Source organism: Agromyces sp. Root1464 (genome assembly GCF_001427265.1).
In the GTDB taxonomy this organism is placed as follows: Bacteria; Actinomycetota; Actinomycetes; order Actinomycetales; family Microbacteriaceae; genus Agromyces; species Agromyces fucosus.
Map to the genome: position 1 here is coordinate 1,020,824 of NZ_LMFU01000001.1, position 56,528 is coordinate 1,077,351.

General features: G+C 70.9%; 51 protein-coding genes (2 of these 51 running past the window's edge). 25 read left to right on the forward strand and 26 right to left on the reverse strand.

Going from position 1 to position 56,528, the window contains the following annotated elements; all coding sequences use genetic code 11:
- Positions 1–612, forward strand: the 3' portion of a protein-coding gene (locus tag ASD23_RS04640; protein WP_056006853.1) for a TetR/AcrR family transcriptional regulator. The gene continues 39 nt to the left of window position 1, outside the view; only the last 612 of its 651 coding nucleotides appear in the window; its start codon lies off the left edge, out of view; it ends in the stop codon at positions 610–612.
- Here ASD23_RS04640 and ASD23_RS04645 read toward each other — a convergent pair.
- Entirely contained in the window at positions 602–988 is a 387-nt protein-coding gene (locus ASD23_RS04645; RefSeq protein ID WP_082571250.1) for an ArsR/SmtB family transcription factor, read from the reverse strand. The two genes, ASD23_RS04640 and ASD23_RS04645, sit on opposite strands and share 11 nt — an antisense overlap.
- A 93-nt stretch (positions 989–1,081) precedes the next feature.
- On the opposite strand from ASD23_RS04645, the gene ASD23_RS04650 reads away from it, so the two are divergent.
- The 3 genes from ASD23_RS04650 (at position 1,082) to ASD23_RS04660 (ending at position 3,627) form a co-directional block, all read left to right on the forward strand.
- On the forward strand, positions 1,082–2,437 hold the full coding sequence (locus ASD23_RS04650; protein WP_056006856.1) for an FAD-dependent oxidoreductase: 1,356 nt from the start codon (positions 1,082–1,084) through the stop codon (positions 2,435–2,437).
- A gap of 67 nt (positions 2,438–2,504) precedes the next feature.
- Positions 2,505–2,915, forward strand: a complete 411-nt coding sequence (locus ASD23_RS04655; RefSeq protein ID WP_056006859.1) for an arsenate reductase ArsC — start codon at positions 2,505–2,507, stop codon at positions 2,913–2,915.
- 115 nt (positions 2,916–3,030) lie between these two features.
- Entirely contained in the window at positions 3,031–3,627 is a 597-nt protein-coding gene (locus tag ASD23_RS04660; protein ID WP_162248729.1) for a DUF7010 family protein, read from the forward strand.
- 16 nt (positions 3,628–3,643) lie between these two features.
- Here the strand turns inward: ASD23_RS04660 and ASD23_RS04665 are convergent, their stop codons facing one another.
- A complete protein-coding gene (locus ASD23_RS04665; protein WP_056007879.1) occupies positions 3,644–4,846 on the reverse strand; it encodes an MFS transporter in 1,203 nt (400 codons plus the stop codon).
- A 78-nt stretch (positions 4,847–4,924) separates the two neighbouring features.
- Positions 4,925–5,590 (reverse strand): asparagine synthase, encoded by a 666-nt coding sequence (locus ASD23_RS04670; protein WP_129231474.1) that lies wholly within the window; start codon positions 5,588–5,590, stop codon positions 4,925–4,927.
- 102 nt (positions 5,591–5,692) lie between these two features.
- Here ASD23_RS04670 and ASD23_RS04675 point away from each other — a divergent pair, with 102 nt between their 5' ends.
- A complete protein-coding gene (locus ASD23_RS04675) occupies positions 5,693–6,271 on the forward strand; it encodes a GIY-YIG nuclease family protein (RefSeq protein WP_235507626.1) in 579 nt (192 codons plus the stop codon).
- Here ASD23_RS04675 and ASD23_RS04680 read toward each other — a convergent pair.
- The 3 genes from ASD23_RS04680 to ASD23_RS18515 all read right to left on the reverse strand — a co-directional run bounded on the left by ASD23_RS04680 (position 6,268) and on the right by ASD23_RS18515 (position 7,782).
- Entirely contained in the window at positions 6,268–6,870 is a 603-nt protein-coding gene (locus ASD23_RS04680; RefSeq protein ID WP_056006871.1) for a class I SAM-dependent DNA methyltransferase, read from the reverse strand. The genes ASD23_RS04675 and ASD23_RS04680 overlap by 4 nt on opposite strands.
- Before the next feature lie 47 nt (positions 6,871–6,917).
- The gene (locus ASD23_RS04685; RefSeq protein ID WP_022892303.1) at positions 6,918–7,346 is read right to left on the reverse strand and encodes a cupin domain-containing protein; all 429 of its coding nucleotides are present in this window, start codon (positions 7,344–7,346) and stop codon (positions 6,918–6,920) included.
- A gap of 208 nt (positions 7,347–7,554) precedes the next feature.
- On the reverse strand, positions 7,555–7,782 hold the full coding sequence (locus tag ASD23_RS18515) for a hypothetical protein (protein ID WP_442854316.1): 228 nt from the start codon (positions 7,780–7,782) through the stop codon (positions 7,555–7,557).
- 47 nt (positions 7,783–7,829) lie between these two features.
- On the opposite strand from ASD23_RS18515, the gene ASD23_RS04690 reads away from it, so the two are divergent.
- On the forward strand, positions 7,830–8,345 hold the full coding sequence (locus tag ASD23_RS04690; protein ID WP_082571184.1) for a MarR family winged helix-turn-helix transcriptional regulator: 516 nt from the start codon (positions 7,830–7,832) through the stop codon (positions 8,343–8,345).
- 48 nt (positions 8,346–8,393) lie between these two features.
- Here ASD23_RS04690 and ASD23_RS04695 read toward each other — a convergent pair whose 3' ends face one another.
- Positions 8,394–9,311 (reverse strand): NAD(P)-dependent oxidoreductase, encoded by a 918-nt coding sequence (locus tag ASD23_RS04695; protein ID WP_056006872.1) that lies wholly within the window; start codon positions 9,309–9,311, stop codon positions 8,394–8,396.
- Positions 9,312–9,626: 315 nt separating this feature from the next.
- Entirely contained in the window at positions 9,627–12,767 is a 3,141-nt protein-coding gene (locus tag ASD23_RS04700; RefSeq protein ID WP_056006877.1) for an efflux RND transporter permease subunit, read from the reverse strand.
- 126 nt (positions 12,768–12,893) lie between these two features.
- Here ASD23_RS04700 and ASD23_RS04705 point away from each other — a divergent pair, with 126 nt between their 5' ends.
- Complete coding sequence (locus ASD23_RS04705) at positions 12,894–13,415, forward strand: MarR family winged helix-turn-helix transcriptional regulator (protein WP_056006880.1); 522 nt, start codon at positions 12,894–12,896, stop codon at positions 13,413–13,415.
- Positions 13,416–13,468: 53 nt separating this feature from the next.
- Here ASD23_RS04705 and ASD23_RS04710 read toward each other — a convergent pair whose 3' ends face one another.
- Positions 13,469–14,200, reverse strand: coding sequence for an alpha/beta fold hydrolase (locus ASD23_RS04710; RefSeq protein WP_056006883.1), 732 nt, complete (start codon positions 14,198–14,200; stop codon positions 13,469–13,471).
- A 73-nt stretch (positions 14,201–14,273) separates the two neighbouring features.
- Here ASD23_RS04710 and ASD23_RS04715 point away from each other — a divergent pair, with 73 nt between their 5' ends.
- Entirely contained in the window at positions 14,274–14,975 is a 702-nt protein-coding gene (locus tag ASD23_RS04715) for a helix-turn-helix transcriptional regulator (protein ID WP_056006886.1), read from the forward strand.
- A 31-nt stretch (positions 14,976–15,006) separates the two neighbouring features.
- On the opposite strand, the gene ASD23_RS04720 is transcribed toward ASD23_RS04715, so the two are convergent.
- On the reverse strand, positions 15,007–15,942 hold the full coding sequence (locus ASD23_RS04720) for an EamA family transporter (protein ID WP_235507627.1): 936 nt from the start codon (positions 15,940–15,942) through the stop codon (positions 15,007–15,009).
- A gap of 30 nt (positions 15,943–15,972) precedes the next feature.
- Complete coding sequence (locus tag ASD23_RS04725) at positions 15,973–17,571, reverse strand: FAD-dependent monooxygenase (RefSeq protein WP_082571186.1); 1,599 nt, start codon at positions 17,569–17,571, stop codon at positions 15,973–15,975.
- A 58-nt stretch (positions 17,572–17,629) separates the two neighbouring features.
- Here ASD23_RS04725 and ASD23_RS04730 point away from each other — a divergent pair, with 58 nt between their 5' ends.
- The gene (locus ASD23_RS04730; RefSeq protein WP_056006889.1) at positions 17,630–18,610 is read left to right on the forward strand and encodes a cation diffusion facilitator family transporter; all 981 of its coding nucleotides are present in this window, start codon (positions 17,630–17,632) and stop codon (positions 18,608–18,610) included.
- A gap of 91 nt (positions 18,611–18,701) precedes the next feature.
- Complete coding sequence (locus ASD23_RS04735) at positions 18,702–19,901, forward strand: AI-2E family transporter (protein WP_082571187.1); 1,200 nt, start codon at positions 18,702–18,704, stop codon at positions 19,899–19,901.
- Between the two features lie 21 nt (positions 19,902–19,922).
- Here ASD23_RS04735 and ASD23_RS04740 read toward each other — a convergent pair whose 3' ends face one another.
- Positions 19,923–20,723: a DNA/RNA non-specific endonuclease gene (locus ASD23_RS04740; protein ID WP_056006891.1), complete on the reverse strand. Its 801-nt coding sequence runs from the start codon at positions 20,721–20,723 to the stop codon at positions 19,923–19,925.
- A 111-nt stretch (positions 20,724–20,834) separates the two neighbouring features.
- Between ASD23_RS04740 and ASD23_RS04745 the strand changes: the two genes are divergently transcribed.
- Positions 20,835–21,962, forward strand: coding sequence for a hypothetical protein (locus ASD23_RS04745; RefSeq protein ID WP_157377006.1), 1,128 nt, complete (start codon positions 20,835–20,837; stop codon positions 21,960–21,962).
- A gap of 98 nt (positions 21,963–22,060) precedes the next feature.
- On the opposite strand, the gene ASD23_RS04750 is transcribed toward ASD23_RS04745, so the two are convergent.
- Both ASD23_RS04750 and ASD23_RS04755 read right to left on the reverse strand, forming a co-directional pair.
- Positions 22,061–22,813 (reverse strand): GAP family protein, encoded by a 753-nt coding sequence (locus ASD23_RS04750; RefSeq protein ID WP_056006897.1) that lies wholly within the window; start codon positions 22,811–22,813, stop codon positions 22,061–22,063.
- A gap of 75 nt (positions 22,814–22,888) precedes the next feature.
- Positions 22,889–23,221: a DMT family transporter gene (locus ASD23_RS04755; protein ID WP_056006900.1), complete on the reverse strand. Its 333-nt coding sequence runs from the start codon at positions 23,219–23,221 to the stop codon at positions 22,889–22,891.
- 141 nt (positions 23,222–23,362) lie between these two features.
- On the opposite strand from ASD23_RS04755, the gene ASD23_RS04760 reads away from it, so the two are divergent.
- The 4 genes from ASD23_RS04760 (at position 23,363) to ASD23_RS04775 (ending at position 28,762) form a co-directional block, all read left to right on the forward strand.
- The gene (locus tag ASD23_RS04760) at positions 23,363–25,906 is read left to right on the forward strand and encodes an AAA family ATPase (RefSeq protein ID WP_056006903.1); all 2,544 of its coding nucleotides are present in this window, start codon (positions 23,363–23,365) and stop codon (positions 25,904–25,906) included.
- 109 nt (positions 25,907–26,015) lie between these two features.
- A complete protein-coding gene (locus ASD23_RS04765) occupies positions 26,016–26,546 on the forward strand; it encodes a hypothetical protein (RefSeq protein ID WP_056006906.1) in 531 nt (176 codons plus the stop codon).
- Positions 26,534–26,842, forward strand: coding sequence for a hypothetical protein (locus tag ASD23_RS04770; protein ID WP_056006909.1), 309 nt, complete (start codon positions 26,534–26,536; stop codon positions 26,840–26,842). The genes ASD23_RS04765 and ASD23_RS04770 overlap by 13 nt, the downstream gene beginning before the upstream one ends.
- 75 nt (positions 26,843–26,917) lie before the next feature.
- Positions 26,918–28,762, forward strand: a complete 1,845-nt coding sequence (locus tag ASD23_RS04775; RefSeq protein ID WP_056006912.1) for a cation:proton antiporter — start codon at positions 26,918–26,920, stop codon at positions 28,760–28,762.
- Between the two features lie 14 nt (positions 28,763–28,776).
- Here the strand turns inward: ASD23_RS04775 and ASD23_RS04780 are convergent, their stop codons facing one another.
- The 5 genes from ASD23_RS04780 to ASD23_RS04800 all read right to left on the reverse strand — a co-directional run bounded on the left by ASD23_RS04780 (position 28,777) and on the right by ASD23_RS04800 (position 34,315).
- Entirely contained in the window at positions 28,777–29,712 is a 936-nt protein-coding gene (locus tag ASD23_RS04780; protein WP_056006914.1) for an NAD(P)/FAD-dependent oxidoreductase, read from the reverse strand.
- 180 nt (positions 29,713–29,892) lie between these two features.
- Positions 29,893–30,447 carry a TetR/AcrR family transcriptional regulator gene (locus tag ASD23_RS04785; RefSeq protein WP_056006917.1) on the reverse strand — a complete coding sequence of 185 codons (555 nt, stop codon included), beginning with the start codon at positions 30,445–30,447 and terminating at the stop codon, positions 29,893–29,895.
- Positions 30,448–30,507: 60 nt separating this feature from the next.
- Positions 30,508–32,595 (reverse strand): YhgE/Pip family protein, encoded by a 2,088-nt coding sequence (locus ASD23_RS04790; RefSeq protein ID WP_056006919.1) that lies wholly within the window; start codon positions 32,593–32,595, stop codon positions 30,508–30,510.
- A complete protein-coding gene (locus ASD23_RS04795) occupies positions 32,595–33,326 on the reverse strand; it encodes an ATP-binding cassette domain-containing protein (RefSeq protein WP_056006920.1) in 732 nt (243 codons plus the stop codon). The genes ASD23_RS04790 and ASD23_RS04795 overlap by 1 nt, the downstream gene beginning before the upstream one ends.
- An 86-nt stretch (positions 33,327–33,412) precedes the next feature.
- Positions 33,413–34,315: an SMP-30/gluconolactonase/LRE family protein gene (locus tag ASD23_RS04800; protein WP_056006922.1), complete on the reverse strand. Its 903-nt coding sequence runs from the start codon at positions 34,313–34,315 to the stop codon at positions 33,413–33,415.
- A gap of 136 nt (positions 34,316–34,451) precedes the next feature.
- Between ASD23_RS04800 and ASD23_RS04805 the strand changes: the two genes are divergently transcribed.
- Both ASD23_RS04805 and ASD23_RS04810 read left to right on the forward strand, forming a co-directional pair.
- The gene (locus ASD23_RS04805; protein ID WP_235507628.1) at positions 34,452–35,345 is read left to right on the forward strand and encodes a dihydrodipicolinate synthase family protein; all 894 of its coding nucleotides are present in this window, start codon (positions 34,452–34,454) and stop codon (positions 35,343–35,345) included.
- A complete protein-coding gene (locus tag ASD23_RS04810; RefSeq protein WP_056006927.1) occupies positions 35,342–36,061 on the forward strand; it encodes an SDR family NAD(P)-dependent oxidoreductase in 720 nt (239 codons plus the stop codon). The genes ASD23_RS04805 and ASD23_RS04810 overlap by 4 nt, the downstream gene beginning before the upstream one ends.
- Before the next feature lie 115 nt (positions 36,062–36,176).
- Here ASD23_RS04810 and ASD23_RS04815 read toward each other — a convergent pair whose 3' ends face one another.
- Positions 36,177–40,217, reverse strand: coding sequence for a golvesin C-terminal-like domain-containing protein (locus ASD23_RS04815; protein WP_157377008.1), 4,041 nt, complete (start codon positions 40,215–40,217; stop codon positions 36,177–36,179).
- A 109-nt stretch (positions 40,218–40,326) separates the two neighbouring features.
- On the opposite strand from ASD23_RS04815, the gene ASD23_RS04820 reads away from it, so the two are divergent.
- Complete coding sequence (locus ASD23_RS04820) at positions 40,327–41,292, forward strand: acetylxylan esterase (RefSeq protein ID WP_056006933.1); 966 nt, start codon at positions 40,327–40,329, stop codon at positions 41,290–41,292.
- Between the two features lie 147 nt (positions 41,293–41,439).
- On the opposite strand, the gene ASD23_RS04825 is transcribed toward ASD23_RS04820, so the two are convergent.
- Genes ASD23_RS04825 through ASD23_RS04835 form a run of 3 tightly spaced genes read right to left on the reverse strand, consistent with a single transcriptional unit; the run spans position 41,440 to position 44,488 of the window.
- Positions 41,440–42,747, reverse strand: a complete 1,308-nt coding sequence (locus ASD23_RS04825) for an ABC transporter substrate-binding protein (protein WP_056006936.1) — start codon at positions 42,745–42,747, stop codon at positions 41,440–41,442.
- A gap of 53 nt (positions 42,748–42,800) precedes the next feature.
- Entirely contained in the window at positions 42,801–43,658 is an 858-nt protein-coding gene (locus ASD23_RS04830; RefSeq protein WP_056006939.1) for a carbohydrate ABC transporter permease, read from the reverse strand.
- Positions 43,655–44,488: a carbohydrate ABC transporter permease gene (locus ASD23_RS04835; protein WP_235507629.1), complete on the reverse strand. Its 834-nt coding sequence runs from the start codon at positions 44,486–44,488 to the stop codon at positions 43,655–43,657. The genes ASD23_RS04830 and ASD23_RS04835 overlap by 4 nt, the downstream gene beginning before the upstream one ends.
- A gap of 348 nt (positions 44,489–44,836) precedes the next feature.
- On the opposite strand from ASD23_RS04835, the gene ASD23_RS04840 reads away from it, so the two are divergent.
- The 4 genes from ASD23_RS04840 (at position 44,837) to ASD23_RS04855 (ending at position 50,887) form a co-directional block, all read left to right on the forward strand.
- Entirely contained in the window at positions 44,837–45,640 is an 804-nt protein-coding gene (locus ASD23_RS04840; protein WP_056006945.1) for an IclR family transcriptional regulator, read from the forward strand.
- A 73-nt stretch (positions 45,641–45,713) separates the two neighbouring features.
- Positions 45,714–46,874, forward strand: a complete 1,161-nt coding sequence (locus ASD23_RS04845; protein WP_056006949.1) for a mandelate racemase/muconate lactonizing enzyme family protein — start codon at positions 45,714–45,716, stop codon at positions 46,872–46,874.
- A gap of 79 nt (positions 46,875–46,953) precedes the next feature.
- Positions 46,954–49,308, forward strand: a complete 2,355-nt coding sequence (locus ASD23_RS04850) for an arylsulfatase (protein WP_056006953.1) — start codon at positions 46,954–46,956, stop codon at positions 49,306–49,308.
- 148 nt (positions 49,309–49,456) lie between these two features.
- Positions 49,457–50,887 (forward strand): pyridoxal phosphate-dependent decarboxylase family protein, encoded by a 1,431-nt coding sequence (locus ASD23_RS04855; RefSeq protein WP_056006957.1) that lies wholly within the window; start codon positions 49,457–49,459, stop codon positions 50,885–50,887.
- 109 nt (positions 50,888–50,996) lie between these two features.
- Here ASD23_RS04855 and ASD23_RS04860 read toward each other — a convergent pair whose 3' ends face one another.
- On the reverse strand, positions 50,997–51,935 hold the full coding sequence (locus tag ASD23_RS04860) for an N-acetylglucosamine kinase (RefSeq protein ID WP_056006960.1): 939 nt from the start codon (positions 51,933–51,935) through the stop codon (positions 50,997–50,999).
- Positions 51,936–51,999: 64 nt separating this feature from the next.
- On the reverse strand, positions 52,000–53,112 hold the full coding sequence (locus ASD23_RS04865; RefSeq protein ID WP_056006964.1) for a phospholipase D-like domain-containing protein: 1,113 nt from the start codon (positions 53,110–53,112) through the stop codon (positions 52,000–52,002).
- A gap of 111 nt (positions 53,113–53,223) precedes the next feature.
- On the opposite strand from ASD23_RS04865, the gene ASD23_RS04870 reads away from it, so the two are divergent.
- From ASD23_RS04870 to ASD23_RS04880, 3 genes are all read left to right on the forward strand, one after another.
- Entirely contained in the window at positions 53,224–54,117 is an 894-nt protein-coding gene (locus ASD23_RS04870; RefSeq protein ID WP_056007897.1) for a carbohydrate kinase family protein, read from the forward strand.
- A 210-nt stretch (positions 54,118–54,327) separates the two neighbouring features.
- The gene (locus tag ASD23_RS04875; protein ID WP_056006966.1) at positions 54,328–55,833 is read left to right on the forward strand and encodes an HNH endonuclease signature motif containing protein; all 1,506 of its coding nucleotides are present in this window, start codon (positions 54,328–54,330) and stop codon (positions 55,831–55,833) included.
- 108 nt (positions 55,834–55,941) lie between these two features.
- A complete protein-coding gene (locus ASD23_RS04880; RefSeq protein WP_056006969.1) occupies positions 55,942–56,286 on the forward strand; it encodes a cupin domain-containing protein in 345 nt (114 codons plus the stop codon).
- Between the two features lie 39 nt (positions 56,287–56,325).
- Here ASD23_RS04880 and ASD23_RS04885 read toward each other — a convergent pair whose 3' ends face one another.
- Positions 56,326–56,528: the 3' portion of an NADPH-dependent F420 reductase gene (locus ASD23_RS04885; RefSeq protein WP_056006972.1), read on the reverse strand. It continues 460 nt past the right edge of the window; the window shows 203 of its 663 coding nt (coding positions 461–663); its start codon lies off the right edge, out of view — the gene reads right to left on this strand; the stop codon is at positions 56,326–56,328.

The window sequence follows — 56,528 nt, forward strand, 5'->3', positions numbered from 1 at the left end:
GGAACGGCCGGCGCCGCGCTCCTCGACATCGCGAGGGCGCAGTTCCTGTCGCACGGCTTCGCCGGCACGACCATGGACTCGGTCGCGTCGTCCGCACGCATCTCCAAGGCCTCCCTCTACCGCGACTACCCGTCGAAGAACGAACTGTTCGCCGCGGTGGTCGCCGACTGGGTCGAGCGCGGGCGGGACGCGATGAAGCCCCACACCGACGCCCTGGCGATCACCGACGATCCCGCCGCGCAGTTGCGACAGCTCGCTGGCGTGCTGCAGCGCGGCGTGCTGTCTCCGGCGGTCCTGCAGATGCGCACACTGGTGGCGGCCGAGGCCGCCCGGTTCCCCGCCATCGCGTCCGACTACGTCGAGCGCAGCTGGGAGCGGAACATCACGGCCCTCGCGAACGCGTTCTCGGTGCTCTCGGAGCGAGGCGTGCTGCACGCTGAGCCTGCCCACATCGCCGCCGAGCAGTTCACGTGGCTGGTGATCGCCGTACCGCTGAACCGGCTCACGCTCGAGGGAACCGCCCGGCCCTACGACGACGTCGAGCTCGATCGCATCGCCGACGAGGCGGTCACGACGTTCCTCGCCCGCTTCGGGCGCGGCGTCAGACGTTGACGAGCGGTGCCGCGATCGCCTCGAGCGCACCCGGCACCAAGCGGAAGTACGCCCATGTGCCGCGCTTCGAACGCGAGAGGATGCCTGCCTCGGTGAGGATCTTCAGGTGGTGCGACACGGTCGGCTGGCTGAGGCCGACGGGCTCGGTGAGGTCGCACACGCACGCCTCCTGACCCTCGGATGCCGCGACGATCGAGACGAGACGCAGCCTCACGGGGTCGGCGAGCGCCTTGAGCTTCCGGGCGAACACGTCGGCATCGGCGGCGGTGATGGTCTCCCGGGTGAGCGGACCGCAGCACGCGGCGGGCGAGGCCCCGGCGGCAGCGACGGCCTCCGCCTCGGCGGCGTCGCGCGAGAGGAGGGGCAGCTCGATCATGGTCACGAGCACCACTCTACCCGTATATTGACATCTATCGATATAGTCGCCACACTCGCTCTATCGACGAACTTCAATGAATGAGAGACACGGATGACCCTCATCGACCTCACCGCCCCGACCGCCACGGCTCCCTCGCGGCTGCAGGGCCTGCCCGTCGCCATCGTCGGCGCCGGCCCGATCGGCCTCGCCGCCGCGGCGAACCTGACCGAGCGCGGCATCGACTTCGTGCTGCTCGAAGCCGGCGACCGCATCGGCGCGAGCGTCGTGCAATGGGGCCACACCCGGTTGTTCTCCCCGTGGAAGCACCTCGTCGACCCTGCAGCGAAGCGCCTGCTCGCCGAGACCGACTGGGTCGAACCGCCCGCCGATTCCCTGCCCACGGGTGCAGAGCTCGTCGAACAGTTCCTCGCACCACTGGCGGCACTCCCGGCCATCGCCGGGCGCACGCGTCTCGGCGTCGACGTCACCGACATCACCCGCGAAGGCATGGACCGCACGCGCACCACCGGCCGGGCACAGACGCCGTTCCTGCTGCGCGTGCGCACCGCCGACGGCGTCGACGAGCTGACCGCGCGTGCCGTGATCGACGCCTCGGGCACGTACCTCACCCCGAACAGCCTCGGCTCCTCGGGACTCGACCCGCTCGGCCTGCCCGAGGTGGCCGACCTCGTCAGCCACGCGCTGCCCGATGTGCTCGGCCGTGAACGCGCCGCCTTCGCCGGTCGCCACACCGTCGTCGTCGGCGCCGGTCACTCGGCCGCCAACACGCTGTTGAAGCTCGCGACGCTCGCCGAGCAGGAGCCGGGCACCCGCATCACCTGGGTCATCCGCAACGCCACCGCGGCGCGGGTCTCGACCTCCCCCGGTGACGAGCTCGCGGCACGCGCATCGATCGGGGCGCGCGTCGACGCGCTCGTCGATGCCGGCCGCATCGAGCTCGTCGACCGGTTCGAGATCGTGCGGCTCGCGCGCGGCCTGGACGACGAGGCATCCGTCGCCTGCATCACCGGCCGTCGAGGTGACGGGCTCGAGACGATCTCGGCCGACCGCATCGTGAACGCGACCGGCTTCCGCCCGAACCTCGACATGCTGCGCGAGATCCGCCTCGAGCTGGACGACATCGTCGAGGCGCCCCGACGTCTCGCCCCGCTCATCGACCCGAACCTGCACTCGTGCGGCACCGTCGAGCCGCACGGCTTCGCCGAGCTCACCCAGCCCGAGCGCGACTTCTTCATCGTGGGCATGAAGAGCTACGGGCGGGCGCCGACCTTCCTGCTCGCGACCGGGTACGAGCAGGTCCGCTCGGTGTCGGCGTGGCTCGCCGGCGACGCTGCGGCCGCCCGCGACGTCGAGCTCGTGCTGCCGGCCACGGGCGTGTGCTCCACGGGCACTGCAGCCGCGACGAGCGGCGGCGCTGCGGCGGAGGCGAGCGGATGCTGCAGTTGAACCGCTCGTTCACCCCGGCGTCACCTCACCCGTCTAGGCTGCTGCCGACCATCGAGAGCGAGAACCCGTGAACGACACCCCCACCGTCCTGTTCGTCTGCGTGCACAACGCCGGCCGTTCCCAGATGGCCGCCGGCTACTTGCGGGCGCTCGCGGGCGACCGCGTCGAGGTGCTCTCGGCCGGCTCGGAGCCCAAGGACGAGATCAACCCGGTCGCCATCGAGGCGATGGCCGAGGAGGGCATCGATATCGCCGGCAGCACGCCGAAGGTCCTCACCGTCGACGCCGTGAGGGAATCCGACGTCGTGATCACGATGGGCTGCGGCGACGCGTGCCCGATCTTCCCCGGCAAGCGGTACGAGGACTGGGAGCTCGAAGACCCCGCCGGCAAGGAGCTCGACACGGTCCGGCGCGTGCGCGACGACATCCGTTCTCGCGTCGAGGCGCTCATCGCCGAGATCGCGCCCGTCGGCGCCTAGGGCAAGTCTGACAAGGCTTCGGCTGCGGTCGATGATCGCATTCGCGGACGCCGGAGACACGGGCCGATTCCGGCCGCTCTCGAGCCCCTCGCGCGTCTTCTGCGAGTATGAACGCGTGAACGTGAAACAGGCGCAAGAGGATGTTCGCCGTGTCTACCGGGGAGGATTCTCGGGTCCACTCGTCGCCGCCGTGATCTGGGCGGCGGCGTCGGCCGCGTCTCAGTGGGGCTCCCCGGCAACAGCGATGGCCGTCCTCTTCTTCGGCGGGATGTTGATCTTTCCGTTGTCCTCGCTTGTTTTGAAGCTGATGGGTGGACCGGCTTCCCTGGCCAAAGGGCACCCTTCAATCGCCCTCGCCATGCAAAGCGCATTCACCGTGCCGCTGGGGTTGCTCGTGGCGATCGCGCTCGGCGCTGTCGAACCCTCGTTGTTCCTGCCGGCCTCGCTCATCATCGTGGGGGCCCACTACCTCACGTTCATCTCTCTCTACGGGATGCGTGCGTACGGTGTCTTGGCCGGAGTCCTGGTGGCGGTCGGGGCGGTCGCCATCTTCGCCGTCCCCGCGTTGAGAGACCTCAGCGGCTGGATCGGTTGCGTGGTGCTGTTGGTGTTCGCCGGTTCGCTCTTCGTCGCCTACCGAGCCGAGTTCCAGCACACCGCGGCACTCACGTCTCCCGCCCTTCGTGACGTCGGGGTATCCGACGTCTCGTGATCGACCTCCGTCGGGCTCACGTCGCGCGCGCCGTGAGCATCGCGACGAACGCGAGCCCGGCCATGACGGCCGTCATCGCGGCGTACGATCCGACTCCCGTGGCCACCGCCGCGCCGATCGCAGGAGAGAGGGCCATCGCGATCGTGATCGGCGCAGCGAAGGCGCCGTTGATGGCACCGTAGTTGCGGGTGCCCCAGCGGTCGGCGACCGCCGACGCCTGCACGAGCGTGTACGCGCCGCGCACGGCACCGGCGACGACGCCGATCACGATGAGCAGCCAGATCGGACCGGGCACGAGTGCGAGCGCGGCGAGTGAGATCGCGGCGAGCGCGCAGACGATCGCGACCGGCACCCACGGCCGCACGCCATGAGGCAGCACGAGGAACAGCAACCGGCCGATCACCTGCCCGGCGCCGATCAGGCCGAGCGCGAGCGCCGCGAACTCGAAGGTCAGACCCTTCTCCATGTAGAGCGGCACGGCGGCGAGCGTCGTACTCATCAGCGCCACGCTGACGGTGATCATGGTGATCTCGAGCATCCAGAAGCGACGCGTTCGAAGCACTGAAGAGACCGTGTGCACGGCTTCGTCGTGCACGGCGTGCCGGTGCGGCCATCGACGCTCGAGCGACATCAGGTGCAGCGGCACGGTGATGATCGCGAGCACCGCGGCGAGCACGAGGAAGGTCGCCCGCCAGTCGAGCACCGTGAGCAGACCGGCGACGATCGGGGCGAAGATCGTCGAGGCGAGCCCGCCCGCCAGCGTCAGGATCGTCATCGGCAGCTGGCGGCGTGCACCGTAGCGTCGAGTGATCACGGTGAAGGCGGCCTGGTAGAGCACGGCCGACTGCGCGATGCCGCACACGATCCAGGCCGCGGCGAAGAGCACGAGGTCGGGCGCGGAGGCGACGCCGACGAGCCCGACCGCACCCACGAGCGAGCCGAGGCTCATGACGGTGCGCGGTCCGCGGTCGTCGAGCAGGCGGCCGACGAAGACCCCGGCGAGCGCCGACACCACGAGCCCTGCCGAGAACGCGGCGGTGATCGCAACGAGCGACCAGCCCGTCTCGCGCGCCACCTCGGGCGCTGCGACGATCATCGCGTAGTAGAGGATGCCCCAGCTGACGACCTGCCCGATCGACAGCGCGGCCAAGCGCAGGCCCGGCCGACCGGCCGGCACGGGCGACGCCTCGACTCGGTCGATACGGTCGGTGCGGCTCATCATTCCCACGCTATCGCGGAGCGCCGACGACCGCCGCTGCGGGCCGTGAACCCCTGATGAACGTTCGGGCGGCCCGGCTCAGCCCGCGAAGCCGCGGAACGGGTCGTTCGCCTCGGCGCGGCGCGCACGCTCGGCCTCGGCAGCCGCCACGCCTCGATCGAGGTCGGCCAGCAGGTCGTGGATGCGGTCGTCGCGCTCGGCCTCGTAGGTCTCGTCGACCTCGATCTCGGGCCACTCGCCCCACTCGCGGTCGAGGCGCGTCTCGATCGCACCCGAGACCTCGTCCCAGGCCTCTTCGCGTGCGCGCTCGGCGAAGGCCCTGAGGTACTCGGGGTCGTTGCGGCGCTCCCACAGTTCCTTCGCGACGGCGGCATACACCTGCTCGCGGCGGCGGAGGTTCGCGGCATCCGCCCTTCGGTAGTCGTGCTCGTGGGATGAACGGCCGTCGCGCTTGGCGGCGGCGGACCGGGCCTCGCTCGTGATCTCGGCGACCTCGTCGGCCTCCTGCACGAGTTCGTAGAGCACCTCTCGAGCGGCGGCGGCGGCGCGCTCGGGCGCGAACGGCTCCTCACCGCGGAGCGCCTCGACGATCATGCGGTTCTTCAGCGCCATGCGTCCGGCGGACTCGGCGACGAGCACGCCTTCCGCGAGCATCTCGTCGAAGGTCGGCGTCGGGGCCTCGGGCAGCGCGGTGCGGTCGAACGGCTTGAACCGTTTTCGCTGCCGCTTGCGCCACAGGGGCATGCCGATCGACCTCCGAACCTCGGTGTCCGCCGCCATCCGGCGTCGGAGATCGAGCCTATCGCGGCTCACTCTCGCGTCGGTGGTCGCGGTTAGCCTTCCGGTATGAACCGAGCGGATGCCGCAGGGCGGGCGTGCAGCATCCGCCTCGATGACGGCCCGTGCGCGGCGTCGGTCGAGCCGGGCGCGCCGCTCGACCTGTGCACCCGGCACCTGCTCGAGGCATACGACTGGGTGGCGCGAGACGTCGGGGTGACCGACCTGCTGCCGGGGCCCTGCCTCGTCTGCGGTTCGCGGGTTGGCATCGTGTACCCGTCGGGTCGCATCTGCGCGATCTGCGAGTGGCGCTTCGGCGACGCGCCTGACGACGGGTTGGCCGATCCCCGGGTCGACGTCGTCTACTACCTCGGCTATCGCGACCAGATCAAGATCGGCACCTCGGGCAACCCCCGTGTGCGGTTCGCGAGCCTGCCGCACGACGAGGTGCTCGCCTTCGAGCTCGGCGACCGCACGGTCGAGCAGCGCCGTCACGCGCAGTTCGCGAGACACCGGTTCGCGGGCACCGAATGGTTCGGGGTGCACGACGAACTGCTCGCGCACATCGGCGAGCTGCGACTCGGCATCGCCGACCCATGGGCGCAGTACGACCGCTGGGTGAGCCGGCGGCTGGCGGCGCAGAGCTAAGAGGTTCGCCGCGCCATGATTGCCGCGTGCGGTCGGCGGCCGGGGTCGGTGCGGGTGTGCATCTCTTCGACCGCGAACCCCGCCGCCTCGAGGCGCTGCGCCATGGCGGTCGGCGGCCAGAAGTAGGCGGTCACGACCTTGTGCGGGAATGGCTCGATGCTCACGCCGTCGAAGAAGCCGAGCAGCAGGCTCCCGCCGGGGCGGATGCATCGTGCGAGCTCATCGAGGGCCGACGGCACACGGTCGGGTTCGAGGTGGATGAGCGAGTACCACGCGAGGATCCCGGCGAGGCCGGCATCGGGCACGCCGAGGTCGTCGAACGACGCCACCCTGAACGGCACCGCGGGGAACCGCTCCGCCGCACGGGCGACGAACGCGGGAGTGAGGTCGACGCCCTCGACGTCATGACCGAGCCGTCGGAGGTGATCGGTCCAGTGCCCCGGTCCGCACCCGGCGTCGAGCAGCGGTCCGTCGAGCGACGCGGCCCATCGGGTGATGAGTTCGCGGTCGAGCTCGTGGGTGTCGGCGACCGATCCGAGCAGCGAGATGTACTCCTCGGCTCGCTCGGTGTAGGCCGCTCGCACTTCGCTGATCGACATGTCACCCACTCGTGCGGCGCTCGTCTCGGTCGTGGTTCTGCCGCCGACTACCAGGGTGACGGGCGGTCGTTGTCGCGCTGCCCGTCGTCGGGCAGGTGCGGCAGCTCGGAGCCACCGGCGCGGATGCACAGCCAGCGCAGCTGCTCGGAACCGTCGGGAGCGCAGCGCCAAGTGCGCCAGACACCCTGGCCGACGCGCACGACGCTGCCGGGGCCGACGTCGACGACCTCGCCGTCGAGGCCCATCTGCCCGCGGCCTCCGAGGAAGACGTAGAGCTCCTCGACGCGGGAGTGGGTGTGCCAGTAGCCGGCCTCTTCGCCCGGTTCGAGGGCGTTGGCGGTCATGCCGATGTACTGCATCGTCAGGTCGTGGTCGACGACCCGCCGACCGTCGCGCGAACTCTCGGGGCGGAAGCCGCCGAAGTGCTCCCGCCACTCGTCGAGGCCGCCGATCTCCAGCACTTCGTAGTCGCTCACGTCGACAGAGTAGCGGGCGGCGCCGACACGCTGCCCCGCATTCCTCATGGGATGCCTCGCCGCTTCGACCCATCGAGACGACGCTTCTTGTCGGATGGACCCGCGTCGAACCGACGAGAAGCGTCATCTCGACGGTCGCGGAGCGATGGGACGCGCGCGGCGGGCTCGCGCGAGGCACGAGGCACGAGACACGGGCGACCTGCGCGCATCAGGGGCAGTGCAGCTGCGTGCGCTCGAATGAACGGTCGATCGTGTGGCTCGACATCGGCGCGCCGCAGAGCGGGCAGGCGGGAGGCGTGGCTGGCGCCGGCTCCTCGTCGTAGGGGCCGAGCGGAGGAGGCCCGATGTAGGGCAACAGCCTCGCGTTCAGCCGGTCGATGAAGCCGGCGTAGCCGCGCTGGGCCCCGGGTGGCGTGTCCCGCTTTCTTCGTGTCACAATCATTAGTGTACTAATGATTTGTCGTCACGTCATACTGGAAGCCCATGAACGCCAGCAGCGCACTCCCCGACACCACCGACGAGCCGGTTGCCGCGCCATCCGCCGCTGAGCCCGGCGGCGCTGCTGCGACCGACGACCTCCTGGCGCTCGAGAACCAGGTGTGCTTCGCCCTCGCCGTCGCGGCTCGCGGCGTGATCGGCGTCTACCGTCCGATCCTCGAGCCGCTCGGCCTCACGCACCCGCAGTACCTCGTCATGCTCGCGCTCTGGCAGCGGAGCCCCCGCACGGTGCGCGACCTCGGCGAGGCACTCCAGCTCGAGCCCGCGACGCTGTCGCCGCTGCTGAAGCGGCTCGAGGCGCAGGGCTACCTGACGCGCGAGCGCAGCACACGCGACGAGCGCGCCCTCGACGTCGCGCTCACTCCGGCCGGGCGGGCGCTGCGCGAGCAGGCGCTCGCCATTCCGCCGCAGGTCGTCGACCGTCTCGGCATGAGCCTCGACGAGCTCGGGCGCCTCAGGGACCGCCTCACCGAGGTCATCACGGCCGTGCAGCACGGCTGAGCCGGGCGCCCCGCCCGTCGGGTCGGGCGAGTGCGACCCGATGCACCCTCACGCCTCGGGGTCGAACCCCGCGACGCTCCCGTCGGATGAGGCGTACTTCACGATGAGGCTCGCGTCCTTGCCACCGAGACCCTCGTCGATGAGCCGTTCGAACTGCTCGAGGGCGATGCGCGACGCCGGCATCGGCAGCCCGGCGGCGTCGCCCGCGGCGAGCGCGAACGACAGGTCCTTCTGGGCGAGCACGGCCGAGAAGGTCGCGTCGAAGCCGCGGTTCGCCGGGCTCGTCGGCACCACGCCCGGCGCCGGGTACCAGGTGCGGAGCGGCCACGACTCCCCCGACGAGACGGACGCCACTTCGAAGAACTTCGCCGGGTCGAGCCCGAGCTCGGCGGCGAGCTGCGAGCCCTCGGCGACGCCGAGCAGCGAGACGAAGAGCATGAGGTTGTTCGCGAGCTTCGCGGCGATGCCCATCGTGGGGCCGCCGAGGTCGAAGACGTGCGCGGCGAGCGGCTCGACGAGCCGAGTGGCCTCGGCGACATCCTCGGGATCGCCGCCGAGCATGAAGGTGAGCGTCGCCGCCTCCGCCCCCGCGATGCCGCCGGAGACGGGCGAGTCGACGAAGCGGAACCCGCGTTCGACGGATGCCTCGTGGCAGAACCTCGACGTCGCGACGTCGACCGTCGAGGTGTCGAGCAGCAATGCCCCGGCGGGCGCCGCAGCCCACACCCCGCCGTCGCCCCCGTAGACCTCGCGCACGTGCTCGCTCCGCGGCAGCGAGGTGAAGACGACGTCGGCCTCCCGAACCGCCTCCTCCACGGTCGCGACGATGCGCACGCCGCGCTCGGCGGCGGCGGTGCGCGCCGCCGGCACCGGGTCGACGCCCCGCACGAGATGACCGGCCCCGACGAGGTTTCCCGCCATCGGCCCGCCCATGTGTCCCAGACCGATCCACGCGATGGTGGCCATGGTTCCTCCCGACGTCGCGACGCGGCATTGCGCCCTCGCGTCCACGATACGGTCGCCTCCTCACCACGGCAATGCACCCGATGCGGCGCGAACAGCGTGCGAACGACCGTGTGAGATCTGCCTCACATGAGGCGGGTCTCACATGAGGCTGGGCCGCTCTCATATGAGGCTCGGCCGGTCTCGCACAAGTCACGACGACCGAACGCGAGGCACGCCCGCGCACGCGACGCCCGACATGAAGGCCGGAGCGGAGCGGAACGGGCGCCCGTGTCGGGGCGCCCGTTCCTGCTTCACGCTCGCGCGAGGCGTCGAGCGTCAGGCGTCGGTCGCAGCGGGGAGCGCAGGCCCCGCGACATCCGCAGCCTTCGCCTCGTGCTTCGCCGCCCGCTTCGCCTCGCGTCGCTCTCGGCGACCCTCGACGAGGAGGTACAGCACGGGCACGAGCACGAGGGTCAGCACCGTCGAGGAGACGAGTCCGCCGATCACGACGATCGCGAGGTCCTGCGAGATGAACCCGCTCGACCCGGTGACGCCGAACGCCATCGGCATGAGGGCGAAGATCGTCGCGAGGGCCGTCATGAGGATCGGGCGCAGGCGCTGACGGGCGCCGTTGAAGACGGCGTCGGGGACACGCTGGCCCTGGGCCCGGTACTGGTTCACGAGGTCGATGAGCACGATCGCGTTCGTCACGACGATGCCGATCAGCATGAGCATGCCGATGAGCGCCGAGATGCCGAGCGGTCGTCCGGTCGCGAGCAGCAGCGCGATGGCGCCGGTTGCGGCGAACGGAATCGACACGAGCAGGATCAGCGGCTGGCGCAGCGAGCGGAACGTCGCGACGAGCAGCATGAACACGATCGCGATCGCGACGAGCATCGCGAGGCCGAGCTGCTCGAACGACTCGGTCTGGGTCTCGGCGAGGCCGCCGATCTCGGCGGTGACGCCCTGCGGCAGCTCGAGCTCGGCGAGGCTCTCCTGCACCGATGCCGTGACGGCGCCCAGCTCGCCCTCGTCGGGCGTGATCGAGATCGTCGCGACGAGCTCGCCGGACTGGCGGGCGATCGAGGTCGGCACGGTGACCTCCTCGACCGTCGCGATCGCCGACAGCGGCACGAAGCCGACGGGGCTCGAGGTGCTCGGCAGGACGACCTGCTCGAGTTCGGCGATCGACTGCGGCGCGGGGGCGCCGTCGACGTAGATGCGGTACTCCTCGCCGTCGAGCCCGATCGAGCCGATCGACTGCGGCGAGAGCGTGCCCGCCACGATGCCGAGCACCTGCACCTCCGTGAGGCCGTTCTCGAGCGCGGCCGTGCGGTCGACGGTCACCTGCACGATCGGCTGCGCCGGGGCGCGATCGCTCGTGACCTCCGCGGCGTTCGGGGTGTCTTCGAGCGCGGCGAGCACGTCATCGGATGCCGCGGCGAGATCGCTCTCGTTCGCGGCCTGCACGATCACGTCGACGGTGCCGCCGAAGCCGCCCATCGCGGCCGAGTCGGCGATGGCGATCTCGCCGGCGTCGTCGATCTCGGCGAGGCTCTCCCGCAGCTCCGCCTGCAGCGCCGCCTGGTCGACGTCCTTCGAGGTGTTCACGATGTAGGTCGCCGTGCCGCCCGCGCCGCCGAGCATCGACATCATGCCGCCCGAGCCGGCGGTGAGCATGACGTCTTCGACGCCATCGAGGTCGAGCAGCACGTCCTCGACCTTCTCGGCGCCGGCCGAGATCGTCTCGAGGTCGGTGCCGGCCGGGAACTCCTGCGTGACCGTGACCATGTTCTGGCCGGTCGAGCCGAGGAAGTCGACCTTCAGGAAGGGCACCATCGCGAAGGTGATGACGAGGAGCAGCACCGAGGAGGCGAGGGTGATCACCGGGTGCTTCTGCGTGCCGCGGAGCACCGGGGCGTAGCCGCGCTGCAGCCAGCCCGTGCGCTCCTTCTCCTCGGCGGCGAGGCGGGTGGCCTCGATGTCGTCGAGGTTCTTCGGCTGCCGCAGGAACCAGTACGAGAGCACGGGCACGATCGTCAGCGAGACGAGGAGCGAGGAGAGCATCGCGATCGTCACCGTGAGGGCGAACGGTGCGAAGAGCTCGCCGACCATGCCGCCGACCAGCGCGATCGGCAGGAAGACGGCGACCGTCGTGAGGGTCGACGAGGTGATCGCCCCCGCGACCTCGCGCACGGCCCCGAGGATCGCCTGCACCTTCGCCTCGCCGTAGGCGAGATGGCGCTTGATGTTCTCGATGACGACGATCGAGTCGTCGACCACGCGTCCGATCGCGATCGTGAGCGCACCGAGGGTGAGCATGTTGAGCGAGTAGCCGCCGAGGTTCAGCCCGATGAAGGTCACGAGCACCGAGAGCGGGATGGAGATCGCGGTCACGAGCGTCGAGCGCACCGACATGAGGAAGATCAGGATGACGACGATCGCGAAGAGGAGGCCGAGCAGCCCCTCGATCGCGAGGTGCTGGATCGACTCCTCGATGAACGGCGCCTGGCTGAACACCACGGTCAGCTCGATGCCGTCGAGGTCGTTGGAGAGGTCGGCGAGTGCGTCGTCGACGGCGTGCGAGACGGCGACGACGTCGGCGTTCTGGGTCGCGACGATCGAGAGCGAGAGCGCCTCGACGCCGTTGGTGCGGGTGATCGACGTCTGCGCCTCGGTCTCGAGCTCGACGGATGCCACGTCGCCGAGCTGCACGACGGTGCCGGGCTGCGTCGTCGACGCGAGCGGGATCTGGCGGAGCGCGTCGAGCGAGTCGATCGACTCGCCGCCCTGGACGGGCAGCAGCTGGCCGTCCTCGGTGATGCTGCCGAGCGGCATCACGAGCCCGTTGGCCTCGAGCGCATCGGAGACGGCCATCGGGGAGATGCCCTGCTCGGCGAGCGCGGCCTGGTCGGGGGTGATCACGACACGCTCGGTCTCGCCGCCCGAGACCGTGGCGGAGCGCACGCCGTCGATGGCCTCGAGGCGAGGCACGACGATGTCGTCGAGCGTCGCGGAGAGCTCGGCGAGCGAGACATCCGTCGCCCCTGCCGTCAGGAACATGATCGGCAGCGACGAGGTGCTGCCCGCGAGCACCTCGGGTTCGGCGTTCTCGGGAAGCGTTCCGTCGAGCCCGGCGATCGCGTCGTTCAGTGAGGCCGTGAACTCCTTGGCGTCGGTGCCGTAGGCGTAGGCGACGGAGACCGTCGACACCCCGCTCGACGAGCTCGCGACGACCGACTCGACGTCGTCGAGGTTCGACAACGCGTTCGAGATCGGCAGGCTCACCTGCTCGTCCATCACCTCGGGGCTCGCGCCCGGCACGACCGTCACGACGGTCGTCTGCGGCAGCTCGATCGACGGGATGAGCTCCTGCTTGACCTGTGTCATCGAGAACAGGCCGAAGCCGGCGATGACGAGCGTCACGAGCGCGACGAGCGCCCGGTTGGCGAGACTGAATCGGGCGAGTCTGTACATGGCCGTCCTGGGGGTCGGGGCGTGGTCGTACCGAGGGGGAATTTGCTTCGTATCACACGAAGCTTCGCTTTAGGCTACGTATTCTTCCCTGTGCCGCGGCTGAGAATGCCGGGGTACGGTGTTCGAGTGGAGAGCTTCGAAGTCGACAGCGCCGGTCAGGGCGAACTCCTCGACGAACTCCTCCGCCTGCAGGCCGCGATGGAGACCATCGTGGTACCCGAGCTCGTCGAGCCGCTGCTCTCGATCCGGCTCACGATGCAGCAGCTCAAGGTGCTCGGCATCATCCTCACCGACGCCGACGGCAGCACCGTGCAGGGCCTCTCGAAGACGCTCGGCGTCTCGCTCGCGACGATGTCGGGCATCGTCGACCGGCTGACCGGCCAGGGCATGGCCACGCGCGTCGAAGATCTCAACGATCACCGGGTGCGCCGGGTGGTCGCCACCGATCGGGGTCGCGAGGTGATGCAGGAGCTGCTCGCCGCCCGGCCGCAGCTCAGCCGCCCGCCGCTCGAACGGCTCGACATCCAAGACCTCCGGGCGCTCACGCGCGGCGTGGGCGCGCTGCTCCGGGCACTCGAGGCGGAAGCGGCCGCCGTCACGGACGCGGACGCCAGCGCCGACGCCGCCGAGCAGCGACCCGCGCACTGACGGACCGGCAGGGCCGGCCGGATTCGGCTGGCTCTGCCGGTCGTACGTGCAGTTCAGTCGTTTCGGGAAGCAGCCGACTGTATGGCCGCGGCGAGGTCGCGGGGACGGCTCCACATGGGCCAATGCCCCGTCGGGAGGTCGATGACGTCGAGGTGCTCGAGGTTCGCGACTTCGGCGAACATGGGATGGCCTGCTCGGACCAGCTCCATGACCTGTTCGCTCGAGATCGAGCAGCACACCAGGGTGGTGCGGACCTCGCGGCGGGCATCGTTCGTGAGCTCGACGGGCTGACGAAGCACGGGGCCCGGCTCGGGGACGGCCCGGGCCCGGAAACGCTCGAGGACCTCTGGGCTCAGGCCTTCGAGGCTCGCCTGCTGTGCGAGCACCTCGAACGACGGCAGCGGCAACTCCTTCGCCTCATCCGGGAAGTCGGGAGCGAAGACACTACCCGCCGCCACGGGGCCGGAGTCGACCCACACCACCCGGTGGACGAGCTCCGGGTGCCGGTCGAGGACGAGACTGACGGGGGCGTTCGCCCCACTGTGGGCGACGAGGACCGCGGGCCGATCTCCATGTTGGGAAATGACTCCGAGGATCGCATCCGCCTGGTCGTCGAGCGTCTTCGCCGCACGTTCGGAATCGTCCCCGTCGAGACCGGGCAGCGTCATTGCGATCGCGCGCGAGTGGTCGGTGCTCAGGTGATCGAGGACGTCATCCCACGCCCAAGCACCCAGCCAATGGCCGGCGATGAGGATGATGGTCGGACTGGTGGTGGGAGTGTTCATGTCACAACTCTCACAGGCCACATGGACAAGAGTGTGTCACTATTTCTGTCATGAATTCGTCGGGATCCGAAGGGTGAAGCGAACCGAACGGCTCCATGCCCTCTCCGAGATGTTGCGCCGCAGCGGCGCGCGAGGCGTCTCCGCCGAACGATTGGCGAGAGAGTTCGGCGTGTCCGTGCGCACGGTCAAGCGAGACCTCGACGGGCTCGAGAACAGCGGCGCGCCCGTATGGTCGCGTCCGGGTCCGGGCGGTGGATACGGATTGGCCGCAGGCGCGTCCCTGCCGCCGGTCAGCCTGTCCCCAGCGCAGGCCGTGGCGCTCATGGCGGCCGTGTCCGCTGCACCAGACGCTCCCTACGCCGATCTGGCAGCAGCCGGGATCCGGAAGATCCTGGACGTGCTCGATCCCAGGACCCGAGCACGAGCCGACGAGCTGGCCGGCCGCGTCTGGGTCGACGCGAGTCCCTCCCCCGCTTCGCGCGCAACCAGGTCGGCACTGGACGAGGCGATGGCCGAGCAGCGCGTCGTCCGCATTCGCTACACCTCGAGAGAGGGGACCACGACCACCCGCGACGTCGAACCCGTGCTGTTCGCCTCCCCGAACGGCCAGTGGTACCTGGTCGGGTGGTGCCGACTGCGCAATGCGATGCGTTGGTTCACCGTGTCGCGCATCGAGCGAGCCAGCGTGACCAAGACGGCGTGCAGCGGCCACACCGTCCAGGAGGTCGGAGAACCCCCGGCGAACGCCAGACCGGTGCACGGTCGGGGCGAGTGAGTCGCTCGATCGGCCGCTCCGGTCGGTGCACCTAGGCCATGCCCTCTGCGGTCTGCTCGAGCTGCGACTTGGGTCGTGCGCGCTGGGTGGCGAGCGCCGTGCCCGCGGCCCCGCAGACGATGACGATCGCGATCACCTCGGTGAGCGAGAAGGTCTCCGACAGCACGAGCCAGCCGAACACGGCCGCGATGACGGGTCCGAAGCTCGTGACGATCGCGTAAATGCGCGGCGAGATGCGGCGCAGGATCCACGTGTCGAGGCTGTACGGCAACGCCGACGACAGCACTCCGACGCCGAGCAGCAGGCCGACGACGGCCCAGTCGACGACCGCCGGGTCGAAGGTCGCCGCCGCGAACGGCGCCAGCAGCGCGAGGCTGACGATGCTCGCGACGGTGAGCCCCTCGAGCCCCGGCAGGCCGTGAGCGACCTTGCGCGTGAGCAGGATGTACCCGGCCCAGGCGGCCGCCGCGGTCAGGGCGAGCGTCAGGCCCCACGGGTCGATGCCCGCGGCATCCGATGCGCCCGGGCCGATCAGCAGCACGACCCCGGCCCCTGCGGCGAGCGCGCAGATCACATCGAGCACGCGCCGCGAACTCGCGAGCGCGATGGCGAGCGGCCCGAGGAACTCGATCGTCGCGGCGACGCCGAGGCCGAGCAGGTGCACCGACTCGTAGAACGTCACGTTCATGATCGCGAGCACGACGCCGAGCGCGACCGCAGGCCAGAGGCGGCGCCACGTGAGCTCGGCGCGTTTCGGGCGGTAGAACGGCAGCACGGCGACGACCATCACGAGCTGCCGCACGGCGACGACGACGAACGAGCCGACGACCGGGATCACGAGGCCGGCGAGGGATGAGCCGAAGTTGATGGAGACCTCGGTGCCGAGCTGCACGGCGGCTCCGGCGAGGCTCCTGCCTCGCTCCGCACCGTGAGCGGGCGCCGCAGCGGGCATGGTCTCGTCGGTCACCATACGACGATACGCGTCGCCGAGCGCGCCTCAGAATCCGGCGAGGCGGGCCCTCGCGGCGTCGAGGTCGCGGCCCGTGCCGGGGGCGAGCACCTCGGCGACCACGAAGCCGTCGCGGCGCACGAGGTAGACCCGATCGCTCCGCAGCCGGGCGCGTCGCGGGCGGCCCATGTCGCGACCGAAGACGTGCGCATCCACCCCGAGCTCGCCGGCGATGCGCCGCACGGCCCGCTCGGGCACGCCGTACCCGTGCACCTGCCACTGCATCGAGCGGAGCGCGTCGAAGTTCTCCCCCGTCCATCGCAGGCGGACGCCCACCGCCGCGTCCCGGCGGGTGCCCGCGACATCCGGAACCGGGTAGCGGATGCGGGTCTGCGAGAGGTAGCCGAACACCCGCCGTCCGCCGATGAGCAGCGGCGCGAGGCGCACGGCGGTCGGGCCGATGAGCGGCACGACGCGGCCGCGCACGAAGCGCGCGGCGGGCGAGGCCGAGGTCACCGCGGCGAACGCGCGATCCGTCGTCGCGACGAGCACCTTCCCGACCGGTCGCCGCTCCGCCTCGTAGCGGTCGAGCCGCGTGTCGGGCATGCCGCCGACCACGACGTCGGCGAGCGCGCAGGCGAGACCGTGCGCCTCCTGCAGGCCGGTGTTCATGCCCTGCGCGCCGACCGGCGAGTGGATGTGAGCGGCGTCGCCGACGAGGAAGCACGGCCCGTCGCGGAAGCGCGCGGCGAGGCGGTGGTGCAGCCGGTACGTCGTGAACCAAGCGGATGCCGCGTACCGCACGCCGAACTCCCGGTCGAGCATGCCGCGCACGAGGGCCTCGGGCAGCTCCCCGTGCTCGTCGCGGTCCCGGTCCCGCACGACGCCGAGCAGGCGTGCCCGCCCCGGCCCCATCGGGAAGGCGAGCAGGAAGTGCTCGGCCGTCACGCGCACGTTGATCGCGTCGCCGACGAGCCCGGTGACGCCCGAGGCATCCGAGACGTAGAAGGTGTGCTCGTTCGTCACGCCCTCGAAGGGGATCCCGAGCGACTCGCGCACGGGCGAATGGGCGCCGTCCGCGCCGACGCAGTAGCGGGCGCGCACGGTCACCGGCCCGTCGGGTCCGACGAGCGTCGCGGTGACGGATGCCGCGGCATCCGCTGCATCGCCGTCGCCATCGCCGTCGCCTTCGCGGCCGCCTGGGCCCGTGTGCGGTGCGACCTCGAGCCGCTCGAGTCGATGGCCCCACCGCACCTCGCGCCCGAGTTCACCGAGCGCATCGACGAGGAGGCGCTCGTTGCGGCTCTGCTCGAACACCGTGATCTCGCGATACGGCGTGACCCCGGTGCCGAGCGCACGCAGGCGGATGCGCCCGAACGGGCGTCGACCCCGGCCTGCCCCCGGCACCACGGTCGTGGCCGCCGAGCGCTCGGCGAGCACCCGGTCGACGAGGCCGAGCTGGTCGTAGAGCTCCATCGAGCGGGCCTGCACGGCGAGCGCCCGGGACTCGCGGGTCGGCCGCTGCTTCCCGTCGACGATCACCGCGTCGACCCCGAGCTTCGCGAGGCACACCGCGGTCATGAGCCCGCTCGGCCCGGCACCGACGATCAGCACGTCGGTGTCGATGCGCCCTGCGCCCGCGCCCATGCCTCCACTGTCGCACCGTGGCGCGCCGGATGCCAGACTCGAACCGGGGAGGGCCGGCATGAGTGACACCGACGGCGACAGCGCGAACGACACGGCGGGCGAGAGCCTGCTCACGGTCATCATCGCGCTCGTCGCGAACGCCCTCATCGCGATCGCGAAGACCGCGGCGGCGGCGATCACGGGATCGGCGTCGATGGTCGCCGAGGCCGCGCACTCCTGGGCCGACACCGGCAACGAGATCCTGCTCGTCATCGCCGAGCGCCGCTCGCGGAAACCGGCCGATGCGCGGCATCCGCTCGGCTTCGGCAAGGACGCCTACATCTGGTCGATGTTCGCCGCGTTCGGCCTCTTCACCGCCGGCGCGGTCGTCTCGATCCAGCACGGCATCACCGAGCTGATCGATCCGGAGCCGGCGAGCGACTTCGGCGTCGCCTACGTCGTGCTCGCCGTCTCGTTCGTGCTCGAGGCGATCTCGTTCGTGCGGGCCTACCGTCAGGCGCGCGCAGCGGCACGCGAGCGCAGCCTGCACACGATCGAGCACGTCGCGAAGAGCTCGAACCCCACACTCCGGGCCGTGTTCGCCGAGGACGCCGCCGCCCTCATCGGCCTCGTGCTCGCCTTCCTCGGCGTGCTGCTGCACCAGGTCACGGGCTCCCCCGTCTACGACGCCCTCGGCTCGATCCTCGTCGGCGTGCTGCTCGGCGTCGTCGCGGTCGTGCTGATCGGCCGCAACCGCGCCTTCCTCCTCGGCGAGGCGATCGACGAGGAGTCGCGCGACGTGGTGCTCGCCGAACTGCTCGAGCGACCCGAGATCGATCGCGTCACCTTCCTCCACATCGAATACACGGGGCCCGACACGGTCTTCGTGATCGCAGCGGTCGACCTCGTGGGCGATCGGGGTGAAGCGGATGTCGCGGCCGAACTGCGCGCGCTCGAACACGCGCTCGAACAGCATCGGCAGGTGGGCCGGGCGGTCCTCACGCTCTCCGATGCCGCGAGCCCGCCGCTCCTGCCGGGCCGATCGGCGCCGGCACCCTGAGCCCCGCCGGGCCGCGCCGCTCCCGCTGCCCGGCATCGCCGCTCGCTATCGTGAGGCAAGACGCGCGCGCACCGTGCCGAACGGAGTCCTCATGTGGTGGAACAGGAAGCGAACCGGGCCGAAGGGCGTCACGAGCGAGGCCGAGGCCGAAGCGCTCCGCGGGGAGGTGCCGGGCGGTGAGCACCGCAACGCGTTCATCCTCATCGGGTTCGGCGGGGCGGCCGTCGCCGCGTTCGGCATCGCCGCCCTCTCCGGCATCATCGCGCCCGTCTTCTTCGCCCTCGTGCTCACCATCTGCGTGCACCCCCTGCGAGTGTGGCTCGAAGACCACGGCGTGCCACGCGGCATCGCGACCGGGTCGGTGATCACCGCCGTCACGTTGCTGCTGGTCGCCTTCGGCTACGCCGTCATGGTCGCGTTCGGGCAGTTCGCGAACCTGCTGCCCGAGTTCGCCGGCGAGATCAAGTCATGGGGCGCCGACTTCGCCCAGTGGCTGGTCTCGATCGGCATCAACGCCGACGAGCTGCATGCGCTCGTCTCCGACTTCGATCCAGGCACGGTCATCGGCTTCGTCAGCGGGCTCGTCGGCGGACTCGCCGGGTGGACGACGACGCTCGTCGTGCTCTTCACGATGCTGCTGCTCATGGCGATGGACGCGGGCTACCTGCCGACGTTACTCCGGCAACTGCGGCCGCACCGACCGCTGGTCGCGACCTCGCTCGTCAACTACGGCAGCAACGTCCGCCGGTACATGGTCGTGACGACCGTGCTCGGCGTGGCGCAGGGTGTCGTGAACTGGATCGCGCTCCTCATCATCGGCGTTCCCGGCGCGTTCATCTGGGGTCTGCTCGCCTTCCTCTGCAGCTTCATCCCGAACATCGGCTACTTCATCGCGATCATCCCGCCGATCATCTTCGGCGCGCTCGTGGGCGGCTGGCCGACGGTGATCGCCGTGATCGTCGTCTACGGCGTGATCAACGCCGTGATCCAGTCGGTCATCCAGCCGCGCGTCGTCGGCAACGCCGTCGCGCTGAGCCAGACGATCACCTTCTTCTCGGTGCTCTTCTGGGCGGTCGTCATCGGCCCGATCGGTGCGATCCTCGCGATTCCGCTCACGTTGCTCGTGCGCATGGTGCTCGTCGACTCGAACCCGAACTCCTTCTGGCTCCGCCCGATGCTCGGCGAGCTCGACGAGACGAAGGCGCTCATGGCCGAGTCGGATGCCGCGGCGAAGGCGGCTCGGAAGGCGAAACGCGCGCCCCTCGCGCCGGCGGTGTCGCCGGTCGAGTAGCGAGGGCCCGGGAGCGCGGGCTCAGAGCCGGATGTCGCCGGCGTCGGCGAGCTGCCGCCAGCCGGTCACCGCGACGGTCACGGGCAGCACGTCGGCCGCCTCGAGCTCGGGCATGACGAGGCCGGTGAGCTCCGCGACATCCGACACCGGCACCTGGAAGGTGCGGAACGGGCCGAGCGGCGGCGCCTCACCCGGAGTCGGCGCCACGACCTCGCTCGTGTCGACGAGCGGCGCCTGGTCGACCACGAAGGCCGTCGTCGCGAGGCGTCCGCCGGCGTTCCACGCGACGACCTTCCAGAACCGAAGGGGCACTCGGATGCCTCGATACGGCGGGTCGCCCGCCGCGAGCACGGGTGCCGTGAACACGCTGAGCCGCAGACCGTAGACCTCGGCGTGCTCGAGCACGTGGTCTTCGAGGCCGAGCCACAGCTCTTTCGACTGGTTGAAGCCAGCGGCCTGCGGGGCGGCATTGGGGTAGCGGAAGGTCTCGGCGTTCGCCCGCGCCGCGATCTCGGGCGCGCCCCAGACGGGGTCGCGACGGCGCACGAGGTGACCGCGGTCGAAGTCGTTGCGGGCGTAGATCTCGGGGCCTGCCTGCCAATCGGCCGGGATGCGCTCGTCGAGCCGCCAATCGTCGCCGCGCGGCAGGTCGATGAGCGACGGACCGTCGACGTTGACGCCCGTGACCCGCGCGAGGCGCCGCACGGTGTCGAGCACGACCGAGAAATGGAGGTACTCGAGATCGACGGAAGCCGCGGCCTCGACCTCACCTGCTCGCGGCATCGGTGCGGGCACTCCGAGGAACTGCGCGTCGAATCCCATGCCCAGAGTCGACCACGACCTGCCGACAAGTCCGCAATGGGGAGCCCTCCACCCCCGGCCCGCCGTGACCCCCTCACCGGCGCACATAGGCTGGCCACCGAAGGGGGAACATTGACTGAAGATTCCCGGGGCGAAGAGCCCCAAGAGACCATTCCCGAGACGACCGAGGCGGCGCCCGCGCCGGCGGCGGCTCCTGAGGCTGCGGCACCCGGCGGCGTGGCCCCCGCGCCCAAGAAAGGCCTCGGCACGGGCGCGATCCTCGGCATCGTCGGGGGCGGGCTCGTCGTGCTCGTCGTCCTCATCGTCGCGATCGTGTTCGCGATCAGCGCCCTGCGCGGAATCGCGGGCGGCGGCGGCAGCCCCTTCGCTGGGGGCGGGAGCGCCGAGGAGACGGCTGAGGGATACCTCACCGCCATCGCCGACGGCGATGCGGAGGCGGCGCTCTCGTTCATCTACGCACCGGAGTCGTCGAGCCCGCTGCTGACCGATGACGTACTCGCCGCGTCGCAGGAGCTCGCACCACTCACCGACATCGTGATCGGCGAGCCCGACATCACCGGCGGCTACGGCCTGGTGCCCGTCACCTACTCGATCGGAGACACGCCCGTCACGACCGAGATCTCCGTCTCCCAGGACTCCGACGGGTGGACGGTCACGGGCGGCACCGGTCAGCTGAGCGTCTACCAGCTCGACGGCCTCGAGCCAACCATCAACGGCGTCCCGGTGAGCGGCGAGTACGTCGATGCGTTCCCCGGCGCGTACGAGTACGGCGTGACCGTCGACGGGTTCGCCCTCGAGGGCGAGACCGTGATCGTCGTGACCGCGCCGAGCGAGTACCCCGACACGAGTGGCATGAACGCGGTGCTCACTCCCGAGGCGGCGGACGCCTTCCGGCAGGCCGTCTCGGCCTCGGTCGACGCCTGCATCGTGTCGACGACGCTCGAGGCCGGTTGCGGGCTCACGATTCCGGCCACGCTGAGCGACGGAACCGTGCTCACCGAGGGCACCATCACCCGCACGCTGCCCGCCGAGACGCGCGCCGAGATCGGCGCGTTCCAGCCCGAGCTGAGCTACGACGTGCCCACCCTGGTGACGGGCGGCTACCTCGGCTCGGTCGAGGTCACTGCGGAGTGCACGAAGGACGGCGCCACCGGCACGTGCTCCGTGCTGTTCGGCCCGTCGTTCGGCACCCCGTCGATGAACCTCGCGACCGACGGCGCCGTCGTCGAGTGGGACTGACCTGCTGGCAGACTGACGCACCACGCGAACGCGCGCACCGACCACCCGGTCGGTGCGCGCGTTCCGCGTCTCGGGTGTCGACCCGGTCGGGACGAGCGCTACAGGATCGCCTCGAAGAGGCCGAGCTCGACGGCCGCCGCCCGCGCGAGCAGGAACCCGATGATGCCGACGATCCATCCGGTCGTCTCGGCGGCGTTCCTCTCCATCCAGGCGCCGAGCCGCGCGAGGGGTCGCTCCATCGCCCGTGCCGCGACGAGACGGAGGCCGAGCAGCACGAGGGCGGGCAGGACCATGACGAGGCAGTACCCCGCGAGCACGAGCAGCCGGGCGGCGGCGTCGAACTCCGAGGTCGAGAGCAGTCCGATGCCGACGAGGTACGGCAGCATCGACGCGACCTCGACGGCAGCGGCGGCGACCGCGAGCCCCATGAGCGGCAGCAGGCTACCCGTTTCCTCCCCCACGTCGGTGACGGCTCGCTCGCGCCAGCGCGCGAAGCGGCCGGGTCCCGTGCGCTTGCGCTTGCCGCCGATGAAGAACGATCCGATGAGCAGGGCCGCGCCGACGATGAGCTGCGCCCAGAGGAAGCCGGGGGTCGCGGCGAGCGTCATGAGCTGCGGGAGGGCGGTGGCCGCGACGGTCAGCAGCACGATGCCGACCAGGAGGTAGAAGCCCGCGACCGTCGCGAGGTAGATGAGGATCCGGCCGGGCCGCAGGCGGCCGGGCGCGAGGAGCAGCCACGTCGGGATGAGCAGGGTGCCGAAGCTCGTCGAGTCGACGAGCGCCAGCAGCGCGAGCGCACCGAGGAGGGCGGGGCCGGTGAGGGCGGCTCCGCTCAGAAGGTCGAGGTCCATCCGTCCAGCCTGCCGGATGCCGCGCGCCGACGGATCCACCGCACGGTGGATGTCGGGTCGCGGCGGGCGACCCGATCAGGCGTGCGCGGCCGGCGCGGCGAAGACGTTCAGCACGATGACGCCCGCGATGATCAACCCGATGCCGAAGAGCTTGGGCATCGTGAGGCTCTCGCCGAGGAAGAGCACCCCGATCGTCGCGATCGCCGCCGTGCCCACGCCCGACCAGATCGCGTAGACCATGCCGATCTCGAGCTCGCGCACCGCCTGGGCGAGCATCGCGAATGACACCCCGTAGGCCGCGAGCACTCCGACGGTCCACCAGAGCTTCGTGAACCCCTCGGTCTTGCCGATGAAGCTCGTCGCCGCGACCTCGAACACGATCGCGAGGGTGAGGAACAGCCAGGCCATGGTGGATTCCGTTCTCGTCGCGGGTGTGGCGGCATCCGACACTAGTGCAGGTCGGCGACGACCCGCTCGATAGGGTGGTGGGACCGTGCGGGCGGTGACCTCGCGATGCGCCCGGATCTCCCGAGATGCAGAGGAACGGCTGTGAACGGACCGACGCGAAGCCCCGCGCCATCCGCCGCGTTCATGCCCTCGCCCGGGATCGATGGATTCGCGGCGTTCTCGCGCGCGCTCACGCAGCTCCGCCTCGATCAGGGAGCGCCGAGCTTCGCCGAGCTCACCAGGCAGGTCGCGGTGCTGCGCGAGCGACGAGGGTCGGGCGCCGCGCCCGGCCGGGTGACCGTCTACGACTGCTTCCGACCCGACCGGAGGCGGATCGACGCCGATCTCGTCGGCGACATCGTGCTCGCGCTCGGGGTGCCCGCCGGTCCGGCCGAGGCCTGGCGGCGGCTCGCACTCCGCTTGGCCGGTGCCACCCTCGGCGATCACGTCGTCGTGACCGAGCTGGGCGCCGGCCGCGCAGCGTCTCCGGCCTCGTCGGACGTTCCACCGTCGACCCCCGCCGTCGCTCCCGGCACGGTGCTCGTCATCACCGGCCTGCCGGGCGTGGGCAAGAGCATGCTCGCCCGGCGATTGGCCGAGGGCGAGCGGGCCGCGGGCCGGGTCGACCTCGCCCTGAGGGTCGAGCTCCGCGGCTACGACAGCGTGCAGGCGCCCGTCGCTGCCGAAGAGGCGCTCCGCGGCATCGCCCGCGCCCTCGGCGCCCGAACCGAGCACCGCGCCGGCGCCGGCATCCTCCGGCGGCGCATCGCCGAGGCGTGCGCCCGCCGCCCCACGCTGCTGCTCCTCGAGGACGCGGCAGCGGCGTCAGCTGTGGCACCGCTCCTGATCGGTACGCCGGGCGCGCAGATCCTCGTCACGTCGCGCGCGATGCTCGACGACCTCGAGGCCGAGATCGAGCGCGGGCGCGCGGGGTCGGCAGACGACTCGGCGTCGCCTCGGGTACGGCGCCTGGTCGTCGAGCCGTTGACGAGCGAGCAGGCGATCGCCTGGCTCCAGCGGGAACTCGGGGATCGCATCACCTCCGGAGGGCACGACGCGATCGCTCGCCTGGCGCGGGCCTCGGGAGGGATCCGACTCGACCTCTCCGTCATCGCCCGCTTCGTCCGCGACAATCCGCGGTGGAGCCTCGACGACGTCGCCGAACGGTTCGAGAGCGGCGACGCCGACGAGCGTGTGCGCCCGTTCCTCCGGTCGACGGTGGCCACCCTCGACGACGACGCGATGGCGCTGTTCCGCTCGCTCGGGCTCCTCTCCGCACCGATCCACCGCGACATCATCGGGTACCTCGCACCCGGCGCGGCCATCGGCCGCCTCACCTCGCTGCACCTCGTGGAGTCCGAATCAGGGCTGATCAGCATGCACGACACCGTGCGAGCCTTCGCCCGCCGCCTCGCGCTCGACACCGACCCGCTCTCGGTTCGCCGCGAGTTCGGCCGCACCTTCGTGAGGGTCGTCGCCGAGCGCTCGCAGCTCGACCGGGTCGGGGTGGGTCAACTCCATGCCGCGGCACTGCTCGCCGACGAGCTCGGCCTCCGCTCCGAGCTCGTCGGCCTCGCACAGCGCTTCGCCGAACAGCTCGGTGACGCCGGCTACTGGGCAGAGGCGCACGACCTCCTGGTGCGAGCGGATGCCTCGGCCGAACCCGGTGAGCGCGGCGACATCGCCGAGCTGCTCGCCCGGGCGTCCGAGCGCCTCGGCGATGTCGACGCAGCCCTCGCGGCCCTGCACCGGGCCGAACGCATCGGCACCGAGGCGATGCCCGGGCGTCGCTGGAACATCATCGGCAACGTGCATCGCATGCTCGGCCGCTACGACCTCGCCGAGGAGGCGTACCGCACGGCGGGAGAACGAGCCGCGGCGGCGGGCAACGGCATCACCGAGGGGCGGGCGATCGGCAACCTCGCCGATCTCTCGCGGTTGCGCGGCAGGTCGACCGAGGCGGCAGCCGGGTACGAGCACGCTCGGCAGATCAGCGAGTCGGCCGGCGACGAGGTCAACCTCGCGATCATCCGCTCGAATCGGGCGATGTTCCGGGGGGCGATCGGGCGCACCGCAGAGGCCCTCGCCGACATCGACGGACTCATCAGGCACGGCACCACCGGCTTCTCCGCGTCGTACCTCCGGGTCGTGCGCACCGGCATCTTGGTCGCGGCCGGCGACATCGACGAAGCCGCGGCGACGATCGCCGAGTGCCGCGCGATGCTCGACGGCTCGGAGGGCATCGAGGTCGAACCGGAGCTCGACGTGCTCGAGGCCCAGGTGCAGCTCGCGCGCGGGCGCTTCGGCGACGCCTCGGCCGCCGGGGCGCGAGCGCTCCGCGAGGCGAGGGAGGTCGGCTGGCCGCTCGTCGAGGCCGACGCCCTGAACACGCTCGCGGAGATCGCCGTCGCCACCGGCGAGTTCGGCCTCGCGGGCAGGCGGGCGACCGCGGCGCAGTCGGTCGCCGAGGCCATCGGCGATCCTCTGGAACTGGCGAGGTCGCTCGCAGTGCACTCGGCGGTGCTGGAGTCGGCCGGCGATCCTGCGGCCGCCGGGGTCGCGGCCCGACGCGCGCTCGATCTTCTCGAATCGATCGGCCACGCGCGCACCCCGCAACTCCGCGAACGCGTCGCGCTGGTCGGCTGAGCGGATCGCGACGGCCGTTCGGGCTCGTTCGGGAAACTCACGACGCACGCTCCGCGCACCACAGGATGGGTCCGCCGCGTTCGCGGCTGTGTGCAGAGGAGAGACACGAATGGCGACCAAGCCGACACTGATGGCATTCGCGGCAGCTGGTGCCGCGGTGACCCTGATGCTCAGCGGATGCTCGAGCTCCGGACCCGAGACGAAGCAGATCGGCGAGTCGGCGAGCTTCGACCTGACCTCGGGCGAGGCGACGCTGCCGGTGGAGGTCTCGGTGACCTCGCTCGAGCAGGCGCCCGCAGCTGTCGCGGAGGCCTATTCCGGCGGCGACGAGATCTGGTTCGCCGACATCGACTTCCGCTACACGGGCGACGCCGTCGACGACCCCGCCACCCTCAACCTCCTCTTCTCGGGCATCTACTCCGAACTCGCGAACGGCGACTATCTCGACTCCACGTTCACCGGCATGGAGGAGTGCAACGGCGCGCAGGGCGGAAGCCCGACCGAGATCGTCGAGGCGCTCGCGGCCGGCGAGACGGTCTCCGGATGCTTCCCGCTCTCGTCCGACGGCGACAACGGCGTCATCGGGGTGTACGTCGGTTCCGCGAACCTCGACGAAGGCGGTGCGCTGTGGCGTCCGTAACCCCGAACGAGCCGCAGACACCGCCCGCGGCGTCGGACGCCGATCCGTCGACTGCGCACGACGAGGAGCGCGAGACACCGTGGGGATGGTTCGGCGGCGGCGCGATCGCCCTCGCGATCGCCGTGGCGTGCTTCACCCCGCTCTGGGATGAGGTCGCCGACGGATCTTCGGGCCGCCGCGCCGGCTTCTCGGCCCTGCTCGGATCGATCGGGCCGTTCGGCATCGCCGGCATCGCCCTCGTGGTCGCCGTCGTCTTCGTGGTCCTCGGGGTACGCGAGATGCGCAGGCAGCACTAGGCCACCACCGGGCCTCAGGGTCGCCGCCGCGTACCGCCCGAGCGGCGGCGACCGCTGTCGCGGCAGAATGCTCACATGGATCTGCTCCTCGCGGGCGTGCTCGCACTGCTCGCCATCGCCGCCGCGACCGCCGTCTCGCCGAAGCTCGGCGTGGCCGCGCCGTTGCTCCTCGTGCTCGTGGGCCTCGGCGTCGGCCTGCTGCCGGCGGTGCCCGAGTTCGAGATCGACCCGGAGTGGATCCTCGCGGGCGTGCTGCCCCCGCTCCTCTACTCGGCCGCGGTCTCGATGCCGGCGATGGAGTTCCGCCGCGACTTCGGTGCGATCAGCGGGCTCTCGGTCGTGCTCGTCGTGATCACAGCGGTGCTGCTCGGCCTGCTGTTCGCCTGGCTGATCCCCGGTCTCGGCATCGCGTGGGGCATCGCGCTCGGTGCGATCGTCAGCCCCACCGACGCGGTCGCGACCTCGATCGTGAAACGTCTCGGCGTCTCGCCCCGGGTGGTGGCGATGCTCGAGGGCGAGAGCCTGCTCAACGACGCGAGCGCCCTCGTGCTGCTGCGTGCGGCGATCGCGGGCGCCGCGGCATCCGTCTCGATCTGGGGCGTCGCCGGGTCGTTCGTCTACTCGATCGTCATCGCCGCCGTGATCGGCGTCGCCGTCGGCTGGGTCAACCTGCGGGTGCGCGCGCGCATCGCCAACCCGACGGTCAACACCGTGATCTCGTTCACGATGCCCTTCCTCGCCGCGATCCCCGCCGAGCACCTCGGCGCGTCGGGCCTCGTCGCCGCCGTCGTCGCGGGGCTCGTCACCGGCCGCGGCGCCGCGCGCTACCTCAGCCCGCAGCATCGACTGTCGGACGCCCAGAACTGGCGCACGGTCGAGCTCGTGCTCGAGGGCGCGGTGTTCCTCGTGATGGGGCTCGAGCTCACCGCGATCGTCGCGGACGTCGAGGAGGCCCACGAGGGCGCCTGGTTCGCGGTCGGGCTCGCGGCGATCGCGCTGACGGCCACCGTGCTCATCCGGGCCGCCTTCGTCGCCCCGCTGCTCGCCGCGCTCTCGCGTCAGGCGAGACGCGCAGCCACGATCAAGGACGTCATCGCCGACCGCGCCGCCGGCGGTGCGGCGAGCCTCGAGCGCGGGCCGGGTCGCGGCCGGGAGCGCGGTCGCGCCGCCATCGAGACGAAGCACCTCGAGCATCGGGCCTCGCTCGGCGACGGGCGCCGCGGCTCGAAGCCTCCCTCGCCGGCGACGGCCGAACGGTTCCGCACGGTGTGGCGGCGACGTGTCGCCGACATCGACTACCTCCTCGCCCAGCCGCTCGGCTGGCGCGAGGGCACGATCGTCGTGTGGGCGGGAATGCGCGGCGTGGTGACGCTCGCCGCCGCGCAGACGCTGCCGTCCGAGACGCCGAGCCGCTCACTCCTCGTCCTGATCGCGTTCGTCGTCGCGGTCGGTTCGCTGCTCGTGCAGGGCGGAACGCTGCCGTGGCTCGTGCACCGGCTCCTGCCGGCCCGCGACCCCGGCGAGAGTCTCGCGGAGCGACGCGAGCTCGAGGGCGTTCTGCGCAGCGCCGCGATGGCCGAGATGGCGAGGGACGACGACCCCGCGGTGCGCGAGGTCGCCGAGCGCATGCGCGCCGCCTGGCAGCTCTCGAACGCCGAGGGCGAAGCGGATGCTGCGGATGACACGGATGCCTCGAACGACACGGATGGCTCGGCCGGGTCTCGCGCCGTGGCATCCGCCCGCCGGATCGATCCGGAGCAGGTGCGCCTGTTGCGGCTCCGCATGATCGAGGCGGAGCGCACCGCCCTGCTCGACGCGCGCGACGACGGAACGTTCAGCGCCGCGGCGCTCAGTGCCGCGCTCGAGGACCTCGACGCCGAGCAGATCAGCATCGAGCTGAAGGGCACCGAGAGCGCCTGACCTCGACGGCTCGCTCAGCGTTCGAGGTCCCGCCGCACCGATCGTGCGATGTCCTCTGCGGTGAGGTCGGCGTTGACGGCTCCGGCGATGAGCGACCCCGCTCCGAGTGACACCGAGACGTTCGAGCGTCGATCGACCACGTTCCCGACGGCCCAGACGTGCTCGACGCTCGTGCGGCCGTCGGCATCGACCTCCACCCACGAACCGTCGGCGTCATCGATGGTTCGCGCTCCGAGTTCTCGCAGCAGCCGATCTCGCGGGTGCAGCGTCGTCGCCGTGAAGATCGACTCGACCTGCACCGACCGGTCGTCCAGCTGGACGGCCTCGACCCGGCCTTCATTCGAACGGACCGCTCGCACCCGACCCCGCTCGACCCGGATGCCCCGCCCCTCCAGGGTCCGCAGCGCTCCGGCGCCGGGCTCGCCGACGTCGTTCGGGAAGTAGACGATCGTGTCGGACCACTGGCGCAGCTGGTGCGCCTGATCGATGCCCTTGGGGCCGGTGGCGATCACGCCGATGGTGTCGTTGCGCCGCTCCCACCCGTCGCAGTAGGGGCACACGACCACGCCACGACCCCATTGCTCGCGCAGGCCGGCGATCTCGGGGAGTTCGTCGCGGAGGCCGGTGGACACGATCAGCCGCCGTGCCCGCACGGCACCCGAGGGGCCGTCCACGTCGATGCCGGCCGGGCCGACGCGAACCCTGCCCACCCGCCCTTCGACGACGATCCCACCGTGCCGTTCGACTTCGCCGCGACCCCGCTCGAGCAGGGCGGTCGGGGGCATGCCGTCGTGACCGAGCACACCGTGCATGTGCTCGGCGACCCCGTTCCTCGGGTCGCCCGCGTCGAAGACGATCACTCGCCGGCGCGCCCGCGCGAGCGAGAGCGCCGCGCTGAGCCCGGCCGGACCCCCGCCCACCACTGCGACGTCGAATCCATCGGATGCCATGCGCGTACCCTACGCTCACCCGGCGACGCGCGCGTCCCCCGCACTCGTGCACGGATCGACCGGATGCCTCATGTGAGATCCGCCTCACATGAGGCAGGTCTCACTTGCGCGATCTGGCGTCTCGAACGAACCGACCACTCAGCGCAAGTAGGCCGGCGCTCAGCGAACGTGGACCGGCGCTCAGCGCACGTGGAGCGTCGCGAGGATCGCGGCGGCGACCTCGTCGCGGCTGCGCTCGGGCTCGAAGACGAGCCACTCGAGCCCCGACATGAGCACCGCGCCGAAGACGCCCGAGGCCATGATGCTGCTGCGCCCGGCCGCGGCATCCGTCTCGTCGATCGCCTCGGCGAACACGGCGAGCGCATCGTGCCGGAGCGCGAACAGGGTCTCCTGCCACGCCCGGTCGGTGCGGAAGATCTCCGACGCCATGAGCCGCGCGAGCGCGGAGTTCTCGGCGACGATGTCGAGCAGCCGGATGACGAGCGCGTCGACCGCGTCCCATCCGCGGAGCTCGCCCTTGGCGCTGCGGAGGGACTCGGCGAGCGCGCCGACCCCCTCCTGCAGCATGGCCTCGAAGAGCTGGTCCTTCGAGCTGAAGTTGTAGTACAGGCTGCCCTTGGCGACGCCGGCGAGTTCGGCGACCTCGTCCATCGTCGTGCCGGTGATGCCCTTGGTGGCCGCCAGCTCGAGCGCGGCGTCCAGGATGGCGCGCTTCGTCGTGTTCGCGCGTGCCATGTCGTCTCCTCGTCGTTCGCTCGAGCTGTGCGGTGGCGTCGCCGACTGCCGCCGGGCCGGCTAGATCGCCAGCTCGGGGTGCAGCCGGCTGACGCTCCACATGCGCTGCCGGCCGGCGCTCCAGGCGCTGATCGCGAGCGAGCCCACGAGGATGCCGGCGAGCACGAGCACCGAAAGCCACAGTCTAGAGTCCACCCCTCCGGTGATGAGCTCGCGCAGGCCGCTCACCACGTAGGAGGCGGGCATGTACGGATGCAGCCACTGGAAGAAGGCCGGCGTCGTCTCGACGGGGTAGGTGCCGCCCGACGAGCTGAGCTGCAGCATGAGCAGCACGAGGCTCACCACCCGGCCGGCGGCGGTGCCGAGCACGATGATGAACATCTGCTGCAGCGCGAGGAAGGCGAGCGTCACGAGGTAGATGAACGCCGAGGTGCCGAGCCAGTACACCGGTTCGAGGCCGATGCCGTAGACCAGCACGAGCACCATGATCACGACCTGGCCGAGACCGATCGCCATCGCGGGCAGGAAGCCGGTCATGACGGCGCGAAGGCCCGTGGCCGAGGCGGCGAGCGCCCGGGTCGGCAGCGCGCGCAGGATGAGCCACGTGATCAGCCCGCCGACGAAGGTCGCGAGGGCGATGAAGAACGGGGCGAAGCCCTCGCCGAAGCTCTTCGACTCGTTCTGCCAGCTCTCGTCGAGCTGCACTGGTGCGGCCATGACGTCGGCCTTCACCTCGATGTCGGTGGAGCTGAGCTGCGGCGCCTCCGCGGCGCCCTCGCCGAGCTTGTCGGCGAGCGTCCGGCTGCCGTCTGAGAGCTGCGCGGCACCCGAGGCGAGCGCGGTGCCGCCTACGGCGAGCTCGCCGGTGCCGCTCACGAGGTCGTCGGTGCCGGAACTGAGCCGCGCGGCACCGTTCGCGATGGTCTGGGCGCCGGATGCCGCTTCGCCCGACTTGGTCGAGAGCGTCGACGCTCCGTCGCTCACCTGGGCGGCGCCCGCCGCGAGTTCCGCAGCCTTTGGGGCACCGGCCGTGAGTCCGGCGGAGAGCTGGTCGACGGCCCCGGCGTACTGGCTGCTGAGCCCGGCGTACCCCTGCACGGTCGGCAGGGCGGCCTGTGCCCCGCTGTTCAGCTCGCCGGCACCCGCCGAGATCGCCTGCACTGCCGGAAGAAGGCTGCTCGCGGGCAGGTCGGGGTTCGCCTGCATCTGCGCTGCGAGCGCTTCGAGCGAGCCCGAGAGTTGCTCCGTGCCGGCCGCGAGGTCGCCGGTCTTCGCCGCGATCCCTGCTGCGCCGTCCGCGAGGCCGTGCGCCTTCTGGGCGAGCACGGCGGAGCCGTTCGCAGCGTCGTTCACCTTGCCCGAGAGCTCGGCCGCGCCGTTCGAGACCTGCGTCGCCCCGGCCGAGAGGGTGCCGGCGCCCGAGGCGAGCTGCTGGAGGCCGTCGGCGAGGGTGCCGGTGCCGTCGGCGAGCTGCACCGCACCCGCATCGAGGGTGCCGGCGCCGCTCGCGAGGTCGCCGAGGCCGACGACGAGTCGGCCGGCCCCGTCGTTCGCGGTGGCGATGCCGTCGGCGAGCGTCGTCGCTCCCTCGGCGGCGGAGCGGATGCCGTCGCCGGCGTCGTTCAACCCGATGAGCATGGCGTCGGCGGTCTGCTGGCCCACCTGTTCGGCCACGGTGTCGCGGAGCTGGATCATGGCCTGCTTGCCGAGTGTGGAGGCGAGGAAGCTGTTCGAGTCGTTGTAGTCGACCTCGACGGTCGCGGGCTTCGGGTCGTCGGAGCCGACCGAGACGGCGCTGGCGGAGAAGTCGGCCGGGATCGTGACGGCGAAGTAGTAGTCGCCGTCGGTGACGCCGGTCGTGGCGTCCGCGGCATCCGTCACCTGCCAGTCGAGGTCGTTCCGGCTCGTGAGCTCGTCGACGAGGTCGTCACCGGCGGTGATCGGCTCGCCGTCGCGGCTCGCGCCGACGTCTTCGTTCACGAGGGCGACGGGGAGGTTCTTCAACTCGTCGGTCGGCGCCCAGAACGCCCAGAGGTACAGGGCGCCGTAGATGAGGGGGATGAAGAGGAGCACGACGAGCGCGATCTTGGGCAGCGTGCCCTTGCCGAAGCGGCGCAGCTCCGTGCCGGAGGAGAGGAAGGCGAACATCAGGCATGCTCCAGGATGAGGTCGAGGGCGTCGGGGGCGGCTTCTGCCGGAACCTCGGGCGCGGTGGTGGTGAGGTCGAAGGCGAGCGGCGCGATGCCGAGCTCGTTCCAGATGACGGTGTCGGGCGCGGCAGCGGATGCCACGACGGCGGTGCCCGCCCGCGTGATCGCGTCGAGGCGCTGCCAGAGCACGCGCCGAGCGGCGGGCGACTGCACCTGCTCGATCTGGTCGAAGAAGAGCACCTCGGGCTCGCTCATCATCGCGAGCGCGATGCGCAGCAGCACGGTCTGCACCTCGTCGAGATCCCAGATGAGGGTGTCGACCGACGGCAGCTGCACGTCCCCGAAGACGGGGGCGAGCACGCGCCGGAGCTCCGCGTCGTCGGTGCGGCGCACGATCGCCCACCAGGGCGCCAGCCAGGCGGCGCGCTCGCGGATCGCGGCACCGACGGTGACCGACTCCTCGAGGGTGTCGATGCCCTGGAACCCGGCGATCGCGGTGGCGCGCTGCACGGGTCGCGCGCGGCGCGGCAGTTCGTAGCCGAGCGTCTCTGCGGTGCCGCTCGAGGGCTTCATGCGGCCGGCGAGCGTGAGCAGCAGGCAGGTGCGACCGCTGCCGGCGGGGCCGTGCAGCACGGTGAGGCCGCGTTCGGCGACGAGGTTCACGGGGCCGTAGACGGGGCCGCGCTTGGAGTGGAGGGCGAGTTCGTGCGCCCGCACGATGATCGACACGATGCATCCTTCGGATTTGTACTGACTAGTCAGTCTAGATCCGTGACGCGGAAATGGCAACCCGGCCGGGTCGTCGACGCTCCCGCCTACGCGAGAGCGCCGGAGAGCACCCGCGGCGACGCGCCGCGCCACGGGAACGCCGGGGCGCCGCCGACCTCGACCTCGACGCCGAAGAGGGCGCCGTCGGCATCGGTCGGATCCGGCAGCCCGATGCTCGCCGTCGTGATCACGAGCAGCCGGTCGACGAGCGCCACGGCCGTCGGCCGCTTCGCCGGGAGCTCGATCGTCTCGAGCAGCACGCCGCTCGGCGAGTAACGGCGCACCTCGGCGGCGTCCCAGACCGCCACCCAGAGCATGCCCTCGAGGTCGATCGCCAGGCCGTCGGGATTTCCGCCCTCGACCCGGCACACGGTGCGCCGGTTGCCGAGCGTGCCGTCGGGCGCTACGTCGAAGGCCTCGATGCTCCGGTGCGGGAGCGTGTCGATGTAGTACAGGGTCTCGCCGGTGCGATCGAACGCGAGCCCGTTCGAGACGGTCACGCCACCGAGGCGCTCGGTCGCCACCCCGTCGGCGTCGAAACTCCAGAGCGAGCAGTGCGGGTCCCTCGGCATCGACTGGCTGCCCACCCAGAAGCGGCCGAGCGGGTCGGCCCCACCGTCGTTCATGTAGTCGTCGCCCGAGGCGATGCCGACCGCGATCGGCGAGACGACACCGTCGTCGCCCACATGCACGAGCCCCTGGTCGACGGCCACGGCCCAGCCGGAGCCTCGTTCGACGAGCGGCACGGGCGCGCCGATCTGCCGCCCGACGATCGTCGCGGTCGTCGGCACCACCATTCCGCCGTCGAGACGCCCGCGGTGGAACGCACCGGTCGCCATGTCGATCCAGCCGAGACCGCCGTCACGGCCGTCCCAACGCGGGGACTCAGCCTGGACGTACCGCTCGGCGGAGATGATCTCGACGGTTCGTGAGGGAGTGGAGCGCGACATCCGTGTCATCCTTCGGTGGTGGTGTTACCCGATATGTGGCAGGCTATCTCACAATATGAATGTCAGTTGCGAGACTGGCAGAAGCAACGACGCTGAAGTGAGGAACTGGCCGATGGCCCCGATGCTCCATGGCTTGATGCCGATTCTTGCCACCCCGTTCGATGAATCCGGCGCGCTCGACCGCCCCAGCCTGCGCCGACTGGTCGAGTTCCAGCTCGCCTCCGGCGTCGACGGCGTCGCCGTCTTCGGTATGGCGAGCGAGGGCTTCGCCCTCACGGCCGCCGAGCGGCGCACCATCCTCTCCGACGTCGTCGAACTCGTCGACGGCCGGGTGCCCGTCATCGCCGGGGTCAACGGCACCTCGACCGCGACCTCGATCGAGCAGTCGCTCATCGCACAGGAGGGCGGCGCGGACGCGCTCATGGTGCTGCCGCCGTTCATGGTGAAGCCGCCCGCCGCGAGCCTCGTCGACTTCTACGCCGAGGTCGCCTCCGCCACCTCCCTCTCGGTCATGGTGCAGGACGCCCCCGGCGTCACGGGCGTCGCCATGGCCCCGTCGCTCATCGCCGAGCTCTCCCGTCTCGACGGCGTCGACTCGGTGAAGATCGAGGCTCCCCCGACGGCGCCCAAGGTCGGCGCGGTCGTCGAGGCGATCGGCGACGCCGAGTTCGCCGTGCTCGGCGGGCAGAACGCGCAGTTCTGCCTCGAGGAGTACGCACGCGGCGCGGTCGGCACGATGCCGGCCTGCGAGTTCGCCGACCTGCTCGCGCCGGTGCTCGAGCAGTTCATCACCGGGCGCGTCGACGAGGCGCGCGCCGGGTTCCGACGTATGCTCCCCCTCGTGCTGGTGGGCCTGCAGGGCGGCATCGCGTGGGCGGTGCACAAGGAGGTGCTCGTGGCGCGCGGCATCATCGACCACGCCACCGTGCGCTACCCGGCTGCCCGACTCGACGCCGGCAGCCGCGCCGCCGTCGACCTCGTGATCGAGGAGCTCGACCTCCCGCCGTTGCCCACCGCGGTGCGCGTGTGACCCGCCGCGGCGTCCTGCTGATCGGCGGCGGCTCCGACATCGGGCTCGCGATCGCCCGCGCCTTCGTCGAGCAGGGCGACGCGGTCGTCGGCGTCGGGCTCGAGACATCCGCCGACCCCGTCTTCGAACGGTACCTCGTCGCCGACTGCAGCCGAGCGGATGCCGCGGCGCAGGCCGTCGCCGACGCCGAGCTCGCGCTCGGCCGGCTCGACGTCGTGGTGCTCGCCGCCGCCCGCATGCCCATCGGCCGTGCCGACGCCACGAGCGACGAGGACTGGCGGGGGTCCCTCGGGGCGACGCTCGACTCCGCGTTCTTCGTGGCGCGTGCGGCGCTGCCGCGCCTCGCCTCGGGCTCGTCGATCGTCGCCGTCACCTCGGTAAACGCGTCGCTCGCGGCCCCGGCGCTGCCGGCCTACGCCGCCGCCAAGGCCGGCGTCGAGGGCCTCGTGCGCCAGCTCGCCCTCGACTACGGCCCCCGCGGGATCCGGGTCAACGCGGTGGCACCCGGAAGCATCTCGGCGACCGACACCGGCGAGAGCGAGGGCTACCCGCTCGGCCGCATCGGCCGCCCCGAAGAGGTCGCCGCCGTCGTGGCGTTCCTCGGCTCCGACGCCTCCTCGTTCGTCACGGGCACGACCATCGCCGTCGACGGCGGGCTGTCGATCTCGTCGCCCGCCGCCTGGCTGAAGCCCGCCCTGCGCGACCGCTGGCTCTGAGCCCCGGTCCGGCGCCCGGCGCCCGGCGCTGCACGCCACCTGCTCATCGCTGCGCCTTCCGCAGCAGAACGCCTGCCGGCCGGTGCTCTCGCACTCGGCCGGCAGGCGTTCGCCGTCAGTTCCCGACGCGGACGAATTGCGCGGCGCTGACCCGGTGGAACGAGGTGTTGCGGACCTCCAGTCGCACGACGCCGACCGCACCGGCGTCGTACCGGAACGTGCCGAGCGGACGCCACGCAGCCGCCCCGACGGTCTGGTCCACGATGACCTCGGTGCTGCCGCCCTGATGCTCGACGATGTAGGCCGCTGAGGTCGTCGTCGTCGGGTTCGTCGGATACCAGACGGAGACCCGGTACTCGCCGGCGTCCGGCAGGTCCACCTGCCAGGTCACCGTGCTGCCCACCGAATCGACGTCGCTGTAGCGGGTGCGAGTGCCGTTCCAGCCCGCCAGGCCGCTCGGGAACCACAACCCGGTCTCCAGGTAGCCGGGCCACGGCGACTGCGTGTGGGCGATCACGCCCTCGTCGGCGACCCGCACCAGCACGCCGCGACGCAGGGTCCCGTCGAGTCGCGCCTCGAACCGGGTCGTGGATCCCGGCTTCACGGCCGCGCCCGCGGTCACCGTCCAGGTGTGGGTCAGGTCGGAGCGCGGCGGCACCTCGATCACGACGTCCTTCTGGCCGACGGTCCACCCCGAGAAGCCGAAGAGCGACAGCGTGCCGCGCAGGGGGGTGACGCCGGTGTTGATCACCAGAGCCGTCAGTCGCGCGGTGGCGCCCGGGCCGCTGATGATCGCGGTGTCGGTGGTCAGCGACACCAGTCGGCGGCTGTCGATCACCTCGATGGACGCGGGCCGCAGTTCGAGGGGGTCGCCCTCGGCGACCGACACGGATGCCTCGACCTGGACCTCGCCCGGCGGCGTGCCGGGCGCGATGATCGCCGCCGACTCCACCCGGGCGAACCCCTGGGGCGGAACGGAGACCGCCGGCACCGCACCGTCGAGCTGCCACCCGGCAGGCAGCGTCAGGGCCACCTCACCGGCGAACGGGTCGTCGCTCGCATTGCGCACCTCGAACATGAGCGGCACCCGGTCGCCGGCCGTGCTCGTCGCCTGCGCGACCACGTCGCCTGCGATCGGGGCATCGGCGCCGCCGATGCGACCGGGCACGCGCAGCGTGACCTCCTCGGTGGTCTTGGCGCCGACCGTGATCGTATAGCTGAACGCGTCGGCCGACGAGGCGACCGGGATCGTCCACTCGTACGGGTAGCCCTTCGACGCCGCCTGCTTCACGGGTTCGTCGCCGATGCGGTAGCCGAGGGTGGCCGGCTCCTCCGTGTCGATCTGCACGTAGGCGTCGTATCCGTCGCCGCCGGGTCGCACGAGGAGCACGCCGCGGGCGAGGCCGTAGTCGGTGCCCGGGTCGGAGTCGACCTCGTGGAAGCTGTCGGTGCCGCGATCGACGAGGTCGTCGAACGGCTGCGCCGGCCGGTCGACCGTGACGCCGCGGACGACGAGGGCGACGAGCCCGTGGCCGGGCACTCGCACCTTGATGCGTCCGCCGGCGGCGACCTGCGCCGAACGGGTGCCGTCGGCGGCCACCACCTCGACCGCGGGGGCGTCGCCGCCCGTCAGCCCGGTGAGCTCACCGGTGAGGTCGACGACGACGAACTGCGCATCGGCCGCCGAGTTCGTGAGGCTCACGTACAGGGCGTCGTTCCCGACCCCGGTCATCCAGTTGACCAACGGGTTGTCGAGCGAGATCAGGCCGGCCGGGAAGTACGGCCACACGCCGTCCTCGCCGAAGAAGGTGCCGGGGGCGTGCCCGTAGGCGAAGTACTTGAAGTACGCGAAGTCGGCCTCGAAGACGTGCGGGAAGTCGATCTGCCCTGCACTGCGGTAGAAGCTCTCGTTGATGAGGTAGTCCATCGCGAGGCCGAGCTGGGCGGGTGCGTGGTGGAAGTAGTACCCGGTGATCCCGACCGGGCCGCTCGTCGCGAAGTCGGGCTTCATCTGCGCGACCTGGAACTGGCGGCTGTAGTAGCCGGGGTAGGTGGTGAATCGGCCGATGACCATGTTGTGCGCGACGTCGGCGAGCAGCGGGTCGCCGGCGTGGTGAGCCAGCCGCAGCAGGGCGCCGGCCCAGCACGGGTTGAAGACGTACCCGCCGCCGGGATCGGTCAGCGAACTGGTCCCGAGCTTGAACGACGACAGCGCCTCGAACGTGAGGCCGGTCGGCGAGACGTACCAGGCGGGCACGGTCTCGGGCGCGACATCCGTCGTCGGATAGTCGGGAAGCGACGATCGCGACTCCCAGTCGTACTGCTGCACGACCACGTGCCCCTCGGGCACCGTGATCGTCTGGTCGGGCACCGGCCGAACCGCCGTCTGCGTGATGAATCGCTGCGCCTCGCGATGCGCGCCCTCGAGGAACACGGCCTCGCCGGTCAGCTCGAACAGCACCAGGAGGTCGACCCAGTACTTCGAGAAGCTGTAGGCGAATCCACCGGGCGGCTGCCCGTTGCCGCGGTACGGCGTGAGGATCTCCTCCTGCACGTAGCGCCGGCCGATCAGGGTCGCCTCGGTCAGGTAGGCCGGGTCGCCGGTCAGCTGATAGGTGGCCAGGGCGGTCGCGAACGGTGCCCGGCTCTGCCCGACGACGCCGGCCTTGGTGGCCTGCACCGCGAGCCGCTGGAAGGCCGCGTTGCGCCCGTGGGTGAGCTGGGACAGCGCCGCGAGGTTCACCGCGTCGGTGGGGATCCGGCCGATCCGGTACTGCGTCTTGTCGTTGTAGACCGAGCCGCCGATGACGGGCGAGTGGCCGATCCCCTTGCGCGACAGCTGGTACTCGAGGGCGGGCCGGGCTCGGCGGTCGTAGAGGGTGCCGTCGGCGGTGCCGGTCAGGTAATGCGCCGAGAGCAGCACGCCGCTTGCCGCGGTGCGCACCGCGTCTTCGTTCTCGACGTCGACGAATCCCTTGGCGCGGTTCCACCAACCTGAGTAGGAGGGGATGAAGTCGACCGAGTCGTCGCCGTCGGGCTCGATCGCGATGAGCTCCGTCATCGCGTGGACGGCATCGGTCAGGGAGCGGTCGTAGACGTTGCTGCGGTACGCCTTCAGGCCGTACTCGCCGCGGCACAGCGCCGTGTACGCGTCATAGAGGCTGCCGATGCGCGCCGCGACGCCGAAGGCGAAGCCGCGACGTTCTCCGGCCGCCATGGCCGTCCGCAGGCCCGGTTGCGGCGCGTAGACGCTCGGCACGACGTCGAGGCTGTCGTTGCGCAGGCTCATCCCGTAGGGCTGCCGATCCGACATGAGCTGGCGCTCGTGCACGAACTCGGCCACCTCGGCCGGCAGGTAGACGCCCGAGGTGACGGCGACGCCGGCGACGGCGTACTGGGTCAGCGCCATGGGCGCGAACAGCTCCCACGCGCCGAGCGGGGCCGAGCCGTCGACCACGGTGAGGGCGTGCTGGTACGAGCCGCAGAGCACCTCGTCGAGGTCGTCGATGCCCTTGACGTCCTGGCTCTGGTAGCCGACGAGGTAGTCGCCGGCCTGCTTGGCCTTCAGCACGTAGTGCGCCTCGGGCTGGTCGCCGTCGAGCCGCCAGCGCACGACGAGCTCGACGTCATCGGTGCTGGTGCGCAGCTCGATCACCTGCCCGCTGAGGCGTCGATACGAGGTGAACCCCAGCCAGCTCGGCTGCAACGGCCCGTACAGCTCGGGTGCGCTGCCGTCGGGCAGCGTGCCGGCCAGCACGACCCATTGCTCGTCGAAGCGGTGGTCGGGGCTCGTCACCGACAGCCACTGTCCGTCGTGCTTGATCTCGAGGTCGCGGACGATCGTCTCGCCGCCGTCCCAGCGCGCCTGGTGGAAGGTCATGCGATGGTTTCGCCCGACGAGCCGCGCGACGCGGGTGAGCGAGAGGTTCGGCTTGTCGAGACGCCGCAGGGCGTCGGCGTAGGCGCCGCTGGTGCCGCTGAACCCGGGATCCGCCGCTGCGGCCTCCGGGTGGCCTCCGAAGACGGCAGGGAGCACCCCGGCCGCCAGCAGGAGCTGCAGCGCAGAGCGCCGGCTCCACTGCCCGGGGGCAGCTGGTGGGGCATCCGCTGGTGACGCGTCGGGGTCCATCGAATCGTGGTCGGCCGCTGGGCTCATCCTTGAATCCATGATGCATATGATGCATCCGTTATGCGACAGTGTCAATGGCAATGCAACCAGCGGTGCCGATAGCGTCGACCATGCCGACCCCCGAGAGGACCACGCAGTGACCAACTCCCCTTCCGAGGAACTGACCGAGTACTCGGTGACCGCGCTGCTGACGCCGCCCGGGCCGCCGGAGGAGCCGGCCGACTTCGACGAGTTCTGGCGCGGCACCTTCGAGGCGTACGGCGCCGGCCGGGTCGGGTGGGAGACGACGCGCGACCTCGACGCCACCGAGACCCACCAGGTGAGGCAGATCCGGTTCGACTCGTCCGCCGGCGAGCCGGCCGTGGCGTTCCTGATGGTGCCGCGCCTCGAGGCAGCGATCCGACGCGGCCTCGTGATCGGGCACGGATACGGCGGCCGCACGGCGCCCGACCTCGATCAGGTGCCCGCCGACACCGCCGCGATCTTCCCCGCGGCGCCGGGCACGCTGCCGAACACGGGCAGTCGCTTCCCGGCGCTCCCCGATGAGCACGTGCTCGCGGGCATCGCGCACCGCGACACCTACTCGCATCGATTCGCCGCCGCCGACGTCTGGCGAGCCGCGACCGTGCTGCTCGACGCCGCCCCGGAGGCTGCCGCGGCGCTCGACTTCAGCGGCGGCAGCTTCGGCGGCGGCATCGGGGCGATGGCCCTGCCCTGGGACGCCCGCTTCCGGCGCGCGTCGCTCGACGTCCCGAGCTTCGGGCACCATGCGATCCGCCTCACCCGACGCTGCACGGGCAGTGGCGAGGCCGTGCGACAGCACGTGCAGGAGCACCCCGAGGCGCGTGAGGTGCTCGGCTACTTCGATGCCGCCGTGGCGGCTCGGCGCATCCGCGTGCCCGTGCACGTGGCGGCGGCCGTGCTCGACCCGGCCGTCGACCCGCGAGGCCAGTTCGCCGTCTTCCACGCGCTGACCGCACCGAAGCGGCTCACCGTGCGCGCGAACGGGCACCTCGACGGCCCCATCGCCGAGGTCTCCGAGCGGATGGCGCGGCAGCACGCCGCCGACTTCTTCGCACTCCCCGACGACCGCCTGGCCTGAGGCGGGGCCGTCGGTTCGAGGCATCCGTCTCGAGCGGATGCCCGGCACCGAGGAGCCGGGCGAATGCGCAGCGACGGATGCCCCGGCGCACGCCGAACGCCGGCGGCCTGCGGGTCCCTCCGCAGGCGGCCGGCGCCGGGCGATCGACTACGAGTTCGCGTCGAGCAGGTCCTGGACTTCCTTCTTCAGCGAGTTGAGGCCCGACTGCACGTCGACCTGGCCCGCGAGGATGGTCGCGACGCCCGCGCCGATCGCCGCGTCGATCTGGGCGGTCACGGGCACGCGGTCCCATGCGGCGCCGCGAGCGTGCTCGGAGACCTCGGTGCGGAACGTGGTCTGGTACTCGTCGGCGGCGAGGGCCGGGATCTGGTCTGCCACGGACTTCGCGGCCGGCGCGACGCCCGACTGCTCGTACTGCGCGGTCGCGGCATCGATGTCCGTCGCGGCGTAGGTGATGAAGTCGCGGCTCGTGAGCTCGCCCTCGCCGGCACTCGCGAACAGGCCGCCGCCCCAGGCGCGGTTGTACGACGGGTTGCCGTTGGCCGTGGGTCGTTCGATCGCGCTGATGTTGTCGATGATGTTCTGCGCGGCACCGTTCGTCTTCACGAAGGTCGACGCGAGCGGGGCGTCGTCGTAGAGGGCGGCGCGCCCGCTCGCGAACAGGATGCGCGCGTCGCTGCGTGCCACGTTCGCCTGGGTGAGGCCGTCGTCCTGCAGCGCCTTGTACCAAGTGATCGCCTCGACGCTCTCCTTGTCGCCGATCGTGCACTCGAAGTCGTCGGTGACGACCGGGCTGCCCCAGCCCCACATCCAGTGCGCGGCATCCTTCAGGTCGGGGTTCTTCGTGACCGCCGCGTAGGGGATCAGCGAGGAGTCCTGCGACTTGATCTTCTCGAGCGCGGTCGCGAACTGCTCGACCGTCATGCCCGACTTGATGCCGACGCTCTTGGCGATCTCGCCGTTCGTGATGATGCCGATGCCCGACGCCGTGAGCGGCAGCACGAGGAGCTTGCCGCCCATCGTGTACGAGTCGAGCACGCCCTGCGGGATGCCGAGGCCCTTGGCGAGGTCGGAGAGGTCGGCGAGCACGTCCATGGGCGTGAGCACCTGCCATCCGCCCGACTGGCCGACGCCCATGAGCTTGCCCGAGCGGCCGGTGAGTGCGAGCTGCGTCGCGGCCTGGTCGTAGGGGTAGATGACGGGCGAGACGGTGACGCCCTCCTCAGCGGAGAAGTCCTTGAGGATCGCCTCCCATGCGGGCTTCAGCGCCTCCTCGCCGAGCGAGTTGCCGTAGAAGTTGATCGTCTTCGCCTTGGTCGCAGCGTTGGCGCCGGCACTGGCGCCCGGCGCGGCCGGGGTGGCGCAGCCGGCGAGCGCGAGCGCGCCGAGTGCGGCGAATGCCGTACCGCCGCCGATGAAGGCGCGGCGGCTGAGCTGCGAGGTCGAGAGGTTCATGTGGACTGCTCCTTCGTCGGAATGTGTGTTCGGTGCGGTGCTGCGGATCACGGCTACCCCTTCACGGCCCCCGACGCGAGGCCGGAGACGAAGTAGCGCTGGAGGAGGATGAAGATGATGGCGAGCGGCAGCGAGGTGATGAGGGATGCCGCCATGAGTGCCGGCCAGTCGGCCGTGCCCTCGCGGATGAAGGCCTGGGTAAGGCCGGCGGGCAGGGTCTGCTTGTCGGGGCCCGCGAGGGTGAGCGCGAACAGCAGGTCGCTCCAGCCGCGCATGAAGGCGAACATCGCCGCCGTGATGAGGCCGGGCACCACGAGCGGGAAGACGATCTGGAACATCGTCGCGATGCGCGAGAGGCCGTCGACCTTCGCCGCCTCGAGGATGTCGTCGGGCAGCCCGTCGATGATGCCCTTCAGGAGGAACACCACGAGCGGCAGCGTGAACGTCGTGAACGAGATGATGAGCGCCGTGTAGGTGTAGAGCAGGCCGGCCGAGCTCAGCATGAGGTACAGCGAGATCAGGAGCAGCGCCCCCGGGATGAGCTGCCCGATGAGGAACATGAACATGATCGCGTTGCGCCCGCGGTAGCGGAACTTCGAGAGCGAGTAGGCCATGATGCCGCCGACGAGCACGGAGAGCACGGCGGTGCCCGTCGAGACGATGAAGCTGTTCGCGAGCGCCTGGAGCAGCGCGTCGTTCTGGAAGAACCCGATGAAGTTGTCGAGCGTCGGGTCGACCGGGAAGAGCGGCCGATCGAGAGCGAACACCGCCTCCTTCTTCATGAACGCCGTCGACGTCAGCCAGTAGATCGGCAGGAGGCCGAAGAGGGCGAGCAGGATGAGCCCGAGGCGCCCGGGGATCGACAGTCTCGGGCGGATGATCGCCTCTCCGATGTCGCGGCCGTGACTCATCGCTTCTCCAGACGTCGGTTGAGCAGCAGGTATGCGCTCGAGATGATCGCGAGCAGGATGAGCCAGAGCACGCCCATGGCGGATGCCTTGCCGAGCTCGTAGCTGCCGAACGCGAGTTGATAGAGGCTGACGGCGAGCGTCGTCGTCGAATCTCCGGGGCCGCCTCCCGTCATCACGAAGATGGTGTCGAAGTTGCCGAAGTTGTAGATGAACTCGAGCGTCGCGACGAGGGCGACCGGGCCGACGATGTGCGGCAGCGAGATGTAGCGGAACCGCTGCGAACGCGTGGCCCCGTCGATCGTCGCGGCCTCGAGCTGCTCGGCCGGCAGGGTCTGCAGCACCGAGAGGGCGACGACCATGATCCAGGGGAACGAGTGCCAGGTCTTCGCGATCACGACGGCCGCCATCGCGCCGGTGGGGTTGCCGAGCATGCTCACCTCGGGCAGGCCCACCATCGTCAGCAGGTGGTTGAGCACGCCGTAGCTGTCGTTGAAGATCCACGCCCAGAGGAACGAGACCACGACGCCGGGCAGGAGCCACGGCAGCATGAGCGTGCCGCGCAGGATGTTGCGACCGCGGAGTCGTGCGTTCAACAGCACGGCGAGCGCGACGCCGAGGAGCACGGGGAAGATCGTCGCGAGCGTCGCGAAGGTGAGCGTCGTGCCGAGCCGCGCCATGAACTCGCCGAAGATCGCGACGTAGTTGTCGAAGCCGACGAAGGTGCGATCGGGCGTGAGCAACGACTGGTCGTAGAGGCTCGTGCCGATGCTCGAGACGAGCGGGTAGATCGCGATCACGAGGAAGAGGAGGACCGCGGGGAGTGCGATCATGAATCCGAAGGTGCGATCCTTCGCACCGAGGGTCGAACGCCGCCCGGATCGCGGCCCGGTCGGCTCGGTCGCCTCGCGTGTCGCGGGTCGTTCGAGGATGGCTTGCTGCATTGCGTTCACTTCCCGAGAGATGGCGACCCCTCATCAGGGGCCCCTGTGCGTCGTCGTCACAAGTGGTCAACGCTGACGTGCGGCCAGTAAACCACAATGCGGATGCGAAATCCACAAAATGCATAACTCACCCATATTTGGATTGCCTCAGCCGATTCCGGTTACTACACTGACGGCAACGGCGCAGCCCGAGCGGGTAAGCAACGACGCGCGGCAACTGCATGAGAAGGAGTCCCGATGGCATCGGAATCGGTCGGCGGCACACAGACCGTCGAACGGGCTATGTCCCTGCTCGCGTGTTTCACCGAGGAGGCCGGCGAGCTGCGGGTGTCGGAGCTCTGCGCACTCACGGGGCTCGGGCAATCGACCGTGTCGCGCATGATGTCGGCGCTCGACCGCATGCGGTTCGTGGTGCAGGACGACCGGACCGGCCTCTACCGGCTCGGGCCGGCCGCCGTCTCGCTCGGCACCATCGCGCTCAACGGCTCCCCGATCTTCCGCGCCTCGCGCCAGATCGCGCAGAACCTCGCGCACCGGCTCGGCATCGGCGTGAACGTCGCAGAACTCAGCGGCTTCACCTTCACCTATCTCTGCAACTTCGAGGGCGCGCTCGCCCCGAAGTCGTTCGCGATGGCGGGCCGCACCGCGCCACTGCACGCCACGGGCCTCGGCAAGGCGCTGTTGTCGGGCATGCCGTCCGACCTCATCGACGAGTACTTCGCGAACACGCCCCAGCGGTTCACCCCGCACACGATCGTCGACCGCGACGCGATGGAGATCGCCCTCGAAGAGACGCGCAGCCGCGGGTACGCCACCGAGATCGAGGAGCTCGCCTTCGGGCGCGCCTGCATCGCGGCACCCGTTCGCAACCGCGCCGGTGAGATCGTCGCCGGCCTCTCCGCGAGCGGTCCGCTCTCGGTGCTCGACCTGCAGGCGCCCCACCAGGAGATCGCGCTGCAGGTCATCGAGGCCGCCGACGAGATCTCCGTCGCCCTCGGCTACAGCCCCTCCCACTCCGCGACGGCGTACGCCGCCCTGTAGACCCCGACACTCGAACCCCACGCCGCGGCATCCGTCGACGGCTTCTCGATCATCCCTCGTCATCGGAGACCCTGTGAGAATCGCGCGCGTCCAAACGTTCCCCCTCTTCATCTCGAAGGAGGATGCCGAAGACTCCTACGCGGGCGAGGCGGCGGTCGAGCACCGCGGCTACATGATCCGGCCGCCGTGGCGGAGCCTCTACTCCCCCGGCTACGAGACGCTCATCGTGAAGATCGAGACCGACGACGGCCTCGTCGGCTGGGGCGAGGGGCTCGCACCCGTCGCCCCAGAGGTCGCCGCGGCGATCGTCGACCACCTCCTCACGCCGCTCATCATCGGAGAGGACCCGCGTTCGGTGCGCACGCTCTGGCACCGGATGTCGGAGTCGATGCGCGAACGCGGGCACCTGACCGGCCACCAGGCCGACGCCATGGCCGCCGTCGACATCGCACTGTGGGACCTCTGGGGCAAGGCGACCGGCCTCTCGGTCTCCGAGCTCGCAGGCGGACGATTCGCCGAGGTGCTGCCGACCTACGTCTCGGGCGTGCGGGGCGCCGACGATGCCGAGATCGCCGAGAAGACCGCCGTGCTCGTCGAGGCCGGCGTGCGCCGGTTCAAGATGCACCTCGGCACAGACCTGCGCACCGACCTCGCGACCTTCGACGCCGTCAACGACGCGCACCCCGACCTCAAGGTCGCGCTCGACGCGCACTGGAGCTACCGCCTCGGCGAGGCGAAGGCGCTCGGCCGCGAACTCGACGAACGCCACGCCTGGTTCTTCGAGGCGCCCCTCGCTCCCGAGGACGTCGAGGGTCACCGCGACCTCGCGGCATCCATCGAGACCCCCGTCGCGGTGGGCGAGGCGATGCGCAGTCGCTTCGAGTTCACCGACTGGCTCGCGCGCCGGGCCGTCGGTCTCACGCAGCCCGACATCGGGCGCACGGGCATCACCGAGGGGCTCGCGATCGCGGCCGTCGCCGACGCGTTCCACGCTCAGGTGGCACCGCATCACTCCGCGGCGTTCGGCATCGCGATGGCCGCCGGCCTCCACGTCGCCGCGAGCTCGCCGTCGCTCCTCGCCTTCGAGTACCAGCCGCTCACCCTGCCGGTCGCGAACCGGATCCTCACGACCCCGCTCGAGGTCGCGCCGAACGGCGACTTCACCGTGCCGACCGGCCCTGGTCTCGGCGTGAGCGTCGACGAGGACTTCGTGCAGGAGTTCGTGCGCCGCTGAGCGGCACTCCCCCTCACGCGCGACGCGGCTGCGATGATCGAATGGCGCGACGACGCCCGACGCGCATGAGGGGGAACACATGAACGACGTCCGACCGGGATCCGTGCTTCCCGTGCCCGATCGCCCGTACCAGGGGCCGGTCGCGTACGACGCGAAGAAGCTCGACGAGAAGTTCCCGCCGATCGAGCCGGCGCGCCCACCGGCCGAGGCGCCGAACGTGCTCGTGATCCTGCTCGACGACGTCGGATTCGGGGCATCCAGCGCCTTCGGCGGCCCCATCCGCACGCCGACCGCCGAGCGCCTCGCGGGCGAGGGCCTGCGCTACTCGCGGTTCCACACGACCGCGCTCTGCTCGCCGACACGGGCCGCGCTGCTCTCGGGTCGCAATCACCACTCTGTCGGCATGGGCCACATCACCGAAACCGCGACGCCCGCGCCGGGCTACCGCTCGACGCGGCCGAACACCGCGGTGCCGCTGCCCGAGATCCTCCGCCAGAGCGGCTACAACACCGCGCAGTTCGGCAAGTGCCACGAAGTACCCGTCTGGGAGTCGGGCCCGACCGGCCCGTTCGACCACTGGCCCGCGCAGAGCGGCTTCGAGCGCTTCTACGGCTTCATCGGCGGGGAGACGAACCAGTACACGCCGGCGCTCATCGACGGGCTCACCGCGATCGCGCCGCCGACCGACCCCGATTACCACCTGATGCCCGACCTCGCCGACAAGGCGATCGACTACGTGCGCCAGCAGCAGAGCCTGACGCCCGACAAGCCCTTCTTCGTGTACTTCGCGCCAGGGGCGACCCACGCACCGCACCACGTGCCGAAGGACTGGATCGCCAAGTACGAGGGCAGGTTCGACCTCGGCTGGGACGCGCAGCGCGAGGAGACCTTCGACCGCCAGAAGGCACTCGGCGTCATCGCCGCCGACTCCGAGCTGACGGCCCGCCCCGAGGGCCTGCCCGCCTGGGACGACGTGCCCGAGGAGCAGAAGCCGGTGCTCGCCCGCCAGATGGAGGTCTATGCGGCCTTCCTCGAGTACGCCGACCACCACACCGGCCGGGTCATCGACGCGCTCGAGGAACTCGACATCCTCGACGACACGCTCATCTACTACATCATCGGCGACAACGGCGCCTCGGCCGAGGGCGGCATCGACGGCGCCTACATGCTGACGACAGCCTCGAACGGCGGCGGCCAGTTCGAGACGGTCGAGTTCTGGAAGGAGCACCTCGACCAGGTCGGCGGCCCCGAGGCGTACAACCACTACTCGGTCGCCTGGGCGCACGCGATGTGCACCCCGTACCAGTGGACCAAGCAGGTCGCCTCGCACTACGGCGGCACCCGCAACGGCACGATCGTGCACTGGCCGAGCCGCATCGCCGCGAAGGGCGAGGTGCGCGAGCAGTGGCACCACGTCATCGACGTGGCGCCGACCGTGCTCGACGTCGCCGGGCTCGCCGAGCCGCACACGTTCAACGGCGTCACGCAGGAGCCGATGCACGGCGTCTCGATGGCCTACAGCTTCGACGACGCATCCGCCGACGAGCGCCACACGACGCAGTACTTCGAGCTCATGGGCAACCGCGGCATCTACCATCGCGGCTGGACCGCGGTCACGAAGCACCGGACTCCATGGGACGTGGTCTCGAAGGCGCCCGACTTCTCGCTCGACGTCTGGGAGCTCTACGACACGACGACCGACTGGACGCAGGCGAAGAACCTCGCCGATGAGCAACCCGAGAAGCTCGCGGAACTGCAGCGGCTCTTCCTCATCGAGGCGGCCCGCCACAATGTGTTCCCGATGGACGACCGCGCCGCCGAGCGCATGAACCCCGAGCTCGCCGGCCGGCCGACGCTCGTGAAGGGCGACCGCCTGCGGCTCTACCCCGGCATGGTGCGCCTCGGCGAGAACGTCGCGATCAACGTGAAGAACCGCTCGTTCTCGGTCACCTCCGAGGTGGTCGTGCCCGACGACGGCTCGCTCGAGGGCGCCATCGTGGCACAGGGCGGCCGCACCGGGGGGTGGTCGTTCTTCGCCGAAGACGGCAAGCTCGGCTTCCACTACAACTACTGCGGCCTGCAGCGTTCGACGACGCTGTCGGATGCCGCGATGGGCGCGGGCGAGCACCAGGTGCGGGTCGAGTTCGCCTACGACGGCGGCGGCATCGGCAAGGGCGGGGACGTCTCGCTGTTCATCGACGGCAAGGCGGTCGGCAGCGGGCGCGTCGAGCATACGCACGCGCTCTACTTCTCGTTCGACGAGGGGCTCGACACGGGCTGCGACACCGGCATGCCCGCGTACGAGGGCTACAAGGTGTGGGGCGGCGCATTCAGCGGCACCCTGAACTGGGCCGAGGTCGCCCTCGGGGTCGACGACCACAATCACCTCGTCGACCCCGAGGAGCATCTGCGAGCGGCGTTGCGTCACCAGTAGCATCCATTGCGTTTGCGTGTCGCTTTCCGGTCGAAACTGGCGCACGACGCAGGATTCGTGATGCTTTTTTGCGAAACGGCAAGGATATGTGAAGCTTTTCCGTGGCCCGCCGGCGAACCGGCTCGGCCGAGCCGAAAGGGACATCCGGATGCACCGCACTGAACTCGACCTCGACGCGAACGAGCCGCGCGACCCCGCGACCCGCATGCACTCGACGTCCGACGAGACCTCGCACCTCGTCGACCTCGTGCTCGCCTACTCGCGCCGCCGCATCCTGAGCGACGACACCCCGCTCGACAAGCCGGTGACCGAGCCCGAGCTGCGGCGCCTCGCCGGCCGCACGATCGACGAGCACGGCATCGGCGCCGCTCGGGCCCTGGCGCTCTTCGAGCACGTGCTCGCCCCGGCCTGCATCACGACCGACCACCCGCAGTACCTCTCCTTCATCCCGACGGCGCCGACGAAGGCGGCGACCGCGTTCGACCTCGTGGTCTCGGCGAGTGCGCTCTACGGCGGCTCCTGGCTCGAGGGCGCCGGCGCCGTCTACGCCGAGAACGAGGTGCTCTCGTGGCTCGGCCGCGAGTTCGGCCTGCCCGCGGGCTCGGGCGGCGTCTTCGTGCAGGGCGGCACGCTCGGCAACCTCTCGGCCCTCGTCGCCGCACGCGAGCACGCGCGCCACCGGCTGAGCGAGGGGGCAGCGGATGCCGCGGTGCCCGCGCCGCCCGGCGGTCGATGGAAGATCGTGTGCAGCGCAGAGGCGCACTCCTCGATCGCCTCGGCCGCCCGCGTGATGGACGTCGACGTCGTGCCCGTGAAGCCGGCCGGTGACGGCATGCTGCGCGGCGACGACGTTCGAGGTGCACTCGAGGAACACGGGGCATCCGTCTTCGCCGTCGTCGCGACCGCCGGCTCGACGAACTTCGGCATCGTCGACGACCTCGCCTCGATCGCGGCTCTGAAGCGCGACTTCGACTTCTGGTTCCACGTCGACGGCGCCTACGGGCTCGCCGGCATGCTCTCGCCGCTCGCGCGCGACCGCTTCGCGGGCGTCGAGCACGCCGACTCGGTGATCGTCGACCCGCACAAGTGGCTCTTCGCCCCCTTCGACGCGTGCGCGCTCATCTACCGCGACCCCGAGCAGGGCCGCCGGGCACACACGCAGCACGCCGAGTACCTCGACACCCTCACCGAGGGCGGCGACTGGAGCCCGTCCGACTACGCCGCGCACCTCACGCGACGGGCACGCGGCCTGCCGCTGTGGTTCTCGCTCGCGACCTACGGCGGCACCGCCTACCGCGAGGCGATCTCGAGCTCGATCGCGCTCGCGGAGCGCATCGCCGACGAGATCGAGCGGCGCGACGGGCTCAGCCTCGTGCGCTCCCCGCAGCTCTCGGTCGTCGTCTTCGAGCGCGACGGCTGGACGAAGGCCGACTACGACGCGTGGTCGGCTCGGCTGCTCGACGAACAGCGTGCGTTCGTGACGCCGAGCTCGCACGCCGGGCGGCCGAACACCCGCTTCGCGATCGTGAACCCGAACACCGCGTTCGAGCACCTCGTCGCGATCCTCGACACGATGTAGCACCGGTCGCCGGTCGAGTAGGCCGCCCGCGGCCCACCCCGCCGGTCGAGTAGGCCGCCCGCGGCCGTATCGAGATCCCCGCACCAGGTCTCGATACGCTCCTGCGTCGCTACTCGACCGACGGACCCATCCGCGCGACGGCGATGTGCGCCGCGAGCGCACTCGTCGGCGCGACGTCGGCGAGTGCCGCGGCACCGTCGAGCGGGTGCGCCTCACCGAGCCGCACCTCGGCACCCGGCAACTCGGCGCGCAGCGTCTCGACGAACTCGCGGCCGAGCACCTCGCCGTGGAACAGGCCGCCGACCCCGCGCACCTGCGAGACGGGGGCACCCAGCTCGCCGACGCGTCGGAGCCCGGCGATGGCGGACATCGCGAGCTCTCGCGCGCCGGCGGAGGCGATCGCCGCGGACACCTCGTCGCCCGCGGCGGCGGCATCCGCGACCGCCCGTGCGTACGACGCGATGCGCTGCACCCGCTCGGGGTCGGCCTGCAGTTCGATGTAGGCCGCCTCGACGTCGGGGAAGTCCGCACGCACGACCTCGCTGAGGGCGGTGGCCGGCCCGCGGCCGTCGTAGTCGCGCATGACCGCCTCGAGCGCCGCCCGACCGAGCCAGTAACCGCTGCCGGCGTCGCCCATGAGGTAGCCCCACCCGTCGACCCTCGCGATCTCGACCGCGCCCACGGCGAGCGTGACGGAACCCGTTCCCGCCGCGACGACGACGCCGCGCTCGTCGCCGAGCGCACCGAGGTACGCCGTGATCGAGTCGTGGGCGAGGTGCACGCTGCGAGCGCCGATCGGAGCCGCGGCGGCGAGGAGGTAGCCGGCGTCGACCTCGTCCTCGGTCAGCCCGGAGACACCGAGCCCGATGCGCTCCGCGGATCGACCGCCCTCATGGGCCTGCTCGATGACGCGCGCGAGCTGCGGCAGCAGCGGCAGGTCGGTGCGGATGCCGGGGGCCGACCACTCGCCGGAGCCCGAGGCATCCGAGTGCCTGACCTTGATGCCCGACTGGCCGGCGTCGATGGCGAGGGTGCCGGTCGCGTTCACGATGGCGACGCTACCACTTCGCCGTCAGCCCCCCGTCTCCTCGAGCGCCAACGGCCCGACCGCGCTACGGCACGACGGGCACCGGCGCGGAGAGGTCGTCGATGATGCGGTCGATCTCGGTCAGCGCGTAGCGGGCGAGCGTGCGCTGCGCGACATCCGCTGCACTGCCCGGCTCCTCTTCGAGGTCGCCGATCACGATGATGTTCTCGTCGTTCAGGGTGTTGGCCGGCGCCGTGTAGTTGAAGCTGCCGACGATGACGAGCCGCTCGTCGATGACCATGAGCTTGTGGTGGAGCTTGCGCACCCCCGTGTTGCGGCGGTTCGCGAAGAGCTCGACGTCACCGTGCCCGAGGTCGCTCGTCGCCGCCCACTTCGCGGCGCCCTGATCGCGGTCGAGCACGCCGCGGATGCGTGAGACGAGGGGCCGCAAGCGGATCATGGTGTCGTCGATGCCCGACGACTGGGCGAAGGTGAACATCGCGAAGTCGATCGAGTCCTTCGCCTTCAGCATCTGCTTCATGATCTCCATCTCAGGGCCGTGCCGCGGCGCGAAGAGGGGCTTCACCCGCACGTCGGGCAGGTCGAACTCCTTCGGCCTCGGCTCGACGCGCTCATGCAGGTCGCCGAACGTGCCCGAGCGCATCCGCTCGAACTCGCGCAGGTACTCGGCGGCGGCGAGCTGGCCGGTCAGCACGACCACGTGGTTGAGGTTCTGGCCGGCCCCGATGCCGACCTCCTCGTTCTTGCCGGTGTCGGTGAGGGTGAAGTTGGTCGAGCCCGTCAGCACCGCGGCGCCGGGCTTGCCCGAGTCGCGCACGATGAACTTCTGGTGGAAGATCTTCGGATTCAGGTCGCTGATCACGTCGACACGGGCCTTCAGCAGGGCGCCCATGATGACGCGGTTCTCCTCGTGCGCGCCGGTGACGCCCCACGGGTCCGCGAGGGCCTTCTCTTCGGTGAGGTAGTCGCCCTCGAGGATGACGCGGACCCGCACGCCGCGCAGCTTCGCCGCGAGGATCGCCTGGGCGATGGGCCGCGAATCGATCTCCTGCACGGCGATCGCGAGGCTGTGCTGCGCCGCGTCGATGAAGTCGCGGATCGCCTGGTCGAGGTCATCGGGGCCGCCGACTGCGACCGGCCCCATGTAGAGCTCCACTCCCCCGATGCTGACCGACATGGCGCGCTCCTCTCGTGAGTGATCCTCATGATCAGCCTCGACCGTGCGACACGCTGCGGCATCAGTGCCGGCCCGGAGGATCGGCACGTCGCCGCCGCTACGCTGCGAACCATGAACGCACCCATCGTCGTCTCGGGCCCGGCCGCCTGGAACCGCATCGTCTACCTCGAGCACCTGCCCGAGCCGGTGCCGCACATGCAGTTCGCGCTCGACGACTACGAGACGATCGGCGGCACCTCCGCCGGCAAGGCGCTCGGGCTCGCGGCCCTCGGCCGGCCCGTGCTCCTGCACACGCTCCTCGGGGACGACGAGGAGGGGCGGCGCGTGCAGGGTGCGCTCGAGGCATCCGGTGTCGCGTTCGCGAGCCTCGCCGCAGCGCGCACCGAGAGCCACCTGAACCTCATGACCCGGCAGGGCGAGCGCGTCTCGCTCTACCTGAGCGCGCCCGCCGACCCGGGCACGCCGCCGTCGACGGAGCTGGCGCAGGCGATGCGGGACGCCCCGGCGATCGTGCTCGACCTCTCGGAGCGTTCGCACGGGCTCATCGGCGCGGCGCGCGCCACCGGCCGGCCGATCTGGACCGACATCCACGACTACGACGGCAGTGCCGAGTTCCACCGCCCGTTCATCAGGGCCGCCGACTGGATCTTCATGAACGCCGACCGCATCGGCGACGACCCGCGGCCGTTCATGGAACAGTGCGTGCGCGGCGGGGCATCCGTCGTCGTCTGCACGCTCGGCGCGCAGGGCGCGATCGCGATCAGCGCCGGCGACCACGGGCGGATGCTCCGGTCCGAGGTCGCGGCCGTGCCCGTCGAGGTGCTCGACACCAACGGGGCGGGCGACGCCTTCATGTCCGGAGTGCTCGACGCGCACCTCGACGGAGCGGCGCTCGACGAGGCGCTCGAGGCCGGCGCGCGGCATGCCGCCACCGTGCTCACGACGCGGCACCTGCACCCGGTGCTCGACGGGGTGCTCGACGAGGCGCCGAGGCCGGTCGAGTAGCGAGCGCCAGCGAGCGTATCGAGACCTACCGGACGAGCACCCACGTCGGTCGAGTAGCGAGCGCCGGCGAGCGTATCGAGACCCACCGCACCCTCCCCACTCCTCCTCCACAGGCAGCCGTCGACCCTCGTTCTCCACAGCTACATATGCAGGTCAGCGCTGATTTTCATTCGAACCGAAATGTCAGTGGTCGCCCCTAGTGTCGAAGACATGGAGCACGCCCTCACCGCTCGCATCGCCGAGGTCGCCGATCAGGTCGGCGACCTCCTCGATGCCGCGAGCGGGCCGCCGAACACGGTGCCGGCCCTGGCTTCGGCGCGCGACGTCGAACTCCTCGAACTCGTCGCGCAGGTCGAACGGCTCGGCCGCTTCGCCGATGCATTGCGCGTCCATGCCGCGGGCGAGATCGAGCACCGCAGCCGCACCTCGCTCGGTCGCGAGGGGCTCGCGGCGAAGGAGGGGTGCACCAGCGCCGTCGAGCTCATCGAACGCCTCACTCGTGTCTCGTCGCCGACCGCGCGTGCGCGGCTGAAGCTCGGAGCGGCGGTCCGTCGCACATCCACGCTGCTCGGCGATTCGATGCCACCCCGGTTCGAGCGCCTCGCCGAAGGCCTGCGCACCGGCGAGCTCGGCTTCGATGCTGCGACAGCAATTGCGAGGGCACTCGATGCGGTGCTCCCGCGCCACGCCAACGGCGACCTCGACGGAGTGCGCGCGGCTGAACACGAACTCGTCTGCGCGGCGATCGGCGTCGCCGCTGCGCCCGGCGCTGAGGTCTCGGCCCCCGCGACGGCCACCGAGACGCGCATGCAGGCCGCCGTGTGGGCCGAGGTCCTCGATCCCGACGGCGCCGAGCCGTCGCATCGGCAGTGGGCGGCCCGCGGGTTCGAACTCCTTCCCGCTCGCGACGGCCTCGTTCCCGTGCGTGGCGCACTGCTGCCCGAGGTCGCGGGCATGGTGCGGCGAGTGTTCGACTCGATCACCAACTTTCGGCAGTCGACCGGGTTCGTGCCGGTCGCCGATCCTTCGGCGGCCGCTCCCGTCGAAGACGACGTAGAGCCGGCGGAGCTCGAGGCATCCGGCAGCAGAGACCCGCGCACCCGGGCGCAGCGCCAGCATGACGCGATCGCGACCGTGTTCGACATCGCGGCACGGGCCGATGAGCTTCCGACCCTCGGCGGCGCGTCCCCGACGATCGTCGTCACAGTGCTCGCCGACGATCTCCGCGCCGGTCATGGCGTCGGCCACGTCGACGGCATCGACGAACCGATCTCGATGCGGGCTGTTGAACAACATGCGAGCGCGAACGGCATACAGCACGTCACGCTGGCCGCCAACGGCGGGGTGGTCGGCATCGGTACGACCGAGCGCTGCTTCAACCGCGCACAGCGTCGTGCCCTCGCAGCACGCGACGGCGGCTGCATCATTCCCGGATGCGACACCCCTGCGTGGGCCACCGAGGTGCATCATGTCGTCCCGTGGTGGCATGGCGGCGCCACCCACACCGACAACGGTGTGCTGCTCTGCTGGTTCCACCACCGCTCGATCGACAGCTCGGGGTGGCGCATTCGCATGAACGACGGCACGCCCGAGGTGATGCCGCCGCCCGGCATGGGGCCGCAGCGGTGGCGCGCATCGACGGTGTCACCGGCTCGGCGCGCCGCCGCACTCGCCCGTCGGCGCGCCGGTCCGATTCGTACGGCCGCGGTCGCTTGAGCAGCCGCACTCGCGCAGCTGGGCAGGGAAGCATCTGGTGCGGGCCGACCCCGCATGCGGCCGGACGTCGCCGGGTGTACCGTGTGCCGCGAAAGCGAGGAGCACACCATGGTTCTGATGCACCAGCGCAGCGGCGTGGCCGAAGACGACGTGTACTGGCACGAGTCGATCGAGGGCGCCTCGATCGGTTCCGACGTGTCGCTCATCCTCACGTACAGCTCGAAGGTCGGCTCCGGTCCGCGGCTGCACCTGCATCCGTATTCCGAGACGTTCGTCATCCGCCATGGGCGGGCGCTGTTCACGGTCGGCGATGAACAACTGGAAGCCGTCGGCGGCCAGGTGCTCGTCGTGCCGGCACACACCCCGCACAAGTTCGTGATCATCGGACCCGAGGCCATGATCTCGACCCACATCCACGCGAGCCCGACCTTCATCACCGAATGGCTCGAGTGAGGCGAGCCATCCGGCGATGAGCCGCTGAGGCGGCCGTGGCTAGGCCGCGAGCAGCCGCTCCGCGCGCGCGAGGTTCGCCACGAGCTCCTCGCGCGTCTGCGGCGTGACGTACGCCGGCTGATCGCGCTCGGCGCGCCAGCTCTCGGAGAGCGGACCGAACTCGACCGAGTCGAACCCGAAGTCGTCGAGGAGCGCAGTGACGAGCGCCGCGGCGTCGTCGAAGTCGCTCGCGGTCGACAGCG

Bases quoted from the DNA above. Each gene is read 5' to 3' on its own strand.
- ASD23_RS04645 (WP_082571250.1), bottom strand. From the start codon at position 988: ATGATCGAGCTGCCCCTCCTCTCGCGCGACGCCGCCGAGGCGGAGGCC.
- ASD23_RS04650 (WP_056006856.1), top strand. From the start codon at position 1,082: ATGACCCTCATCGACCTCACCGCCCCGACCGCCACGGCTCCCTCGCGG.
- ASD23_RS04665 (WP_056007879.1), bottom strand. From the start codon at position 4,846: ATGAGCCGCACCGACCGTATCGACCGAGTCGAGGCGTCGCCCGTGCCG.
- ASD23_RS04670 (WP_129231474.1), bottom strand. From the start codon at position 5,590: ATGCCCCTGTGGCGCAAGCGGCAGCGAAAACGGTTCAAGCCGTTCGAC.
- ASD23_RS04675 (WP_235507626.1), top strand. From the start codon at position 5,693: ATGAACCGAGCGGATGCCGCAGGGCGGGCGTGCAGCATCCGCCTCGAT.
- ASD23_RS04680 (WP_056006871.1), bottom strand. From the start codon at position 6,870: ATGTCGATCAGCGAAGTGCGAGCGGCCTACACCGAGCGAGCCGAGGAG.
- ASD23_RS04690 (WP_082571184.1), top strand. From the start codon at position 7,830: ATGAACGCCAGCAGCGCACTCCCCGACACCACCGACGAGCCGGTTGCC.
- ASD23_RS04695 (WP_056006872.1), bottom strand. From the start codon at position 9,311: ATGGCCACCATCGCGTGGATCGGTCTGGGACACATGGGCGGGCCGATG.
- ASD23_RS04700 (WP_056006877.1), bottom strand. From the start codon at position 12,767: ATGTACAGACTCGCCCGATTCAGTCTCGCCAACCGGGCGCTCGTCGCG.
- ASD23_RS04710 (WP_056006883.1), bottom strand. From the start codon at position 14,200: ATGAACACTCCCACCACCAGTCCGACCATCATCCTCATCGCCGGCCAT.
- ASD23_RS04725 (WP_082571186.1), bottom strand. From the start codon at position 17,571: ATGGGCGCGGGCGCAGGGCGCATCGACACCGACGTGCTGATCGTCGGT.
- ASD23_RS04730 (WP_056006889.1), top strand. From the start codon at position 17,630: ATGAGTGACACCGACGGCGACAGCGCGAACGACACGGCGGGCGAGAGC.
- ASD23_RS04735 (WP_082571187.1), top strand. From the start codon at position 18,702: ATGTGGTGGAACAGGAAGCGAACCGGGCCGAAGGGCGTCACGAGCGAG.
- ASD23_RS04740 (WP_056006891.1), bottom strand. From the start codon at position 20,723: ATGGGATTCGACGCGCAGTTCCTCGGAGTGCCCGCACCGATGCCGCGA.
- ASD23_RS04750 (WP_056006897.1), bottom strand. From the start codon at position 22,813: ATGGACCTCGACCTTCTGAGCGGAGCCGCCCTCACCGGCCCCGCCCTC.
- ASD23_RS04755 (WP_056006900.1), bottom strand. From the start codon at position 23,221: ATGGCCTGGCTGTTCCTCACCCTCGCGATCGTGTTCGAGGTCGCGGCG.
- ASD23_RS04765 (WP_056006906.1), top strand. From the start codon at position 26,016: ATGGCGACCAAGCCGACACTGATGGCATTCGCGGCAGCTGGTGCCGCG.
- ASD23_RS04775 (WP_056006912.1), top strand. From the start codon at position 26,918: ATGGATCTGCTCCTCGCGGGCGTGCTCGCACTGCTCGCCATCGCCGCC.
- ASD23_RS04780 (WP_056006914.1), bottom strand. From the start codon at position 29,712: ATGGCATCCGATGGATTCGACGTCGCAGTGGTGGGCGGGGGTCCGGCC.
- ASD23_RS04785 (WP_056006917.1), bottom strand. From the start codon at position 30,447: ATGGCACGCGCGAACACGACGAAGCGCGCCATCCTGGACGCCGCGCTC.
- ASD23_RS04790 (WP_056006919.1), bottom strand. From the start codon at position 32,595: ATGTTCGCCTTCCTCTCCTCCGGCACGGAGCTGCGCCGCTTCGGCAAG.
- ASD23_RS04800 (WP_056006922.1), bottom strand. From the start codon at position 34,315: ATGTCGCGCTCCACTCCCTCACGAACCGTCGAGATCATCTCCGCCGAG.
- ASD23_RS04805 (WP_235507628.1), top strand. From the start codon at position 34,452: ATGCCGATTCTTGCCACCCCGTTCGATGAATCCGGCGCGCTCGACCGC.
- ASD23_RS04815 (WP_157377008.1), bottom strand. From the start codon at position 40,217: ATGAGCCCAGCGGCCGACCACGATTCGATGGACCCCGACGCGTCACCA.
- ASD23_RS04825 (WP_056006936.1), bottom strand. From the start codon at position 42,747: ATGAACCTCTCGACCTCGCAGCTCAGCCGCCGCGCCTTCATCGGCGGC.
- ASD23_RS04830 (WP_056006939.1), bottom strand. From the start codon at position 43,658: ATGAGTCACGGCCGCGACATCGGAGAGGCGATCATCCGCCCGAGACTG.
- ASD23_RS04835 (WP_235507629.1), bottom strand. From the start codon at position 44,488: ATGATCGCACTCCCCGCGGTCCTCCTCTTCCTCGTGATCGCGATCTAC.
- ASD23_RS04840 (WP_056006945.1), top strand. From the start codon at position 44,837: ATGGCATCGGAATCGGTCGGCGGCACACAGACCGTCGAACGGGCTATG.
- ASD23_RS04850 (WP_056006953.1), top strand. From the start codon at position 46,954: ATGAACGACGTCCGACCGGGATCCGTGCTTCCCGTGCCCGATCGCCCG.
- ASD23_RS04855 (WP_056006957.1), top strand. From the start codon at position 49,457: ATGCACCGCACTGAACTCGACCTCGACGCGAACGAGCCGCGCGACCCC.
- ASD23_RS04865 (WP_056006964.1), bottom strand. From the start codon at position 53,112: ATGTCGGTCAGCATCGGGGGAGTGGAGCTCTACATGGGGCCGGTCGCA.
- ASD23_RS04870 (WP_056007897.1), top strand. From the start codon at position 53,224: ATGAACGCACCCATCGTCGTCTCGGGCCCGGCCGCCTGGAACCGCATC.
- ASD23_RS04875 (WP_056006966.1), top strand. From the start codon at position 54,328: ATGGAGCACGCCCTCACCGCTCGCATCGCCGAGGTCGCCGATCAGGTC.
- ASD23_RS04880 (WP_056006969.1), top strand. From the start codon at position 55,942: ATGGTTCTGATGCACCAGCGCAGCGGCGTGGCCGAAGACGACGTGTAC.